Raw genomic sequence first — 55673 nt, 5'->3', positions numbered from 1 at the left:
GATCCGCGCCGAAGATGTGGTGTTCACCTTCCAGACCCTCACGAAGGAAGGCTCGCCGATCTACCGCACCTACTACGCCGACGTCGACGAGGTGGTTGCCGAAGACCCGTTGCGGGTGCTGTTCAAATTCAAACGCACCAATAACCGCGAATTGCCGCTGATCCTCGGCCAACTGCCGGTGCTGCCCAAGCACTGGTGGAGCGGCCGCGACTTTGCCAAGGGCAACCTGGAAGTACCGCTGGGCAGCGGGCCATACAAGGTCGCCGAGATCAAGGCCGGGCGCATGATTCGCTATGAGCGGGTCAAGGACTACTGGGCCAGGGACCTGCCGGTGGCCAAAGGGTTCTACAACTTCGATTACCGCGTCACTGACTATTACCGCGACAACACCGTGGCCCTGGAGGCCCTGAAGGCCGGGCAGTTCGACTATTGGCTGGAAATCAGTGCCAAGAACTGGGCCAACGCCTATAACACCCCGGCAGTCACCGAAGGCCGCTTGATCAAGGAAGAGATTCCCAACGGCAACCCCACCGGCATGCAGGGTTTCGTGTTCAACACGCGTAAACCGATGTTCCAGGACGTGCGCGTGCGCAAAGCCATCAGTCTGTTGCTGGACTTCGAATGGAGCAACAAGCAGCTGTTCAACGGCGCCTACACCCGCAGCCGCAGTTATTTCGAAAACTCGGAAATGGCCGCCACCGGCCTGCCCGGCCCGGACGAAACCGCGATCCTCGAACCGCTGCGCGAGCAGATCCCGGCCGCCGTTTTCACCCAAGCCTTCGAACCCGCCAAAACCGACGGCAGCGGCATGATCCGCAGCCAGCAGCGCGAGGCCTACCAGTTGATGCAAGAGGCTGGCTGGCGCATCGTCGACGACAAGATGGTCGACACCCACGGCAAACCGGTGACCATCGAATTCCTGCTGGCCCAGACCGAATTCGAGCGTATCCTGCTGCCGTTCAAGCGCAACCTGGCAGACCTGGGCATCGACCTGATGATACGCCGGGTCGACGTCTCGCAATACATCAACCGCGTGCGCTCGCGGGACTTCGACATGATGGTGGGCAGCTTTCCGCAATCCAGCTCGCCGGGTAACGAACAGCGCGAATACTGGAAGTCGTCCAGCGCCGACAAACCCGGCAGCCGCAACTACATCGGCCTCAAGGACCCGGCCATCGATCAACTGGTGGAAGAGCTGATCGACGCCGACTCGCGCAAGAGCCTGGTGGCCCATGCCAAGGCCCTCGACCGGGTGCTGCAATTTGGCTACTACGTGATCCCCAACTGGCACATCAAGACGTTCCGCGTGGCGTATTGGGACCATCTCGGCCACCCCAAAGTCTCGCCGCGCTACGACGTCGGCACCGCCACCTGGTGGAGCAAGCCCAACGTGCAACCCGCCGTGACCCTGGACACCCCAACCAACGCCGATCCGGCGAACGGAGGCGATTGAATGCTGGCTTATATTGTTCGTCGCCTGCTGCTGATCATCCCCACCCTGTTCGGGATCCTGCTGATCAACTTCGTCATCATCCAGGCCGCTCCCGGTGGTCCGGTGGAGCAGATGATCGCCAAACTCGAGGGCTTTGACGGTGCCACCAGCCGCATTGCCGGCGGCGGCGCCGAGGTCTCGGTAGCGGGTTCCAGCTACCGGGGCGCCCAGGGCCTGGACCCGGCGCTGATCAAGGAAATCGAAAAGATGTACGGCTTCGACAAGTCGGCGCCGGAACGCTTGTGGATCATGGTCAAGAACTATGCGCGACTGGACTTCGGTGACAGCTTTTTCCGCGACGCCAAGGTCATCGACCTGATCAAGGAAAAAATGCCGGTGTCCATCTCCCTGGGGTTATGGAGCACGCTGATCATGTACCTGGTGTCGATTCCCCTGGGAATCGCCAAGGCGACGCGACACGGCAGCCACTTCGACGTGTGGACCAGCTCGGCGATCATCGTCGGTTATGCGATCCCGGCGTTCCTGTTCGCGATCCTGCTGATCGTGGTGTTTGCCGGCGGCAGTTATTTCGACTGGTTCCCGTTGCGTGGGCTCACCTCCAACAACTTCGACGAGCTGAGTTGGGGCGGCAAGATCCTCGATTACTTCTGGCACCTGGCGCTGCCGATCACCGCATTGGTGATCGGCAACTTCGCCACCATGACCCTGCTGACCAAGAACAGCTTTCTCGACGAGATCAACAAGCAATATGTGATCACCGCCAAGGCCAAGGGCCTCACCCACCGCCGCGTGCTGTATGGCCACGTGTTCCGCAATGCGATGCTGCTGGTGATCGCCGGTTTCCCCTCGGCGTTCATCGGCATCTTCTTCACCGGCTCGTTGCTGGTGGAAGTGATCTTCTCCCTCGACGGCCTGGGCCTGATGAGCTTTGAAGCGGCGATCAACCGCGACTACCCGGTGGTGTTCGGCACGCTGTTCATCTTCACCCTGCTGGGGCTGGTGGTGAAACTCATCGGCGACCTCACCTACACCCTGGTCGATCCGCGCATCGACTTCGCCAGCCGGGAGCATTGAGATGAACCTGTCCCCCCTCAATCGCCGCCGGTTCGAACGATTCAAGGCCAACAAGCGTGGCTGGTGGTCGCTGTGGCTGTTCCTGATCCTGTTTGTGCTGAGCCTGGGCGCCGAGCTGATCGCCAACGACAAGCCACTGGTGGTGCATTTCGACGGCGGCTGGTACTTCCCCGCCGTCAAGCGTTACCCGGAAACCACCTTCGGCGGCGAATTCCCGCTGGAGGCCAACTACAAGAGCCCGTACATCCAGGAACTGCTCAAGGCCAAGGACGCCTGGACGCTGTGGGCACCGATCCCGTTCAGCTACCAGAGCATCAACTACGACCTGAAAGTCCCCGCCCCCGCACCGCCCTCGTCGGTCAACCTGCTGGGCACCGACGACCAGGGCCGCGATGTGCTGGCGCGGGTGATCTACGGCTTTCGCGTGTCGGTGCTGTTCGCCCTCACCCTCACGGTGCTCAGTTCCATCATCGGCGTGATCGCCGGGGCCCTGCAGGGCTTTTATGGCGGCTGGGTCGACCTGGCCGGGCAGCGTTTCCTGGAGATCTGGTCCGGGCTGCCGGTGCTGTACCTGCTGATCATCCTCGCCAGTTTCGTGCAGCCCAATTTCTGGTGGCTGCTGGGGATCATGTTGCTGTTCTCCTGGATGAGCCTGGTGGACGTGGTGCGCGCCGAGTTCCTGCGCGGGCGCAACCTGGAATACGTGCGTGCGGCCAGGGCCCTGGGGATGCAGAACGGCGCGATCATGTTCCGGCATATCCTGCCCAACGCCATGGTCTCGACCATGACCTTTATGCCGTTCATCCTCACCGGCGCCATCGGCACCCTCACTGCCCTGGACTTCCTCGGCTTCGGCCTGCCTGCCGGTTCGCCGTCCCTGGGGGAACTGGTGGCCCAGGGCAAATCCAACCTGCAAGCACCGTGGTTGGGCATGAGTGCCTTTGCCGTGCTGGCGATCATGTTGAGCCTGCTGGTGTTTATCGGCGAGTCCGCTCGCGATGCCTTCGACCCGAGGAAATGAGATGAGTCAGGACAATCTGATCGAAATCCGCGACCTCAGTGTCGAGTTTGTCGTGGGCTGCAACCACCAGCGCGTGGTCAACAACGTCAGCTTCGACATCAAGCGCGGCGAAACCCTGGCCCTGGTGGGCGAAAGCGGTTCGGGCAAATCGGTGACCGCGCACTCGATCCTGCGCCTGCTGCCCTACCCCCTGGCCCGGCACCCGTCCGGCACCATCGAATACGCCGGGCAAGACTTGCTGACCCTCAAGGAAAAAACCATCCGGCACATTCGCGGCAACCGCATCGCGATGATTTTCCAGGAGCCGATGACCTCGCTGAACCCGCTGCACTCCATCGAAAAGCAGATCAACGAAGTGCTTGGCCTGCACAAGGGGCTCACCGGCAAGGTCGCTACCCGCCGCACCCTGGAGCTGCTGGAGCTGGTGGGCATTCCCGAGCCGCACAAACGCCTGAAGGCGCTGCCCCATGAACTCTCCGGCGGCCAGCGCCAACGGGTGATGATCGCCATGGCCCTGGCCAACGAGCCTGAACTGTTGATCGCCGATGAACCGACCACCGCCCTCGACGTGACGGTACAGCTGAAGATCCTGCAACTGCTCAAGGAACTGCAGGCACGCCTGGGCATGGCATTGCTGCTGATCAGTCACGACCTGAACCTGGTACGGCGCATCGCCCACCGTGTATGCGTGATGCAACAGGGTTGCATTGTGGAGCAGGCGGACTGCGAGACCCTGTTCCAGTCGCCCCGGCACCCGTACACCCAGGAACTGCTGGCGGCAGAACCCAGCGGCGGACCGGCGACCAACGTGGCGGGACCGCCGCTGCTGGAAGTCGATGACTTGAAAGTGTGGTTCCCGATCAAGAAGGGCTTTTTGCGCAATACCGTCGATTACGTCAAGGCGGTGGATGGCATCAACTTCAGCCTGCCCCAGGGGCAGACCCTGGGCATCGTCGGCGAAAGCGGCTCGGGCAAATCCACCCTGGGCCTGGCGATCCTGCGCCTGATCGGCAGCCAGGGCGGCATTCGTTTCGAGGGCTTGCAGTTGGACAGCCTCAACCAGCAGCAGGTGCGCCCGTTGCGCCGGGAAATGCAGGTGGTATTCCAGGACCCGTTCGGCAGCCTGAGCCCGCGCATGTGCGTCAGCGAGATCGTCGGTGAGGGCCTGCGCATTCACAAAATGGGCACGCCGGTCGAGCAGGAAGCGGCGATCATCGCGGCGCTCAAGGAAGTCGGCCTGGACCCGGAATCCCGGCATCGCTACCCCCATGAATTCTCGGGCGGCCAGCGCCAGCGCATCGCCATCGCCCGTGCCCTGGTGCTCAAACCGCGCCTGATCCTGCTCGACGAACCCACCTCCGCCCTGGACCGCACGGTACAGCGCCAAGTGGTGGAATTGCTGCGCAGCCTGCAAGCCAAGTACAACCTGACCTACCTGTTCATCAGCCATGACCTGGCGGTGGTGAAGGCGCTCAGCCACCAATTGATGGTGGTCAAGCACGGGCAGGTGGTGGAACAGGGCGACGCCAAAACCATCTTCGCCGCGCCGCAACATGGCTACACACGGCAGTTGCTGGAGGCGGCGTTCCTGGCGCCGCGCCCATGAGCGACGCAACCGCCCCACTGTTCTGGCGTGACCCCGCGCTGCCTTTTATCGAAGCGCGGGCCATCGCCGACGGGCGCAAGGTCACCTACAGCCGGCATGCCCACGAGCATTTCTCCATCGGAGCGGTCACCAGCGGGCGCAGTTATTACCACTATGGCGCGCAGACCTTCCAGATCAGCGCCGGCACAGTGGTGTTGATGAACCCGGGGGATGTGCACGCGTGCAACCCGATAGAGAACGAGCCCTGGTCCTACCGGATGCTGTACCTCGATACGCCCTGGCTCACGGACTTGCAACACCAGTTGGGCTTCAGCATCGACCAGGGCTATCGCCCGTTCAACACGCCCCACACACAGGATGCGCAGTTGTACAGCGGCCTGCTGGAACTGTACCGGGTGCTGGTGGATGAACACGCCGAGCACCTGCACAAACAGAGCGTGCTGGTCAGCTACTTCAGCGAGGTTCAGCAGCGTTTGAACCCTTCCGGCATGCCACCGCGTGAAGCCAATGGCAAACTGGAGCGAGCGGCGGAGTACATCCGCGCGCACTGCACGTTGGCGGTGAAACTGGAAGACATCTGCGCGGCAGCCGAGCTGTCGCCGTCCTACCTGATCCGTGCCTTCAAGCAGTATTACGGGCTGACACCCCACGCATTCCTGGTGAACCAGCGCATTCAATTTGCCCGCACCCGGCTGCGCCAGGGCGAGTTGATCGCCGATGTGGCACTGGCGGCGGGCTTTGCCGACCAGGCGCATTTCCAGCGTACCTTCAAGCAACATGTTGCGGCCACGCCGGGCCGGTACCGTGACCGCCTCAAGCCATCAACAGATAACCCACACTGGCCACCAGCAACGCAGCCATCGAACGGTTGAACAACCGCACGCCCCGTGGGTTGCCCAGGTAACGCCGCAGAAACGTTCCGGCCCAGGCCCAGCACGCCACCGACAGGTAGCAGATCACCAGGTACAGACCGGCAAACAACCAGACCTGCCCCGCCGCACCGTCCGCCACGAACAGTCCCATCCCGGCCACACAGGCCAGCCACGCCTTGGGGTTGAGCCACTGCATGAGTGCGCCGTAGAACATCGACGGCACTTTCGCGCTGCCCTCGGCGTCCAGCTGGCCGTCATCCATCGCCAGCTTCCATGCCATGTACAGCAAAAAAGCCACCCCGCCCCATTGGATCAGTTGGGTCAGCACTGGCCAACGCAGCAGCACTTCATGCAACCCCAAGCCGATCAGCACCAATAGCAAGGTGAACCCCACCGCCGCACCGAACACATGCTTCTGGCTGGCGGCAAAGCCGAAGCGCGCGCCTGAACTCAAGGCCACCACATTGACCGGTCCCGGCGTGATGGACGTAGCCAACGCGAACGCGGCCATGGAAAGGATCAAGCTCATTGCAGCTCCTTTTGATGCGAGGAAGAACGTTGGGACCACGGTAAACGGCGAATGTCGGGCGGTATTGAAGAAAATGCCCCTTGGCCAACTATTTTGTATACGACTGTAGACTTATTTCATTTTCAGCTCTACAGTCAGCCTCACTTCATTGACACATGCTGGAGAACACACATGGCAGAAACGGTTCTGGTCACCGGTGGTACGGGCTATATCGCCGGCTGGTGCCTGGCGGGCCTGTTGCAACAGGGCTATCAGGTGCGCACCAGCCTGCGCAATCTGGACAAGGCTGCGGGTGTGCGAGCGGCGTTGAGCGGCCAGGGTATCGATCATCATCGCTTGTCGTTCTTCGTCGCCGACCTCACCCGCGACGCCGGATGGGACGCTGCCATGGTCGGTTGTGATTACGTGCTGCACGTGGCCTCGCCCCTGGGCCTGGACGCGCCGCAGCATATCGACGACATGATCGGCCCGGCCCGTGACGGCACCCTGCGCATCCTGCGGGCCGCCACCCGTGCCGGGGTACGCCGGGTGGTCATGACCAGCGCGGCGACGGTCGCCACCCCGCCACTGCAAAGCCCCGACAGCCTGAGCGACGAGACGGTGTGGTTCGACCCGAACGAAACCAACGTGATTCCGTACCGCCAGGCCAAGCGTCAGGCCGAACGCGCTGCATGGGAGTTCATGGCCGACCACACCGGCATCACCACCCTGACCACCGTTCTGCCGGGGGCGGTCTTCGGGCCGATCATGAGCCGCGACACCTTCGGCTCGGTGCAAGTCATCGCACGCTTGCTGCAAGGCCGGGCCAAGGGCAACCCGCGCCTGGGTTTCGAAGTGGTGGATGTACGTGACCTGGCCGACCTGCATATCCGCGCCATGACCGCCCCGGCCGCTGCCGGCCAGCGGATACTGGGCGTCGGGAGGTTCATGTGGATGGCCGAGATTTCCCAGGTGCTGCGCGACCGGCTGGGGGACGCTGCCCGCAAGGTGCCCACGCGCAACATCCCCGATTGGCTGTTGCGGCTGCTGGCGCGTTTCGACCCGCTGTTGCGCAGCCTTACCCCGAACCTGGGTCGGGCACACCGCCACAGTGCGGAAAAAGCCCATCGACTACTCGGCTGGCAACCGCGCCCGGCGGAAGACACACTGATCGATTGTGCCAATAGCCTGATTAGCCAAAAAGCCCTTTAGACGGTTTTATTCCATTGATATAGCTGAATTTTTTCTTTCAGCCAGAGAATTCCAATAGGCAAAAATGCGTTTTTTCCGGCCCGGGGCCGGTGCTAGAGTTCAGCGCCTACTCACTGCAAAAAGGAACCGCCATGTCACGCCGTCTACTGGCAGCTGCCTGCCTGTTGCTGTCCTTCTCCGCGGCCCAGGCCGCCGAACGCTGGGAAACCCTGCCGCCGACACCCGCCCCCGTCGCCGGGGCAAAAACCGGCTATGCCGCGGTCAACGGCATCAAGGTCTACTACACCCGCACCGGCCACGGCTCGCCAGTGGTGTTGCTGCATGGCGGCCTGTCCAACTCCGACTATTGGGGCAACCAGGTCAAGGCCCTGTCGGCCAAGCACGAAGTGATCAGCATCGACAGCCGTGGCCACGGGCGCAGCTCGCGCAACGAACAACCCTACGGCTATGACCTGATGGCCGACGACGTGGTGGCCGTGCTCGACAGCCTGAAAATCCCGCGTGCCGATATCGTCGGCTGGAGCGACGGGGCAATCATCGGCATCGACCTGGCCCTGCGCCATCCGGCGCGCATCGGCAAGGTCTTCGCCTTCGCCGCCAACACCCAGACTTCAGGTGTGAAGGACGCCGTGGAGAAGAACCCGACCTTCGCGGCGTTCATCGAACGCGCCGGCAAGGAGTACGCGAAGTTGTCGCCAACGCCGAAGGAGTACGAGGCGTTCGTCGAGCAGATCAGCCATATGTGGGCCAGCCAACCGAACTGGACCGATGCGCAACTGGCAAGCATCAAGACGCCGATCCTGATCGCCGATGGTGACCATGACGAGGCGATCAAGCGCGAACACACCGAGTACATGGCCGCGACCATCCCGGGTGCCGGGCTGCTGATTCTGCCGAACACCAGCCACTTTGCCTTCCTGCAGGACCCGGCGTTGTTCAATGCTGCCTTGCTGGGCTTCCTCGACAGCAAATAGACCCTGTACCCTGTGGGCGCGCACGCGCTGTGCGCCCACAGATCCCAGCCATGTCAGGACCTCCATGCCCAATCCGACTCCACGACGGCGCAATGCCGCCGCCACCCGCGACGCCATTCTGTTGTCCGCGCGCAAAGCCTTCGCCCAATCGGGCTACGATGGTGCTGGCGTGCGCGAAATCGCCGCCGGTGCGGGCGTGACAGCGATGCTGGTCAACCGTTACTTCGGCTCCAAGGAACAGCTGTTCGCCGAAGTGATCGCCGACACCATGGCCAGCCCGATCATCCTCACCGAAGACAACCTCAGCTCGGAAAACCTCGGACGCACCATGGCCACCGCGCTGGTCAGCATCACCGAGGCCGGCAGCACGCCGCTGGAAGGTTTCCTGATCATGCTGCATTCGGCGTCAAGCAAACGCGCCGCCGTGATCGGCCGCGAGCAGGTGGAAAAAGGCCATCAGGCTACCATGGCGGCCGCGCTCAAGGGCGCGCACCACGAAGAACGCGCGGCATTGGTGATGGCGCTGGTTTCGGGGTTTCAGGTGATGCGCCAGATGCTTGAACTGCAGGCCCTGGCCAAGGCCGATCCGCAGGTATTGATCGACCTGCTCACGCCGCTGTTCCAGCAACTGGTGGATGGCTAGGCGCGCTTACTTCACAAACAGCTCGCGGTCCCGGGCCTTGATATGACCGGGGCGGTAATACGCGTCGAACCAGGTCTTCTCCCCCTCTGCCGGAGGCTTGGCCAGGCGCAGCGTCTGATTGGCACCAGGCTGGCGGGCATTGGCGCGAAAGTGGAAATGGTCGAACAGCAGCAACGCCTGGATCGCATAGACCACCGCCACCTTGCGGTCTTCGATGCGGATCAGGTGGTCGCCGTTGTTCTTTTCACCGCCCCCGGCCAGGTTGGATGACCCGGTGTACACCGTAGGGTTGGCGCCATTGAAATCGGTGACCACAAACTTGTTGTGCACCATGTTCCCGGCATTGCCCGACCACTCCGCCTTGAACGGCGCCGGCGCGTTGCCCGCCAGGTACGCGAACGGCAGCAACCCCACCGAGCCATCCGGTTTGCGCACCGCCAGCTTGCCGGTGCGCTGGGCCACGCCGTAGGAGAACAGCGAACGCTGCATCAACTCGTCCAGCGCATCGCGCACCTTGCCGTTGATCAGGCTGAGGAACACGATGGAATACAGTACCGAACTGGTCGCCTGTTCGATGCTGCTGGCGATGGGGTCCAGGGACAACGCGCTGTCGGCGTGAGGCGCAAAGCACAACGAGACTTTGGAACCTGGCTGGTCACGCACTACCCACCACTGTTGCGACAGCGGGTTTTTGCGAAAAGCCTCGGGCGCCGTCCAATAGGCGTCGAATACCTCGGCGAATTTGCCGGCGACGGTTTCGTCGTCGAACAGCAACACGTTGTTGGCCTGGATATACAAACCGCGCAAGGCAAAGTTGGTGGAACCGCCCAGCACCCGAATGGCCTTGCCGGCGCGCCGTACGATCAACACCTTGTTGTGTTGCTGGCTGGAGAAATGCAAACGCTTGATCTGCGCCCCGGCCGCCGTCAAACGCTCGGCGCTGAGGCTTTCACAACTGTCGGCGGCGCCCTGGTCATCATGGTCATCGATGATCGCCCGCAGCCGCGGGCCGAGCGATTCCAGGCGACGCAGGATGTCCGGTTCCTTGCTTTCGTAGATCAGCGCGTCGAGGGTCAATGCGGGGTCGTTCGCCACCTGTTCCAGCACTTGCAGTATCAACTCGCGGGCCTCGAAGCCCAGCCATTGATAGTTGCGCTCGAACGGCGCCATGTCCAGGTCCAGGTACGCACGGGGCGCGGAACGCGCCGGTGGCAGAATGCGGGTTTCATTGTTGAAGCGATCGCCGTAGGCCTGCGACGAGGCAAAGCCGCGGGTGAAACCGACGTTCACGAACTGGTTGATGGTTTGCGCTTCCAGGGACACCTGGTTTTCCAGGCTCACGCCCTTGGACAGAGTCCCGTCCTCCTTCATATAGCAGGCGGTGACGCGGTAGCGGTACACACCGGTCAGAATCTCGCTGGGCACGTGGATCCAGCGAAATTTCTGGAACGGGGCTTCAGTGGAAGGAAAGCTGCGCGAACGCTCGGGGGTGGGTGGGTAATCGAAGTGCAGCCGGTTGTAGAGCGCGCCCCATTTGTCGGCGCCGGGGTAGCGCACTTCGATGCTGAAGCCGACAAAATCGCGGGTGGCCAGGTCTGGCGCCAGGTCGAATGCCAGCAGCGCAGCCCCCTCGCCCCGGTAGAGCTTGAAGGTCAACCCCTGGGAAGTGGTCTTGCATTCGAAATCGGTGGTCATGGTCTGTCTCCTGTCCTTGAAGACCTCCAAACACCGGACTGGGCCGAAGCCCGCTCACCACAGGGAGGCGGTCCCGTACAGTCTAGCCTTTGCGGGGCTTCAAGCCACAGGCGCTTGTGTGACGATATCTTCAATTCCCAACACACGCCCGTCCTGGGACAGCACTTCGACCTTGCGCAGCGGTTGCAACGACTGCGCGTCGAGCACCCGCCGACCGTCCGCCTCAGGCGTGGTAAACGCCTCGCCCCATTGCGCCAGGGTCACCAGCACCGGCATCAGTGCACGGCCCTTGTCAGTCAGTTGATATTCGCTGCGCGCGCCCACTTCGCTGGTCTGCAACAGGCCTTGCTCGACCATGTCCTTGAGGCGCGTGGCGAGGATGTTTTTCGCCACGCCCAGACGCCTCTGGAAATCACCGAAGCGCGTCACGCCGGCAAAGGCATCGCGGATGATCAGCAGCGTCCACCAATCGCCCACCACATCCAGGGCACGGGCAACCGGGCAGCCATCGCCTTCCAGGCATTTACGTTTCATCGGGCGCCTCCGGGCTGACTGAAAAATTCAGGTTGCATTATAGGACCATCTCACGCAGGATAAAAACAGTTTCATTATTAAACCTAATTCGCAGCCTGGAGTTCATCATGGATATTCGTGGAAAAGTGGTACTGGTCACCGGCGCCAATCGCGGCCTGGGCAAAGCGTTCGTCAGCGCGCTGCTGCAAGGCGGCGCGGCCAAGGTCTACGCCGCCGCGCGTGACCCGCGCAGCGTGGACATTCCCGGCAGCACGCCGATCGCCCTGGACGTCACCGACACCGCCAGCGTGCAACGCGCCGCCGAGCAGTACACCGATGTCGAGGTGCTGATCAATAACGCCGGCGCCCTCACCCGTGGCGCATTGCTGGACGATGACAGCGTCGAAAACCTGCAACAGCACTTTGACGTGAACACCTTGGGCACCCTGCGCGTCACCCGCGCGTTCGCCCCGATCCTCGCCCGACAAGGCGGCGGCGCGCTGATCAATATCCTTTCGGTGTTGAGCTGGTTGAGTTCGCCGGGCACCGGCGGTTACAGCGCGTCCAAATCCGCGCAGTGGAGCCTGACCAACGGCCTGCGCAGCGAATTGCGCGAGCAGAAAACCCTGGTGATCGGCGTTCACCCCGCGTACATAGACACCGACATGACCGCCGGTATCGAAGCGCCCAAAAGCACACCCCAGGAAGTGGTCGCGCTGACCCTGCAAGCGCTCAGCGAAGGACGCGAAGAAGTGGTGATCACCGACATGGGCCACGCGATCAAGGCGTCGCTGTCGACGCAAAGCCCGCTCTACCTCACCCGCTGATCAACGAAAAGTGCGCGCCCACCCCGGCGCGCACGCCCTCGCCCACCGCCAATGCCACGGAGCCCCCTGCCAACGCAGTATCGCCACAGGCAAACACACCGGGCACCGAAGTCTGGCGGAGGTCGTTGACGGACACATACGCACCGGTCGGGCCTTCCAGCAGTTCGCACCCCAATTGCTCGGCCAACCCACTGATACGGGTGCGGGACATCGTAAACACGCCGTCGAGGTTGAACACCCGACCGTCGTCCAGCTCCACATCGGCACGCTCACCGCGCAAACGCCTGACCTTGCCAGGCTCCACCGTCACGCCACGTCGATCCAACTGCGCCTGTTGCTCGGCATCCGGGGTGAACACAGCATTGGTGAACAGCGTCGTGTCGCCCCAATCCGGCAGCAAGAGCGCGTGATGCATCGCCAGCGGCGAAGTGGCCAACACGCCGATACGGCCCTGATCCAATTCATACCCGTGGCAGTAGGGGCAATGAAACACCCGCGTGCCCCAACGCTCCTGCAAACCATCGATGGCCGGCAGTTCGTCCACCACGCCGGTGGCGAGGATCAATCGCCTGGCCTGCAACTCACCGTTGCATTCGGTGCGTACGCTGAAACCGTCCGATGTCGCACGCGCCTGGAGCACGCGGTCCTGCACCCAATTGACCGTCGGGTATTCCATCAATTGGCTGCGACCTTCCGCAGCGATGACCTCGGGCGGCTGGCCATCCTGGCCGAGAAACCCATGGGACGTCGTCGCGAACCGGTTGCGCCGCTGCCCCGCGTCAATCACCAGCACCTTGCGCCGTGCCCGCGCCAGTTGCAGCCCTGCGGACAGGCCGGCGTAGCTGCCGCCGACGATAATGACGTCATGCATCATGAGAGTGCCCCGTGTTTTGGTGCCTGCGGTTATCCGCGGGCTTTCACGACACACCATAAGTTACGTAAAAATACGCCGTCAAGTATCTCGCAACTTTTCAGGTTACACACGATACTGCCGGTCGAATCGACCCGAGGTTTTTTGATGAGAAACGACACCCGGCTTTCGCGCATGTTGCATGTGCTGATCCACATGGGCCGCCACGAAGAACGCGCCACATCGGACACCATCGCACAGATGCTCGGCACCAACCCGGTGGTGGTGCGGCGCACCCTGGGGCTACTCAAGGAGAAAGGGTACGTACGCTCGGAAAAAGGCCATCAAGGTGGCTGGACGCTGGGCAAACCCTTGAGTGAAATCACCTTGCTGAATATTCACAACGCCCTGGGCACGCCGTCGATCTTCGCCATCGGCCTGTCCACCGATCACCCGCAATGCCTGGTGGAACAAGCGGTGAACGCTGCACTCACGGATGCCTTCGAGCAGGCCCAGGCGTTGCTGTTGGAACGCCTGGGCACCGTCACGCTGGCGCAATTGGCCGAGGATTTCGACGAGCGCTACCGTCTGGCCATGCTGCCCTAGCGCTGCGCGGGGATACGGATATCGCCGTCGCGGCACTGGGTTTTCACACTGCGCGGGCAACCGGCGAAGGCCAGGTCCTTGGTCAGGCACACGCGCACTTCCGACAGCACCTTGCCCTTGCAGATCACCGCCAACCCACGGTTGCCCATGCGCGGGTTGCTCTCGCGGAACAACGCCTCGATCTCGCTGGCCGGCAGCGACGGCGGTGTATTGAACGGCTGCAACTGCGCCGGAATCACCACGGCACCCAGCGCCGCATCGGTTTTTTCCAGGTACGCCAGGGGCTCGAGCCCGCTGCACGTGCCGTGCTTGGCCCATTCATGCCGGAGCAGTGCGCGGGTCGGAAACAACGCAGCGCCCTTGTCGGCCTCTTCACGGCTCAACGAGGATTGCGGCGCACAGGATGCCGGCCAGCCTCCCTGCGCGTACTGCGGCCACAAACCATGCAACACAAACCCGTAGCCCTTGCCCGAGCATTGCTCATTGTCCGGATGGGTCAGGCAAAAGGTCGGAGACCACGACAGCGACAACACGTAAAAATCAAACTCGCCCGGCGTTCCCTGGTTACGCGGAGCCGCCATTGCACTTGTGGCGATTGCCAGCCACACCACCATCCAATATTTCATTCGTCCATTCCTTGAGAAAACCGTCGCCCTTACCCGGGAAGGTAAGGGTTTCGCTGTAGCACCTTGTCCAGAATGCGATCGGTCTTCAACGCTTCGATCGCCAGCGCAGGATGCTCGCGCTCACCACGAATATGGGCATTCATATTCAACACATGATGCCACTGGATATGCGCATGGCACGGCACTTCAAGCACTTCGGTGGTCTCGCCGTCCAGGTGCAGCGGCTGGTCATCGAACACCGAAAACCGGATACGCCCATGGCTGCCGATCAGTTCCACCCGGTCCTCGCGACGATCCGCCACGAAGTTCCAGCACCCCATGCCCAACGCGCCCGAGGCGAAGCGCCAGCTCGCAGTCACTGCGTCTTCAGCGGCATAACGGCCTTCCTGTCGCGAAGTAAAACCGGCCACCTCGATGATATCCCCGGCCAGGTACTGGAACAGGTCAAAGCCATGGCTGGCCAAATCGGCAAAGTAGCCTCCGCCGGCAATCGCCGGGTCCGTGCGCCAGTTGGCGGCGCTGGCGTCATCCGGTTTCGCCGGTTTGCACAAGGTCCAGCTCAGGTGGCGCAACTCGCCGATGCGCCCGTCTTGCAGCCAGTCACGCACCTGCTGAAAGCGCGGCAGCGAACGCCGGTAATAGGACACGAACAGATGCAGGCCGGCCCGCTCGAACGTCCGTTGCATCAAGGCGCTCTGCTCGGCATTCAGGGACATGGGTTTCTCGACACAGCAATGCTTGCCCGCCGCCGCCACCATCAGGCTGTATTCCAGATGGCTGTCGGGCGGCGTGGCGATGTACACCGCGTCCACCTCGGGGTCATCGATCAGGGCCTGGGCGTCGGTGTAGAAACGGGCGATGCCGTGGCGCGCCGCATAATCGCGCACGGCCTCCTCGCGGCGCCCCATCACGGCCACGAGCGCCGAACCTGGCACTTTGTAGAAAGCGGGTCCACTCTTCAACTCAGTGACGCTGCCGCAACCGATCATGCCCCAACGTACGGTGTTCATCTGCTCTCCTCGTCCGTTTTCATCAATCCGGCAGTATCCACATCCCCACCGCCACGCGCCATAACCACTGAGCATGACAATTGCATTACACTTTTGTGACATTCATCCCGTGCGGGGGCAAACACGATGAAAACAAGGGCCACGGTCATTTGCGAACACGAGGGGCATATCCTCTTCGTGCGCAAGGCCAGATCGAAATGGGCGTTGCCGGGGGGCAAGGTCGAACGCCATGAACGCGCGGTCGGCGCGGCTGAACGCGAATTGGAAGAAGAGACCGGATTGAACGTGGACGGCCTGCTGTATTTGCAGGAATTGAAAGCCCGCGACACCGTTCACCACGTGTTCGAAGCGTCGGTGGTGAACATTGCCGATGCAAAACCTTGCAACGAAATAGTCGATTGCCAGTGGCATCCTTATGACGCCATGGATGAACTGGACACCACCGACGCCACCCGGCACATCGTCAAAGCCTTCCTACGTCGCCTGTAACTCAGCGCTCTGGCCGCTGGCCAGCAACCCTCGCTTGACCCCACCATTGGCCTTCTGCCGTTCGACAAAGGATCTGACGAACGCGGCCGCGGCTGCGTGCGCCACCGGTACCGCCATGGCCTGGCGGATGGTCATGAAGTCATCGTCCAGGAGGCGCCGCTGCGCGCTGACCTGGGTACGCAGGAAATCCCGCACGCCCGCCGCCGCATCCAGTTCCTGCTCGACAAACCAGTCCACCGCCGCTGCCGACGTGGGCGCGCGCACCAACTGCGCATGCTTGAGCGTACGGCTCAAATACAAATCATAGGCAGCGCCCTGGCCGACGGCGATGCGCCGACCCGGTGCGTCCAGCTGGGCGACATGCGTGAGCGGTGAATCCTTGGCCACCAGGCAGGTGCCCTTGATCTCCACGTAGGGCGCGCTGAAGGCGATCTCCTGTTCGCGCACCGGCTCGATCGCCAGGAATGCCACACGCCAGACATCCTCGGCCAAGGAGGCAAAGACCTTGCCAGCCGCCTCGAAGGTGACCAATTCCAGTTCGACGCCCAATGCTTCGGCCAACGCCTTGGCCAGTTCCACCGAAACCCCTTGCGGCTCGCCCCCCGCACCGCGTTGCGCCAGTACCGGGTTGCCGAAGTTGATGGCGGCGCGCAGCACGCCATCAGGGGCCAGTTGTTGCATGACACGGGGATCAACCATCGAGCGCTCCTTGACGAGTCCGTTGCACGGTCTTGCGAATCACGAACGGCAAGACCCCGCCGTGCTCAAGGTACCCAAGCTCCTGCTGCGAGTCGAGGCGCAGCGCCAACAGGCGCTCGGCGACGCGTCCGTCAGCGCGCTCGACCTGCAAGGTGATCGGGTTTTCGCCGACCTTCAGGTTGTCCAGCCCCAGGAACGTCAACCGCTCACTGCCGTCGAGCTGCACGCCCTGCACCGAAGCGCCCTCGGCGAACACCAGCGGCAACACGCCCATGCCGATCAGGTTGCTGCGGTGAATGCGCTCGATGCTGCGCGCCACCACCACCTTGATCCCCAGCAGGCTCAATACCTTGGCCGCCCAGTCGCGGCTGGAGCCGGCGCCGTAGTTGATGCCGGCAAACAGCACCGTGGGCGTGCCTGCGTAGCTTTGTGCGGCCAGGTACAGCGGCTGGTACTCGCTGCGGTCGGCGTTCCACGCCCACACACCCTGGCGCGGCGCTTGCGTGGGGTCGAGCAGGTTGGTCAGTCGCGGGTTGGTGAAGGCGCCGCGCACCATCACCTCATGGTTGCTGCGCCGGGTCGAATACTGGTTGAAGTCCGCCTCGGCTTCGCCGCGCTCACGCAACCAGGCTCCGGCCAGGCTATTGGCCGGGATGGTCCCGGCGGGCGAGATATGGTCAGTGGTGACGTTGTCACCCAGCACCACCAGCGCGCGGGCGTTGCTCACCGACAAATGCGCCTGCGGCAAGGCGTGTACATCCGCCAGGTACTGCGGGCGACGCAAGTAAGTGGAGTCCGCATCCCAGGCGAATTGCACACTGCCATCGGCCTCCAACGCCTGCCAATGGTGGGTGCCCTGCCAGAGCATTTCACCGCGTTGCCGGAACAACGCCGGGCGCACGACCTGCGCCACCTGCGCCGCCACCTCGGCATCGCCCGGCATCAACTCGTGCAAGTACACCGGCTTGCCGTGGGTATCCAGCGCCAACGGGCTGGCGGACAGATCGATATCGATACTCCCGGCAATCGCATAAGCCACGCACAGTGCCGGTGAAGCCAGGTAGCCCGCCGGGACTTTCGGGTTGACCCGCCCTTCGAAATTGCGATTGCCCGACAGCACCACCACGCCCTTGAGCCCTTGCTCGGCGAAGGCCTCGACATGCGCCTCAAGGCTGCCGGAATTGCCGATGCAGGTCATGCAGCCAAAGCCCGCCAGGTCAAAACCCAGCGTGGCAAAATCCTCCAGCAGCCCCGCCGCCTCCAGGTAATCGGCAACGACCCGCGACCCCGGCGACAGCGACGTCTTCACCCACGGCTTGCGCCCAACGCCACGCGCCCGCGCATTGCGCGCCAGCAACCCGGCCTGGATCATCTGCGCCGGGTTGGCGGTGTTGGTGCAACTGGTGATCGCCGACATCACCACCGCGCCATGGGTCAACGGCGCATTGAACCCGGGCTGGATAAACTGCCGTCCCGGCTCGCCCTGCACATGCCGGTGAAACGACGCAGCCGCCTGCGCCAGCGACTGGCGCTGATGGGGCTGATGAGGCCCGGCGACGCTGGGCTCCACCGACGCCAAGTCAAGCTCGATCAACTCATCGAACTGCGGCTGCGGCGCGTCGTCCTGGCGCCACAATGCTTGCGCCGCCATATACGCCGACACCTTGGCCAGCAGCGGCGCCGGCCGTGCGCTCAACGCCAGGTACCTCAGGGTCTCGTCATCGAACGGGAAAAACACCACAGTGGCGCCATACTCCGGCGCCATGTTCGCTACGGTACCCCGCGCCGCCCAACTCAGGTTCGACAAACCAGGCCCGCAGAACTCGACGAACTTGCCCACCATGCTGCGCTGGCGCAACAACTCGGTGACAGTCAGCGCCAGGTCGGTGGCGGTCACGCCAGCGCGCAAGGCGTTGCTGACACGAATTCCCACCACCTGCGGAAACGGGATCGGCACCGGCTCGCCGAGCATCGCCGCCTGCCCCTCCAGGCCGCCGACGCCCCAGCCCAGCACGCCGATGGCATTGATCATCGGCGTGTGGCTGTCGGTGGCCACCATGCAGTCAGGGTGCAGCAGCACGCCGTCGGCGGTCGGGGTTTCCCACACCACCTGGGCGACGGCCTCCATGTTCATCTGGTGGATGATCCCCGTCCCCGGCGGGATCACCTTGAAATTGTCCAGGCTGGCCTGGGCCCACTTGATGAAGCGATAGCGCTCGCTGTTGCGGCGAAAATCGATGTCCAGGTTGGCTTCCACCGCACCGGCTTCGGCGTAGTGCTCGACGATCACCGAATGATCGATAGTCAGCACCGCCGGGATCGACGGGTTCACCGCCTGCGGGTCGCCACCCAGTTCCGCCACGCTGTCGCGCATCCCGGCGAAGTCCGCCAGGGCCGGCAGGCACGTGGTGTCGTGGAACATCAACCGATTGGGCTGGAACGGCACCTCGCAGTCCGGCCCGCTGCCCGTGGCGCGCGCCAGTACCGTCGGCAGCGCTTGCGGGGCACAACGGGCGATGTTTTCCAGCAGAATGCGTACCGCATAAGGCAAGCGCTGCAACTGCGCCGGGGTCAGCAGCTTGTGCAAATCGATATAGGCGTAGCGCTGCCCATCGACGGCCAAGTGATTGAGTAGATCCTTCATAGTTGCGCAAACACCTGCTCGATGCGCGCCAGGCCCCAGTCCAGTTCCTCACGGGTGATGGACAGCGGCGGCGCGATGCGCAGCACATTTTCGTGGGTTTCCTTGGTCAGCACGCCTTCGGCCAGCAGCGCCTCACAGAGTGGCCGCGCATCGCGGTCCAGCTCCACGCCCACCCACAAGCCGCGCCCGCGGATCTCGCGAATCGCCGGCGCGTTCATCGCCACCAGACGCTCCACCAGGTACTGCCCCAGGTTCGCGCTGTTATCGATCAAGCCTTCCTCCTCCAGCACATTCAAGGCTTCCAGACCAACCGCCGCCGCCAGCGGGTTGCCGCCGAAGGTGGAGCCGTGGCTGCCGGCATCGAACAGGTCCATCACCGAGTGGTCCGCCACGAACGCCGACACCGGCATGATCCCGCCGCCCAGGGCCTTGCCCAGGATCAGCGCATCCGGGCGAATGCCTTCGTGCTGGAAGGCAAACCACTTGCCGGTGCGGCCCAGGCCCGACTGGATCTCGTCGAGGATCAGCAAGGTGTTGGTTTCATCGCACAACTGGCGCAGCTCACGCAGAAAACCGGCAGGCGGCACCCGGATGCCGGCCTCACCCTGGATCGGCTCGATCAGCACCGCACAGGTGTCGGCGGTGATTGCCTGGCGAAAGCTCTCGATATCACCGAAGCGCGCCTCGGTGAAACCGTTGCAGAACGGGCCGAAATCAGCCTTGTAGTCCGGCTCGGACGAGAAGCCGACGATGGTGGAGGTACGCCCGTGGAAATTGTTGTCGGCCACCACGATCCTGGCCTGGTTCGCGGCAATGCCCTTGACCCGATAACCCCAGCGCCGTGCGGCCTTGATCGCGGTTTCCACTGCCTCGGCGCCGCTGTTCATCGGCAGCACCGAATCAAACCCGGTGATACGGCACAGCGCCTTGAGGAAGTTGCCCAGCGGTTCGCTGTAGAACGCCCGCGACACCACACTGATCTTGTCGATCTGCGCCACCGCCGCCGCGCGAATACGCGGGTGCACATGGCCGTGGCTGACCGCGGAATACGCCGACATCATGTCCAGGTAGCGCTTGCCGTCATCGCCAACGGCCCACACGCCCTCGCCCTTGACGATGACCACCGGCAGCGGCGAATAGTTATGGGCGCAGAATTGGTTTTCGAGGGTGATTGCCGGGTTGGAATGCATGGAGAAATGTCCTGCCTGATAAAAATCAAATAAACAATGAAGATCAACTGTGGGAGCGGGCTTGCCCGCGAATGCGGCCGATCAGTCACCCGATTCATTAACTGACCCACCGCTATCGCAGGCAAGCCAGCTCCCACAGTTGGACTGCGTTACACATCACGCACTCAAGAGTTTTCCGCTGCGAATCGGCGTGGCACCGGAGACCCGGCCCAGCGGGTCGCCCGGCTTCACGAAGCGCACATCACGGCGCATGTACAACACACCGGTGGTCTGGCTGCTGACCGTGACGGTCTGGCCGCTGTGGGGGTCGACGATGTCGAACAGCGCCTGCCCCGCCTCGATGCGGCTGCCAACCGCCGCGCGGTGCACCAGCACCCCGGCACTCGGCGCGTAAAACTGCTCGCTGCCGGCCAGTGGCGTGGCCGGGCTGCGCAGCGCCGGCAGCGGGCGCGGCGTGCCTTCGATGGCGCCCAGGTGAGTCAGGTAATCGATGATGGCCGTGGCGTCGTGCTCGGCCAGTTCATAGGACACATCGCGCTGGCCCCGGTGTTCCACCGTCACCGCGATGCTGCTGTCCGGAATCGGGAAACGCTCGCCGAAGCGCTCGCGCAAGTTGACCCACAACAGGTACAGCGCTTCGTCGAACGAGTTGGCCTGTGAGTCGGTGGCGAGCAAGGTGGCTTCGGCGCCGATATAGCGCGCCAACGGCTCGATGGTCGGCCACACCGCTTCGCCGGTGTACAGGTGCATCGCCGCTTCGCGGGAGCAATGCAGGTCCAGCACGATATCGGCGTCGTGGGCCAGCAGCATCAGGGTCTGTTGCAGCGACTGGTATTCGTCCATCGGCTGGGCGGCGCGCAGGCATTCGCCCCAGGCCTGGCGGATCAGCTCGCGGTTGGCGTGGATGTCCTGACCGAGCCGATGCTCCACCTTATCGGCGATGGCCTGATACGGCACCGGGAAACCCCGGTTGTAGTTGCGCCCGCTGCCCAGTTCGAAGCGCCCGCTGGGCGCCCCCATGATGGACTGGCCCAGACCGGTCGGGTTGGCCACCGCCACCAGCACCACCTGCGCGTTCAGGCGGCCGGCATTTTCCAGCGCCGCCAGTTGCCGACGCAGGTGCGCGGCCACCAGCATGGCCGGGGTTTCATCGGCATGCAGCGCCGCCTGAATATAGATTTTTCGACCTGCACCCGCCGCGCCGTAATGCTCACTGTCCACGTACCTGTGGGTGCCCGGTGTCGCTTGCAGCAAAGGGTGTTGATTAAGTTTCATAAACCGGAAATCTCGATATTCGAGTGATGGACGCTGAAGAAATACTAACGAGCCGGTGTGATCACCTGTAAGGGCGGCCCGGACTATCTTGATCTGCAAATCCGATCAGTGTGGGAGCTGGCTTGCCTGCGATAGCGGTATGCCAGGCAACATTGCTGTTGGCCGTGATGCCGCCATCGCGGGCAAGCCCGCTCCCACATAACGCCGTTACCAGAGCGCCAGGGTGTACCCCAGCAGCACGCGGTTCTCGTTGACGTCGTTGTAGAAGTTGCCCTTGGCCAGGGCGTTGCGCCAACGCATCGACACACCTTTGAACGGACCGTTCTGCACCACGTAGCTGATGTCCAGGTCACGTTCCCATTCACGGCCTTCGCCATTGAAACCGACGACTTCGGCCGAATCACCCTTGGCGTATTTCACCCCGAACAGCAGGCCCGGCAGGCCCAGGTCGGCAAAGTTGTACTCGTAGCGCGCGTGCCAGGCTTGTTCCTTGGTCTGGGTGAAGTTGCTGAACTGGTACTCGGTGAACAGGTAGGTGATGGAGCCGTCCAGGTAGGTGAACGGCGTGGTGCCGAACTGGCGCTGGAAGCCGCCGCCGAGGCTGTGCCCGCCGTACTGGTAGGTCAACCGGGTACTCAGCGCACGGTTGTCGACATCGCCCGCCAGGCCCGCACCGTCCTTGTCGGCCTTGAAGTAACGCACATCGGTTTTCAGTGTGCCGGGGCCCAGGCCGAAGCTGTTCTTGAAGCCGCCGTATTGCTGGTGGTAGATGCTGTCCAGTTGCGCATAGTGGTAACTGAGCAAGGTATTGGGGGTCAGCGAGTAGTCGCCGCCGGCGAAGCGGAACTGGTCGCTCAGGGCCGTGCTTTTGTAGACCTTGCTGACAGTGGTCAGCTTCATGTCTTCGTAGTTGGTGGAGTCGCGGTCCTTGGCCTGGTCAAGCTGGCCGAGGCTGAGCTTGAGGTTCGTGATGTCGTTGGACACCAGTTGGGTACCGCTGAACGACTGCGGGAACAGCCGGCTGGTATTGGGTTGCAGGGTCGGCAAATCCGGCACCAGGTAGCCCACGCGCAACTCACTCTTGGCCAGGCGCGCCTTGGCGGTCACACCGAGCTTGGAGTAGTTGTCAGAGGCACGCTTGTCGCTGTCGCGTTGCAGCAGACCGGTGCCGGACTTGTCCGGGCTGGAGTCGAGTTTCAAGCCGAGCATGCCGATGGCGTCCAGGCCGAAGCCCACGGTGCCCTCGGTGAATCCGGACTTGATGCCCAGCAGAAAGCCCTGGGCCCATTCGGCCCGCACCGACTGGCTGGCCTCTTCGCGGTAGTCACGATTGAAGTAGTAGTTCTTCAATTCCAGGGTGCCGCTGCTGTCCTTGATGAAGTCGGCCTGGGCGGCGAACGGGACCATCCCGCTGCTCACGACGCCGACGCCGGTGATGAGTTGAGTCAGGGTTTTTTTCATTTTTTTAGCTCCTGGCAGTTGGGGGTTGGGGGGTGTTTTTATTGTTCTTCGGGCATGGCTTCGCCGTTCGCGCAAATCCGGGATTTGCGCGGCGTGTGAAGTCAGTCCTGGGTTACAGCGCTAGCGGCACGGGGCCCTGGCGGATGCGGTAGCCACCGTTTTCAAGTTTCTCCAAGGGGCTGGCGGCGGCCAGCAGCTTGCGGGTGTAGGGGTGTTGCGGGCGGTCGAAGATCTCGTCGCGGGCGCCCATTTCCACCACCTTGCCCTCGCTCATCACCGCGACCCGGTGTGCGATGCGCTCCACCGCCGCCAGATCGTGAGAGATAAACAGACAGGCAAATCCGTACTGGGCCTGCAAGCGTTCGAACAGCTCCAGAATCTGCTTCTGGATGGTCATGTCCAGCGCCGAAATCGGCTCATCGGCAATCACCAATCGCGGGTGGCGCACCAGGGCGCGGCCAATGGCGACACGCTGGCGCTGACCGCCGGAAAGCTGATGGGGGAAGCGGTCGACGAACTGCTCGGCCAGGCCGATATCCAGCAGGGTTTTCGCCACCCGTTCACGCTTCTGTTCGGCACTCATGCCGGGGACGTGACGCAAGGGCTCGGCGAGGATATCGCCGATCTTCATGCGCGGGTCGAGGGACGAGTACGGGTCCTGGAAAATCATCTGGCATTGCAGGCGATGCTCACGGTTGCCGGACTTGAGAATGTCCACGCCTTCGAACTCGATGGCGCCGGCACAGGCTTTGTTCAGGCCGACTATCGCCCGGCCCAGGGTGGTCTTGCCCGAACCGCTGCCGCCCACCAGCGCCAGGGTTTCCCCCGGTGCGATGGTCAGGTTGGCCGAATGCACCACGCGCTTGAACGCGGTGCGTCCCCACAGGCTGCGCGGCCCCGGGTGTTCGATGCACACGTCCTTGACGCTCAGCAAAGGCCGCTCGGCCTGGGGCAATGGCGTCAGCTCACCCCGACGCGGCAAGGCCTCCAGCAGTTGCCGGGTGTACTCGGCCTTGGGCGCCAGCAGGATCTGTTCGATGCTGCCCTGCTCCACCGCGCGGCCTTCGCGCATCACCACCACCTTGTCGGCATAACGCGCTACCAGCGACAGGTCATGGCTGATAAACAGAATCGCCGTGCCCTGCTCGCGGGTCAGATCGAGCATCAGCTTCAACACGTCCAGTTGCGCCAGGCAATCGAGCGCGGTGGTCGGTTCGTCGGCGATCAGCAGCGCCGGACGCAACAGCATTACCGAGGCGAGCATGATGCGTTGGCGCATGCCGCCGGAGAACTCATGGGGAAACGCCGCCAGGCAACGCTCCGCGTCCTTGATGCCGATATGGCCGAGCATCTCCAGGCTGCGCTCGCGGATCTGCGCCTCCGTCATTTGGGTGTGCAGGCGCAGGCCCTCGGCCATCTGCTCGCCGATGCTCATGGACGGGTTGAGCGAGACCATCGGCTCCTGGAACACCATGCCGATCTTCGCGCCACGCAGTGCGCGCAGTTGCTCGGGCTGGAGTGCATTGAGGTCATGGCCCTGGAACCGCACCTGGCCACCGCAGTGTTCCAGCGGCGGTGGCAACAGGCCGATGGCGGCGCGGGCGGCCATGGTCTTGCCGCTGCCCGACTCCCCCACCAGCGCGACGATTTCACCGGGGGCAATGGTGAAGCTCAGGTCATTGACCGCCAGCGGGCCGTGGGAACCGATGCGGATTTTCAGGTGATCGACGGCCAACAGTACGTCAGTCATGGTCATTTACTCATCCGTGGGTCAAGGCGGTCGCGCAAGGCGTCGCCACACAGGTTGAAGGCCAGCAACGCCATGGCGATGCAGACACCGGGAAACAGCCCCAGCCAGCTGGCCGTGGCGATGTACGGCCGGCTGGCCGCGAGCATGTTGCCCCAGGTCGCCGCCGGTGGCGGTACGCCCAGCCCCAGGAAGCTCAGGGAGCTTTCCGCGAGAATCGCCCAGCCGAACATGCTGGTAGCCAGCACGCACACTGGCGCCACACAGTTCGGCGCGATGTGGCGCAGCATGGTGTACAGCTCCGAATTGCCGATCACCCGCGAGGCCTCGACGAACTCTTTTTCACGCAGCGACAACACCGTGCCGCGCACCACCCGTACCACCGATGGCGTGTAGGCCAGGCTCAGGGCGAAGACGATGCCGTACAGGCTCGGGCCGATGATCGCCATCAGGCCCAGGGCCAAGAGGATGCCGGGGAACGCCAGCAGTGCGTCGTTGACCATCATCAGGCCACGGTCGACCCAGCCGCGCAGGAAGCCGGAGAGCAAACCGAGAAAAGTGCCGGCGACAATCGCCATGCTCACGGTCAACACACTCACCCACAGGCTGGTGTGCGCGCCGATCATCAGGCGGCTCAATACATCGCGGCCATATTCATCGGTGCCCAGCCAGTGCGCAGCGGTAGGCGCCTGCAACCGCGCCAGCAGGTTCAGCGCCAGCGGATCGTGGGGTGTCCATACCAGGCCGACGGCGGCCATGGTCAACAGCAAGGCCAGCAGGAGCGCACCGATCAGCGCATTCAACGGCGGCACACGCCAGGCCCTGGGGGCACGCCCCGGTGCGGGCAACAGCACCTCGGGTGCAACAGGAAGCGGCTTATTCATAACTTAACCCTGGGGTCGAAGAGCGGGTACAGCAGGTCCACCAACAGGTTGACCAGCACATAGACAAAGGTCACCAGCAGCAGGCAGCCTTGCAGCACCGGATAGTCCCGGGCATAGATGGCGTCGACCATCAGGCGACCGATGCCCGGCAGGGTGAACACGGTTTCGAGCACCGCGATGCCGCTGAGCAGGTTGCCAAGGATCAGGCCGATCAGGGTCAGGGTCGGGGCGAACGAATTGCGCAGCGCATGGCGCCACAACACGGCGCGTTCCGACAGGCCCTTGGCGCGGGCATGGGTGATGTACTCCAGGCGCAGCACTTCAATCGCGCTGGCCCGGGCCATGCGGGTAATCGCGCCCAGCTCCACCAGGGTCAGGGTGACAATCGGCAGCACCACAAAACTCAGGGCCTGCCACGGCGCCTGGCCGAACGACACATACCCCACCACCGGCAGCCAGCCCAGTTTGATGCCGAACGCATAGAGCAACAGCAGGCCCAGCCAGAAGCTCGGGATCGACAGCAACAGCGTGGCGGTAGAGACCACGCCGAAGTCCATCGCACTGTCCTGCTTCCACGCCGCGAGCAAGCCCGCCGGCACCGCGATCAAGGCCGCCAGCAACACCGAGACCAGCACAATCCCGGCACTGACCTGGAAACGATCCAGGATCAGCGGCAGCACCGCCTCGTTGGTGGTGATCGAATGCCCGAGGTCGCCGCTGAGCACCGCCTTGAGCCAGATCACGAACTGCACCGGCAACGGCTGGTCCAGGCCCAGGGAGGCTCGCGCCACTTCCAGGCTGTGGGCGTCGGCCATATCGCCGAGCATCAGCAACGCCGGGTCACCCGGGACCAGGCGGATGATCGCGAAGACCATCAGCGAGATCAGCAGCAAGGTCGGAACCGACATCGCCAGGCGTTGGGAGATAAAACGAAACATCCTCAATTGCTCCCGGAAGCGGGGACGCTGACGGTCCACAGGCGTGGCTTGGACACCGGCCAGGTGCGCAGGCCCTTGACGTAGTCACGGCTGGCGGCGATGGCGTTGCCGTTGTACATCGGGATCATCGGCACGTCCTTGATCATCTGCCGATGCAGTTGATCGAACAGCGCCTGACGCTTGTTCACGTCGCCTTCGCGCTGGGCTTCACGCAACCATTCGCGCGCCTGGGGGTTGTCCCAGACCTTGCGGGTTTCCTTGTCCTTGTCGCCGGTCATCGAGTCGAAACTCAGCGCCGGGTCCAGGCGCTCGGAGTACGGGAACGCCATCATCTGGTAGTTGCCGCTCTGGTAGCGCTCCAGCTGGGTGCCCCACTCCAGGGTTTCCAGTTCCAGGTTGATGCCGCTGGCCTTGGCCATGGCTTGCACGAACACGCCCATGTCGAAGATCGCCGCGTAGCGCTTGTTGACGATCAGCTTGATCGGCTCCCCCTTGTAGCCGGCTTCGCGCAGCAATTGCGCGGTCTTGGCCGGGTCGAAGGCAAACCCCAGGTCCTCGACGGCGGTGTGGTAATGGCTGCCACTGGCGACCATCGAGTTGTTGGCCCTGGAACGGCCGCCGGTGAGGGCTTCGACGATTTGCGCGGAGTCCAGGGCATGGGCGATGGCCTGGCGCAGGCGCACGTCCTTGAGCAACGGATCGCGGGTCTGGAACAGCAAGGCATTGACCGACATGGTGCCGCTGGAGGTCACCCGCACATTCGAATGGGCCGCCAGTTCAGTGGCGTCCAGTGGGGTGACGTCGATCAGCAGGTCAACGTTCTTCGACAGCAATGCCGCCTTGGCCGCCGCCGGATCCGGGATCACCAGCAGGCGCACACGGTCGAGCGTGGTGGTTTTGTTGCCGGTATAGCCGTCGGGGTCTTTTTCATCGCGGGCGGTGTAGCCGGCATTGCGCAACAGCTCTACATATTGACCGGGCTTCCAGTCGCCCAGGCGGAACGGGCCGGTGCCGACCGGAGCTTTCCAGCTGCCGTCGGCGTTGAGCGAGTCCGGGCTCAGGATGCCGCTGCCGCCGCATTCAGGCAGCGCGGTGCTGGTGAGGAACAGACCGTTGGGCTTGTCGAGGGTGAACACCACGGTCAGTGGGTCCGGGGCGCTCATGTCGACGATCTTCGCGCCGCCATGGCCATCGAATTCAGGTGCGCAGCGCCATTGGGTCTTGGGGTCGAGGAAGCGCCTCCAGGTCCATAGCACCTCGGCGGAGGTCAGCGGCTGACCGTTCTGGAACTTCACCCCGTCGCGCAGATGAAAGGTATAGCGCAAGCCGTCGTCGGACACCTGCACGTCCTTGGCGAGCAAAGGGCCGACGGTAGCGTCTTCACGGAAGGCCACCAGCCCTTCGGTGATGTGCATGATCACCGCATCGGAGTTGGTGTCACGGTTCACGCCCGGGTCGGTGCTGCGGATGTCGGCATTGAGCGCCACCTTCAACACACTTTCTGCGTGGGCAGTGCCCATCAGCGCCGCAGACAAGGCGCCTGCCAGGATTAAAGTCTTGTTCATGATAAATGCACCTTAAATGATCCTTACGCTTGGGTTCGGACGCTGGCAGGACCCAAAGAAAGGCACGGCCGAACACCTGGATAGTTGTTGTTGTTTTAGTCGCCGTCACGGTTGGCGAATGTTCCTGGACCGATCTTATGCCCGGTCCGGCAAGCTTGAGAAGAACGCTCCAGGTGATCAGGCTCGGCTTTTCCGATCACCTGCCAAGCATCCTCCGCCCTGCCCCCAGCCTACCGAAAAATCAGGCCCGGGCGGCGTTTGCAGGCGTTCAAAAATAATGAACCTGATCGATAAAAACGATCTGTGCGCACCAGGAGCCATCAGATAAGCTGGCCGGTATTCAAGGGTTCAATCGATTCCAAACGAGGCCGTCGTCCATGACTCTCACCCATCTGCGTGCGTTCTGCGCCGTGGTCGAAAAAGGCAGTTTCCGCTCGGCGGCTCGTCAGCTGGATGTGGCGCAAAGCACCCTGACCCAGTCGATCCAGAGCCTGGAAAAGGAACTGGGCGTAGTGCTGCTGCAGCGCTCCAACCAGGGCATCAACCTGACCGCCGCCGGTGAGGTGTTCCTGGTACGCGCGCGCTCCATCACCCTCGACTGCGAACGCGCGGTACTCGACCTGCAACCCTGGAAAGGCGAACCCGAAGGCCATATCGATCTGGGTGTCACCTCCGAGCCCCTGGCCGAACTGCTGGTGCCGGTGCTGAGCAACTTCACCCAACGCTTCCCGCGCATCCAGGTGCACGTCGCCAGCGGCACCACCAAGGGCCTGGTGGAAAAAGTCCGCGATGGCCGCCTGGATTTCGTGCTGTGCCCGCTGGCGCCGAACGTCACCGACATCGACCTGTCCATCGACCGCCTCTATAGCTCCAGCGCCGGCATCATTGCGCGCAAGGGCCACCCGTTGGCCCAGGCCAGGTCGGTCCAGGAACTGGTGGACTGCCAATGGATCAGCGTGCGCTCCACCGGCGTGATCGGCGGTGCGGAAAACCGCCTGGTCCAGCTGTTCCGCACCCAGGGCCTGGCGCCGCCGAAGATCGCGATCACCACCGATTCGCTGCTGGAAACCCTGCATATCGTCTCGGAAACCGACTACCTGACCATCGAGCCGCGCATGCTGCCGGGCATGAAACTGTTTTCCAGCGCACTCACCACCATCGCCATCGACGAGCCGCTGGCACCGCGTGATGTGTGCTTGATCAGCCGCCGTTCCGCGCCCCTTACCGGGGTCAGCCAGGAGCTGACCAGCATGCTGATTTCCTATTCCCGGCTGGTGCACCGCAGCCGTTGAGCCACCCTACCCGCGAGCCCCTTCATGCCTCCGATTTCCTATGACGGTTTGCCCCGCGCCAGCGCCAGCAGCGTGGGTGTGGACCCCGACCGCCTGATTGCCTTTCTCGACGAGGTCAAGGCCGCCGGCCTCGACCTGCACGGTTTCATGCTGCACCGCCATGGCCATGTGGTCGCCGAAGGCTGGACCTGGCCGGTGGACCCCAACGAGCCCCGCGTGCTGCACTCCATGGCCAAGAGCTTCACCGGTTGCGCCATCGGCCTGGCCATCGACGAAGGCTTGCTCAGGCTTGATGACCGGTTGGTGAGCTTCTTTCCCGACGACGTGCCGCCCGACGCCGACCCGCGCCTGGCCGACATGACCGTCGAACACCTGCTGACCATGCGCACCGGCCACGCCAGCAACACCTCCGGCTCGGTGTGGCGCGGCATCGCCACCAGCTGGATCGCCGAGTTCTTCAAGATTCCCCTGGCCTATGCGCCCGGCACCGAATACGTCTACACCAGTGCGGCCAGCTATATGCTCTCGGCGCTGATCAACCGCGTCACCGGGCAAACCCTGCACCAGTACCTCAAGCCGCGCCTGTTCCAGCCGCTGGCCATTCACAACGAAACCTGGGATATCGGCCCCGACGGGGTGAATCCCGGCGGCAACGGCCTTACGGCGCCGGTGTCGGCGGCGCTCAAGCTGGCGGTGCTGCACGCACAAAATGGCGTTTGGGAAGGCCGACAAGTCCTGCCGGTGGCCTGGGTCGAGGCCGCGACCAAGCCCCAGGGTGGGCCCGACAGCCGTTACGGCTACCACTGGATGATGAAACCGCGCCCGGCGTTCAGCGCCCTGGGGGTATTCGTGCAAATGGCAGCGGTGTACCGCGAACAGAACGCAACCCTGGTCCTGGTGGGCGGCATGAAGAACTCGGCTGAAATCGTGCCGTTTATCGAGCGGTATTTCCCTGCGGTGTTGGGTGCTGACCCGTGCATCAACCCCGAGGCCGATGCCCGGCTGGAGCGGCGCCTGGCAAGCATGGCCGAGCGTCCGGCATTGGTCTCGGCCTGTGCCGCACCTGCGGATTCGACACGGGTATTCGCGATGGCGCCGAACAGCCTGGGCGTGCAGCAATTGTCGTTCGACGTTGCTGGCGATGTGCTGACCTTCGCACTCACCGACGAACACGCCACCCATCGCGTGCAAGTGGGCATCGAGCACTGGCTCAGCGGCCTCACCAGCCTGCCGGGCCGGGCGTTGCACCATGGCTATGAATTCCACGATGCGCAGATCGTCGCCGGTGCACGCTGGTTGGATGCCCAAACATTGGAAATGACCTGGATCTACCCGCAGACCGCGTTCCGGGATCGGGTGGTGTGCGTGTTTGAAGGCGATGGCGTGAGCTTCGCCCGCACTGTCAACGTCAACAGTGCGGAGCGCGAGCAGGCAGTATTAACAGGCACAACACCGAACTGAATGTGGGAGCGGCGGTTCGACGCTTCGACTTGCCCGCTCCCACAGATCGCAAGGCATCACCTTCCTCTGTGGGAGCTGGCTTGCCTGCGATGGGGCCCCTGAGACATCCACACGCCTCGAGTCAGAACAGCGCGCGGGTATACGTCAGATACAACCGGTTTTCATCCAGGTCCCGCTGGGTGGCCACGGTGCTGCGCAGCATCGCGTTGCGCCATTGCACGGCAAACCCGGTGAGGGCCTTGCTCTGGAACGCGTAGGTCAGCATCACGTCACGCTCCCACTCGTGCTGCCGGCCCTGGTCGGACTTGATATCACCGCCGCGCTGGTAGACCACTTGGGAGGTCAACCCCGGCACCCCCACCGTGGCGAAGTTGAACGCGTGTTGCGCCACCCAGGTGTTCTCCCCGGCGCGCTGGAAGCGTGCGCCGGTCTGGCGATCGGTGATCAGGTAGGTGGCCGAACCGTCGCCCTGGTTGAGGAACGGAAAGTCGCTGGAACCGTTGAGGTGCTGGTAGCCTAGGCTCACCGCATGACCGCCCAGGCTGTAGGTGAACAGCCCCGCCAGCACGCGGTTATCCACTTCGCCATTGTTGTGGTAGCCGGTGCTGCGATAGCCCTCGGCACGTCCGGCGGCACTGCCATTGCGGCCGTCCGATGAGCTGTCGAAAAAGCGCAGGTCGCTTTTGAGGCTGCCCACCGGCAAGGTCAGGGTGTGGACCAGGCCGACGAAGTGTTGCTGGTAAAAGTCTTCAAGGTCACCGTAGTAGTACTGCAACAGCAGGTTCGGGCGCAGCGTGTAATCCACACCGGCGTAGTAGAACTGGTTGCTGCGCTTGCCTGCCGGGCCGCCGGCACCGCTGATGGCGAGGTCTTCGTTGTTGGACGAATTGCGGCTTTTCACGCCGCTCAGGCGCCCGCCTATCAGGGTGAAGTTGTCAAAGTCTTTGGAGGTGGCCTGCCAGCCCTGAAAGGTTTCCGGCAACAGGCGGCCATCGTTGTAGACCACCACCGGCAGCCTTGGCATCAGGGTGCCCACTTTCAGTTCGGTCTTGGCCACCCGCATTTTGCCGGTCAGCCCGAGGCTGCTGAAGTCACTCACTGCGCGCCCATCGCTGTCGGTGGGGAACACGAACCCGCCCTGGGTCACGCTGTTGGGGTTGCCATGGGTGCCGCGCCCGGAGTCCAGGCGGATGCCGAGCATGCCCAGCGCATCCACGCCAAAACCCACCGGCCCCTGGGTGTAGCCGGAATTGACGTTGAGGATAAAACCCTGGCCCCACTCCTCCAGCCTGGACGGCTGGGCCGGGCCGCTGCGGTTGTCCTGGTTGAAGTAGACGTTGCGCGCCTCGAGCTTGGCATGGGCGTCATCGAGGAAGCCTTCAGCCTGGGCCACAGTGCTGACGGCGAGCAAAACGCAGGCGCACGCAGGCGCCGCTTGGAATACGGAAGTTTTCATGAGGGTGTACCCGTTGGCTTTTATTGTTGTGTGGGGTGAAGCAATAACGCCGATCAACGGTGGGAGCTGGCAAGCCAGCTCCCACAAGGGTTGGGGTGTCAGGTGGGGAGTACGGTGACCTCAGGCGCCGGCTTTTTTTCGGTCATGAATTGCAGCGAGAAGATCGCAATCGAACCGAACAGCGCCGGAATCGCCAGCACCAGGAAGAACACCGACGGCTGGCCCAGTTGTGCGATCAGCCACGCGCCCAGCACCGAACCGATGATCGAGCCCACCCGGCCGTTGGCCATGGCCCAGCTCACCCCCGTGGCCCGGGCGGCGGTCGGGTAAATGCTGGCGGACAGCAGGTTCAAGCCGTTCTGCGCCCCAGCGACGCCAAAGCCGACCATGAACACCGTGAGCCCCAGCCAGAACGCATCCGCCAGCGCAAAGCCGATCAGCGCGATCACCAGCGCCGCCCCCAGGTAGGCCAGGCCCAGCACGCGGTACGGGCTGACGCGGTCCATCAGCAACGCCAGCAGGATCGCGCCCACCGTACCGCCCAGCGGCACCATCGCACCGATTCGCGCGGCGGCGGCGATGTCGTAGCCGGCGTCCTTGAGGATGCTCGGCAGCCAGCTGGTCAGGAGGTAGAACACAAACAGTGAACAGAAAAACGTGCCCCACAACAGCACGGTGCGCAGGGCGCGGTTTTCGATGAACAGTTGCGAGATCGGCGAACGCACCGCTACCTGGCTTTGCGGCTCGACGAAGGTGACATCGTGCAGGTCCTTGCGTCCGGTAATCTTGCCCATCACCTTGCGCAGCGCATCGGCATGCTGCGGGTGAGCGGCCATGAAGCGCACCGACTCCGGCAGCAACCAGGCCAGCAACGGCAGCAACAGCAACGGCACGATCCCGCCGATCATCAGTACGCCGCGCCAGCCGAACGCCGGAATGATCTGGCTGGCCACCGCACCGCCGAGCGCAAGACCGGTGGTGAAACCGCTGTAGCTCAAGGTGACCATGATCATCCGGCGCCGGGCCGGCGAGTACTCGGAACTCAAGGTGATGCACGTCGGCATTGCCCCGCCCAGGCCGATGCCGGTGAGAAAGCGCAGCGCGGTGAGCATCTCGATGGACGTGGAATACGCCGAGGCCAGGGTGCCAATGCCAAAGATCAGCACCGACACCAGCAGCACCTTCTTGCGCCCGTAGGCATCGGCCACCGGGCCGAAGATAAACGCGCCGACCATCAGGCCGAACAGCCCGGCGCCGAAGGCCGGGGACAGTTGCGCCGCCTGCAGGCCCCACTCCTGGCGCAGGGCCGGGGCGATGTAGCCGATGACGGCGGTGTCGAAACCGTCCACCAGCACCACCAGGAAGCACAGGAGCAGCACCATGATCTGGTAGCCGGAGATCCTGTTGTTATCGATTGTCGCGCCGATGTTGGCAGTCTTGCTGTTCATCAATGTTCCCCTGTTTTTGGATTTGTCTTGGGGTGAAGCCAATGTACTGCAAAAGCGATCGTCCACTCCGCCTGAGAATGATCAAACTTGACCTGGTGAGTGGCTCTTTTGTGGTGAGCAGGCTTGTCCTGCGCTGGGCTGCGAAGCAGCCCCAATTAAAGCCACCGCATTTCTCCGGCAGGTTCGAGCAATCAGGTTTTGGGGCCGCTTCGCAGCCCAGCGCGGGACAAGCCCGCTCACCACAAAAGCTTGCTCATGCGTCACCTGTCAGTGCCGGTTCAGCAGGTCGAGTGCGACGTCGACGATCATGTCCTCCTGGCCGCCCACCATGCGGCGTTTGCCCAGTTCCACCAGAATGTCCACGGCCTTGAGGTCGTAGCGCCGGGCGGCGACTTCGGCATGGCGCAGAAAGCTCGAATACACCCCGGCATAACCCAGGGCCAGGGTCTCGCGGTCGACGCGCACCGGGCGATCCTGCAGCGGGCGCACGATGTCGTCGGCGGCGTCCATCAGCGCGTAGAGGTCGGTGCCGTGGTTCCAGCCCATGCGGTCGGCAGCGGCGATGAACACCTCCAGCGGCGCATTGCCGGCACCGGCGCCCATGCCGGCGAGGCTGGCGTCGATGCGGTCGCAGCCCTCCTCCACGGCGACGATGGAGTTGGCAACGCCCAGCGACAGGTTATGGTGGGCATGCATGCCGGTTTCGGTCTCGGGCTTGAGCACGGCCTTCACCGCACGGAAGCGCTCGCGGATATCGTGCATGCCCATGGCCCCGCCGGAGTCCACCACGTAGATGCAGGTGGCGCCGTAGCTCTCCATTTTCTTTGCTTCGATGGCCAGGTTCTGCGGGCTGGTCAGGTGGCTCATCATCAGGAAGCCCACGGTGTCCATGCCCAGGGTGCGCGCGTACTCGATGTGCTGGCGCGCGCAGTCGGCCTCGGTGCAATGGGTCGCGACCCGCACCACCCGCGCGCCAGCGTTGTACGCGGCCTTGAGGTCGTGCACGGTGCCGATGCCCGGCAGCAACAGGGTGGCGACCTTGGCGTGGCTGATCACATCGCTGACCGCCTCGATCCACTCAAGGTCGGTATGGGCGCCAAACCCGTAATTGAAGCTGGAGCCTTGCAGCCCGTCGCCGTGGGCCACTTCGATGGAATCGACACGGGCCTTGTCCAGGGCACGGGCGATGGTTTGCACGTTGTCGAGGGAATACTGGTGACGCACGGCATGGCTGCCGTCCCGCAGGGTCACGTCGCTGATATACAGCTTCTTGCCAGGGTTGAAGGTCATGGTCGGGGCCTCACAAAGCCTGCGCCATGCGCTCGGCGGTGGCCAGCGCGGCGGAGGTCATGATGTCGAGATTGCCGGCGTAGGCCGGCAGGTAATGGGCGGCGCCTTCGACTTCGAGGAACACCGTGGTCTTCAAACCGCTGAAACGGCCCAGCCCGGGAATGTTCAAGGGTGCCTCGGGCGCGATCACGTCGAACTGCACCTTCTGCTTCAGGCGATAGCCCGGCACATAGGCAGTGACCGCATTGGCCATGTCTTCGATGGAGGCTTCCACCTCCGCCTGATTCGCCGCCTCCGACAACACGTACACCGTGTCGCGCATCATCAATGGCGGTTCGGCCGGGTTGAGCACGATGATCGCCTTGCCCTTGCCCGCGCCGCCTACCGCCTCGATGGCCTGGGCGGTGGTTTCGGTGAATTCGTCGATGTTCGCCCGGGTGCCGGGGCCGGCGGATCTGCTGCTGATGGACGCGATGATCTCCGCGTAATGCACCTTGGCCACCCGGGACACCGCCGCCACCATCGGAATGGTCGCCTGGCCACCGCACGTGACCATGTTCACGTTGAGCGCCGCCAGGTTGGTGTCCAGGTTCACCACCGGCACGCAGTACGGCCCGATGGCCGCCGGCGTCAGGTCGATCACGCGGATGCCCGGTTTGTGCTGGCGCAGCAGTGCATCGTTGGCCACATGGGCGGTGGCCGAGGTGGCGTCGAAGACAATATCGATGCCGGCAAACTCGGGCATGCGCACCAGCCCCGCGACGCCCGCGTGGGTGGTGGCCACGCCCAGGCGTCGCGCCCGCTCCAGGCCGTCGGAGGCGGCATCGATGCCCACCATCACCGCCATCTGCAACTGCTGGCCATGACGCAGGATCTTGATCATCAGGTCGGTGCCAATGTTGCCCGAGCCGATGATTGCGACGTTCTTCTTGTGTGTATTCATGTCAGCGCCCCAGGGCCTTGGCGGTTTTGCCGGCGATCCCGAACTGGGTCTTCGGCACTTCGGTGATGATCACCCGCACGGACTCTCGCGGGGCCTGGATCGATGCGACCGCAGCCTCGGTCAATGCTTCGATCAACCGCGCCTTCTGTTCGTCGTCGCGGCCTTCCATCAGATAAACCTGCATGATCGGCATGGTGCTTTCCTCACTCGGACTTGGCGGCAAAACGCATGGAAACGCTGCCCAGGTGCTGGTAGCGCACGGTGATCTGGTCGCCCGCCTGCACCGCGATGGCTTCGGTCACGCCGCCCGTCATGATGAAGGTGCCGGCGGGCAGTTCCTTGCCCTGGCTGGCGAGCATATTGGCGAGCATCGCCACGCTTTGCGCCGGGTGGCCGAGGACGGCGGCACCGGCGGCGGTGGCGACCACTTCACCGTTCTTTTCCATCACCACGCCCAGGCACTTGAGGTCGATGCCCAGCGGGCTGCGGGCCTGGCCACCGGTGACGAAACGCGCGGACGAGGTGTTGTCGGCGATCACACTCTTGAGGTCGAAGCGGAAGTTTTCATAACGCGAGTCGATCACTTCCACCGCCGGCAAAATGAAATCGGTAGCCGCCAGCACATCCCCCACGTGCACGCCCGGTCCTTTGAGCGGGTGCTTGAGCACAAAGGCGATTTCGGCTTCGACCTTGGGGTGGATCAGCGTGTCGACGTCGATCACCGAACCGTCGGCGCAGGAACCGTAGTCGGTGATAAAGCCGTGGATCGGCTCGGTGACGCCCATCTGCTTCATCTTGGCAAAGGACGTCAGGCCCATCTTCAGGCCGACGATGCGCACGCCCCGCGCCTCCTTGTTGGCGCGAATGGCGTTCTGGATCGCGTAGGCGTCTTCCCAGTCCATGTCCGGGTGGGCATCGGTGATCTTGGCCACGGCTTCACGATTGAGCTCGGCGTTTTCCAAATGGATGGCCAGTTCGGCGATGGTTGCGGCTGACAGGTTCATGGGGTTGTCCTTCAAACAAATCGGATGGAAGCCGAGCCGATACCGCCCAGGCTCATGCGCAACTGGTCGCCGGGCTGTACCGGGACCATGGCGGCCAGGGACCCGGACAGGATCACCTCGCCTTTCTTCAACGGGATGCCCAGGCGCCCCAGGGTATTGGCCAGCCACACCACGGCATTCGCCGGGTGACCAAGGGCCGCCGCACCGGCGCCGGTGGCGACGATCTCGCCGTTCTTTTCCAGGGTCATGCCCACGCACGCCAGGTCGATCTCACGCGGGTCGGCCACGCCGTCGCCAAGCACGAACGCGGCGGCCGAGGCGTTGTCGGCGACGGTGTCCTGGATTTTTATTTTCCAGTCCTTGATCCGCGAATCGACGATTTCGAAGCACGGCATCACATACGCCGTCGCGCGCAGCACATCGGCCACAGTCACGCCGGGACCGACCAGGTCCTGCTTGAGCACAAAGGCGATCTCGCCTTCGGCCTTGGGCGCGATGAAGTCAGCGCAGGCCAGTGCGGCACCGTCGTTGACCAGCATGTCGCTGAGCAGATGACCGAAGTCGGGCTGGTCCACGCCGAGCATGTCCATCACCACCTGGCTGGTGACGCCGATCTTCTTGCCGATCACGGTCTGCCCGGCGTCGAGGCGCGGTTGCAGCATGGCCAGCTGGATCTGGTAGGCGTCGGCCACGGTCAAGTCGGGGCATTGCTCGGTGAGCGGCGCCAGGGGTTTGTGTTCGGTGAGCGCCTGGTGCAACTGCGCGCCGAGGTGGTTGAGATGTGTCATGGCGGACCTCACAGGCGGATGCACACGTTGCGCAGTTCGGTGTAGAACTCCAGGGAATGCACCCCGCCTTCGCGGCCGATGCCGGATTGCTTGGCGCCACCGAACGCGGTGCGCAGGTCGCGCAGGAACCACGAGTTGATCCAGCAGATGCCGACGTCCAGCGCGGCGCCCAGGCGGTGGGCGACTTGCAGGTCGGTGGTCCACACACTGGCGGCCAGGCCGTAAGGCGTGTCGTTGACCCGGCGCACCACCTCGTCTTCGTCGTCGAACGGCGCGATATGGCAGCACGGGCCGAAGATTTCTTCACGGATCACCGCGGAGTCTTCAGGCAAGCCGGTCCAGATGGTCGGTTGCACCCAGGCGCCTTCGGCCAGTTCGGCGGGCATGTCCGGGATGCCGCCGCCGGTGACGACGGTGGCGCCGTCTTTGACCGCTTGCGCGTAATAGCTCAACACCTTCTGGCGGTGACCCACGGAAACCAGCGGGCCCATGGTGACGCCGGGGGCGTTCGGCGCGCCGACCTGGATGGCTTCGGCACGCGCCTTGAGGGCGGCGACAAACGCGTCGAACACCGGCCGTTGCACATACACGCGCTCGGTGCCCAGGCACACCTGGCCGCTGTTTTCGAACACCGCGCGGGCGATGCCGGCCACGGCCTTGTCCAGATCGGCGTCGGCGAAAATCACCCCGGCATTCTTGCCGCCCAACTCCAGCGACACCGGGCGCACGCCCTTGGACGCAGCTTTCATGATCGCCTCGCCGGTACCGGTCTCACCGGTAAAGGTGATGCCGTCGACGTCTTTGTGCTCGGTGAGGAAGGCCCCCGCCGAGTGCTCGCCAAAACCATGCACCACGTTGTAAACGCCCGCCGGCACACCGGCATCGCGCATCACTTCACCGAGCAAGGTGGCGGTGGCCGGGGTTTCTTCCGACGGCTTGACCACCACGGTGTTGCCGCAGGCCAAAGCCGGGCCGACTTTCCAGGTCATCAGCAGCAACGGCAGGTTCCATGGGCAGATCACTCCGATCACGCCGCGCGGGTTGCGTACCGCGTAGTTGACGGCCTTGCCGCCGTCGGGGGTGTCCATGGTGAAGCTTTCGGTGGGCACGTTGCGGATCAGGTCGGCAAACACCTTGAAGTTGGCCGCGCCACGGGGGATGTCCAGGTGGCTGGCCAGCGCATGGGGTTTGCCGGTGTCGGCCACTTCGGCGGCGACGAATTCTTCGGCGCGCTGTTCGATACCGTCGGCCACCTTGTGCAGCAGCGCGGTGCGCTGGGCGATGGTCATCTTGCCCCAAGGGCCGTTCAGCGCAGCGCGGGCCGCCTTGACCGCCGCGTCGACTTGCTCGCGGCCGGCCTCGTGAACCTGGCCGATCAGGCTATTGTCGGCGGGGTTGCGGTTGTCGAAGGTACGTACGCCCTCGACCCATTGGTTGTCGATGAAGTTGTGAAAATGCTTGGTCATGGTTGGCGCTCTTCTCTTGTTATCAGGTTCAGCTCGGCATCGCCGGCGGTGAGGTAGTCCCACATGCGTTCGAAAATCCGCCCGCTGTTGGTGGCTCGACGGCTGGCTTCGTCGAGGCTCAGCAGCGGTGCGTGGTCGGCGACTCCGGCGGCCAGCAGTTGCAACTCGATGCGGGCGGCGTCCTCCAGGTAGAACACCAGGGTCAGCGCCTCCACCAGGGAGCCGCCGACCACGATGGCGCCGTTGCCGCGCATCACCAGGGCCCGGGACCGGCCCAATTGCTCGGCCAGGGCGGCGGCCTGTGGGTCATCGCGCAGCAATTGCGGGTCATCCCACAGCGGTACGCCGTCCTTGAAATACGCGCCCATGCCGTGGCGCAACCGTGGGGCAAGCCCGGCGCAGGACAGGCTCATCACCTGCATCGGCATGCAGCGGATCACCGCATTGACGTCGGGCCGACGCTGGTAAATCTGCTGGTGGATGCGCACTTCGCCCAACACCCCTTCCGGCAGCGGGCCGTGCACCGGCACGACAGTGCCGGGCTCGCCGGGCTGGATCAGGCCCATGGGCCTGGCGGCGCAGACCAGGAAATGCCCGGCATCCAGGCGCACACTGCAATGGCCGTAGGCGTGTACAAAACCCGCGTTGGCCAGGGCACGCGCGGCCACGCGCACTTCGGCTTCCTGGCTGACGCGGCTCATGACTTGAACTCCGGAATGTCCGGCTTCGAACCCCAGGCACAGAACGAGCTGGTGACCAGCGGAAATTGCCGGGGCTGATGGGTGGCTTCGTCTTGCGCAGCGATGTGGCTGACGCCGGTGGAGTATTCGTAGGTCATGCCGTCCGGCCCTTCGAAGTACAGGAACATCGCCCCGGACGTCGGGTGGCGGCCCGGCCCGAACAGAATCCTGATCCCGCGCTCCTTGAGGAAGTACCAGGCACGCATCACGTCATCGATACTTTCCACCTGGTGGTTGATGTGCTGCACGCCGGCGTGGCTGGAGGGGAATAGCGCGATCTTGTGGTGCACCTCGTCGATGCGCAGCAACGGCGCGTCACCGATGCGATCACTGACCCGGGCGTTGGCCAGGGTGGTCCAGAAGGCTTCGTCGCGTTTGGCGTCGGTGGTGCGCAGGCCGATATGGCTGAAGCCGGTGATGCCTGCATCGCGGCTGGCGAAGTAACGGCTGCCGCTGGCATGGGGGCGCAGCACCAATTCGATGTTATTGCCGCTGGGGTCGCGAAACTGAATCAGCTCGTTGACGTGGCGCACCTCGGCGGTTTCGCGGCTGCCATGACGCACGGCGAAGCCGTTGTCTTCGAGCAATTGGGCGGCGTGGTCGAGTTCGTTCCAGCTGGTGACTTCGAAGGCCGTGGTGGTTTCCCGTGGATCGCCTTCGTAGTAGCACAGGGTGTGGTCGCGGCTGTCGGAGCGAAAATAGATCGCACCGTTGGCCTCGCGCGCCACTTGCAGGCCGAGCATCTGCGTGGCGTACAGCTTGGCCTGGGCAAGGTCCGCGGTGCCCAGGCGCACGTAGCGGATGTCATGCAGGTTGATCATGAGGGTGCCTCTTGGTTTTATTCTTGTCTGGACACAATCCTCGCCGTGGGGCACAAATAGCAGAAGCGAATTCTGGTTATTCAATCTATTTGGTTTGGTTATAGTCATGCGCACGGATCTGAACCTGCTACGCGTTTTATTGGCCATTCATGACTGCGGCAACGTCACCGCCGCTGCCAAGCGACTGGGCATGAGCCAGCCCGCCGCCAGCGCCGCGTTATCGCGCTTGCGTCACTCCCTTGGCGATGCGTTGTTCGTGCGCAGCGGCACCGCGATGGAGCCCACGCCACGGGCGCGCAGCATCGTCGAACGCACCCGCGAAGTGATCGCCACCATCGACCAGGAGATCCTGCCCAGCCCCACCTTCGACCCCGCTGAAAGCCGCGAGACCTTTACGTTCTGCCTCAGTGAAATCGGCGAAGTGGTGTTCCTCCCCGCCCTCTTCGACCGCCTGCGCAGCGCCGCGCCCAACGCCAAGATCCAATGCCTGAGCCTGGGCCCCAAGGACCTGCACGAAGCCCTGCGCGAAGGCCGGGTGGACTCGGCCCTGGGTTACTTCCCCGACCTTGACGCGCCGAACATCTACCAGCAACGCCTGTTCGACCACGACCTGGTCTGCCTTATCGGCCGCCACCACCGCATCACCGCCGCGCAACTGACCATGGACGACTTCTGCAACCTGGAACACCTGCAAGTGCGCGACGGCAGCCGCAGCCAGGAAATGTACGAAAGCTACCTGGCCGAGCAAGGTATCCAGCGCAAGATCGTGGTGCAGATGTCCCACTACATGAGCATGTCCGCCATCATCGAACGCTCCGACCTCGTCGCCGTCCTGCCCCGCGCCGTGGCGCACATCTACGAAAAGCACTCCGCCGTGCGCATGATCGAAGCCCCGGTGGAAATCCCGCCGTACAGCCTGAAACACCACTGGCATGCGCGGAACCAGAAGGATCCACGGCATTTGTGGTTGAGGAGGGAGGTGTTGGAGATATTTGGGGGGGAATGATGTCTTCAGGTTGTAGTGAGCGGGCTTGTCGAATCGTCGCACCGCCCACGCTGGGGCGCGCAGCGGCCCCAATAAAACCACCGCGTTATTTCAGGAAAAATGTGGCGCCTGGTCTTGGGGCGGCTTCGCCACCCGGCGCAGGACAAGCCTGCTCACTACAAGGATGGGTGCATCGCCGAACACACTGGCCTACACCGTTACCTCTTTCTCCAGCACCAACGTGATCCCCGTCTTGCCATACGTTTTCGACCATCCATTCATCGCCTTGAAGTCCGCAAAGTCCGCCCCATCGTTCGGGTCCATGTACCCGCCTCCCGGCCGTTCCATCACGTAGTGCAAACCCACCAGAAAAGTGGTGACCACAATCAGCGCTCGCCGGTTGGCCGCCAGTGCCGGGGGCGCGCCGTGGATCACCGGGAACCCCGCTCGAATGCACTGTTCCTCGCACTGCGGGTAGAGCACCGATAACGCGCTGGCGATAAAGCCATCCATATAGATGGTCACGTTCAGCCCCATGGAGCGTGCTGCCAGGGCCACGTTGTGCGGGTAGGAATACCCGGCCTTGGTCGGGTCGAACGGCTTGACCACCCCGCCGGTGGTCGCCCCGGAAGTGAGCTTGTACAACTCGACTTCACACATGCTGGTGCGTAGCGCGTCGGTGGGCGATAGCCCATTGGGCAAATTACCTTCCAGTTCCACGGCGGCACACATCAGGGACGCCGCCCCGCAGGAAAAATCGAAAGCCTGTTTCTTTTTTGCAGCCGGCATACGCAGTGCTCCGCAGGTGTGATGCCGGCTTAACAGTTCAGGACCGAGGTTTATTCCCGGTCGTGTCGATAAACTTTTCTTTGGTTTTGGCCTGTCCCCTCAAGTACAACGCCTCCACCAGCGCCTTGCGCTCATCCAGCGGCAGGGTCCCGGCAAACTGCGCCAGCGTGCCATCCACCAATGCCCTGAGCGCCGCATCGGCCTCTCGCGCCTTGGCCAGTTCCGTCACCAGCACATCACGGTCGAGCGTCGGCGCCTCGAGCTGCCGGATCACCCCCATGCGTGCCTCGCGCCCCGCCATTACAAGAGGCTGGCTGGCGGCGCTGTCATGGCGCAACAACTGGCGCAGTTCCCGGCGCCGCTCCGGCGGCAGCTTGAACATGGCCTGGCGCAAGCCGTGCTGGTTGACTACCGCTTCGGCGGGCCTGGCGCTGGTCATCCAGTGATAAAGGCCGCCGCCCACCCCACCGATCAGAAATACGTTGAGCACGACCGACAGGAGCAGCCACGGCTTGAGAGACGTTGGGGTCATTGCTCGGTTTCCTCGGCGTTGACGGTGAAGACGACTTCCGCGTCGCCCTGATCGAAGACGCTGGGCAGCACTTCGGATGACAACATAGGCAGTGGCACACTCAAGGACGCCACCAGCATGCCGGTGACGACGCCGGCAATGCCCACCCCCACCAGGCCGGCGGGCGACAGCCAGCTGGCGTAACGCGACCAGAACGAGGTGCGCGTGGGGGCGGACAAGCGGATCTGACGCACCAGCGCCGGGTCGACCGCCATCTGTTGATGACTGTTCAATTGGTTGTCGAGCCAGCGTGCCTGTGCCAGCGCATCCAGCGCCTGCGCGTTGCCGCTGTCGAGCAGCGCCCGGGCCTGGGCCTGTTCGGTGGCGGGCCAACGGTGCAGGTCGGCGCCATAAGCGTCGGCCAGGTAAACAAAGCGTTCAGGCCTCATGATTTTCCCCTTCCTGGGCGGGCAAGCCCGGGTGTGTCGGCAAGTTGGCTGCGCAACTGGCGTCGGGCCCGCGACAGCAGGCTCTCCAGTGCCTCGACGCTGATATTCATCAGGGCCGCGGCGTCGATGTTCGACAGCTCCTGGTAATACTGCAGCACAATCGCTTCGCGCTGACGCTCGGGCAAGGTCGCCAATGCGGCGGCCATGCGTGCGCTGCGATCGGCCGCTTCCAGCTGTTCATCCGGCGACGGCGTCGTATCCACCGGTTCGACGATGTGCTCATCGTCCAGCGGACGCTCCCGGCGTCGGCGTAAACGATCGTGACACAGGTTGAGCGCGACCCGATGCAGCCAGGTGTCGAAACGCGCTTCACCCGGGCGCCAGCTTGCCGCCTGGCGCCAGATGCGCAGGAAACTTTCCTGGGCCACATCCCTGGCCTCGTCGGCATCGCCGAGCAGCCTGCCGGCCAACGCCAACAGGCGCGGCAGCTTGCGCGTCACCATTTCGTTGACGGCCGCGGGCTCGTTGTTGCCGATACGGGCCAGCAGCTCAACGTCCGGATCAGTGTCTTTCAATCAGGTAGTACTCGGTCCGGGGGCTAAGTCTCAAGGTTCAGCGGATCCAGTGCCCTTCACGCCAGTACCAGTTGGGCCCGTGGGACTCCCAATGGCCCGGTTCCCAGCGCGCATTGCGCATCACCGGCTGCCAGTGGCCGGGGACCCAGCCGTAGCCGCCACCCTCCCAGCGCCAGTGACCACGGTCCCAGGCATAGCCTGGGCGTTCGGCGGGGATCACTTCCACCCGCTCCACCGGCGGTGCCTGGCGAATGATCACTTCGGTCTGGGCAAAGGTCGGGGTGCTGACCAACGCAGCGAAAGCCAAGGGAACAAGCAACGCATGGCGCAAGATCGTCAGGGGGCTCATGGCAACTCCTTCATGCAGCGGGCGAAAGTGCTCGTTGCTGATGGGTTGAACGGCGGGTGCAGAAAAATCCGTCGCGGGCCACGCGGTTTTTTTCGGGGCAGTGGTCGCAGGCAGTATTGCGCAGGGGATGGCGGGACTTGATGAAATCTTTGAAAGCTCGCGACGGATTACGGCGAGTCACGGCGTTGAAGGATTAACGCTGTACCCACCAAGAGGAAATGCCATGCACCGTCGTCTTTACATGCTTGTTGCCGCTGTGTTGATCGTCAGCCTCAGCGGCTGCGTGATCCTGCCGGAACATCGGCACTGCTGCTGGCGTTATTACGGGGCCGCCGATACGCCCGTCAGCACCGTCAACGGTTAACCGACCGCCGCAAACCCGCGCCGCCCGGCCTTGATTTCGGTGCGCAACTCACCGATCAGGTTCGAGATGGAACGGATGCTGTCCAGGCCTTCGGGCGAGACGCGGGTGAGCAGCAGCTCGACGCGTCCGCTCTGTGGCTCGAAGATGCTGATGCGCAGGGAGCCGTCGCTGTTCAAGGTGCAGTCGCACGCAAGCGGCAGGAAGCCCGACGCCATGATGCGATTGAATTCGACGATGGAGATCATGATCGACACCCTGCCCTGGGCCTCACCCGGTCGTTGTGATGCAAACAGAGTAGATGAGGTTTTACGGCGTACGGAATGATTACTTCAAAAGTGTTATACACGCCTCATTTTGCTGCGAAAACGCCGGCTCGCTGGCGTCAGAAAACCCGCATCACGACCTCTCGTCTGCTGCCCTTCGGGGTGCTTGACTCCGGGCGCCGATCACCAGACGCTCTTGGCTTTTCGCCATCACCTGAGCAGCCTCCATGAGCATCGATCCCCCGAGCCCGCCCGACAGTGACGTGTACAAAACGCTGCTGGAATCGACCAAGGCCATCCCCTGGCGCATCGACTGGGCAACCATGACCTTCAGCTATATCGGCCCGCAGATCGAAACGTTGCTGGGCTGGACCCCGCAGAGCTGGGTCAGCGTGGATGACTGGGTGGAGCGCATGCACCCGGATGACCGTGAATACGTGGTGAACTTCTGTGTGTCGCAATCCCGCGCCGGGGTGGACCACGAGGCCGATTACCGGGCGCTGACGGTGAACGGCGACTACGTGTGGATCCGCGATGTGGTGCACGTGGTGCGCAAGGACGGCGAAGTCGAAGCGCTGATCGGCTTCATGTTCGATATCAGCGAGCGCAAGAAGACCGAGGAACACCTGATCCGTCTGCAAAAACAGCTGGAGGAATATTCGTTCCAGGACGGTCTCACCGGCATCGCCAACCGACGCATGTTCGACACCGTGCTGGAGCGCGAATGGGCCAGTGCCCAACGCAGCCAGTTGCCGTTGTCCCTGCTGATCCTGGATATCGATTACTTCAAGCAGTACAACGACCACTACGGGCATATCAAGGGCGACGAATGCCTGCGCCAGGTAGCACGCACCCTATCGCTGGCGGCCAACCGTCCCCGGGATTTCATTGCGCGTATCGGTGGCGAAGAGTTTGTGTGGCTGTTGCCGGAAACCGATGCCGCCTCGGCCAGGCAAGTGGCACAGCGTTGCCTGCACCTGATTTGCCAGCAGCAGATCGAACATGGTTTTTCACCGGTGTCGAACCTGCTGACCTTGAGCCTGGGCGTGGGCACCCGCCTGGTCGAACCGGGCAGCGAGATGCTGGCGTTCGTCGAAGACGTCGACAAATTGCTGTATCAGGCCAAACGCAACGGGCGCATGCGTGCCGAGTTCGATGACGCACAAGCGTGATGCGCAACTAAATGACGGGCAAAAAAAATCCCAAGTAGCTGATGGACACTTGGGATTTAAAAATGCATAAACCGTGGGAGGTGAACGCCCGGCTATAGTAGCGATTGTAAAAACATGTAACAAGACTATTTCAATCCTTTCGTCGGATTAAAAGCGCTGTAAGTCATTCAATAACCACACCTTTTTTAAGGAAGCGAAGTGTATGGGTGCCACTTTTTGGTGCAACTAAGCCGATACTTCCCGCGTATATTCCATCTATAAAAAGGGGTTATTCATTAGGGCCTAAAGTGGCGTCGCACTTTTGGCGGCATGTCCGCCCATGTGTTCGCAGGCGTCCCGCACTTCAAGGCCACTGGGGTGAACCGAGCGCGCGACACTTTCTATCTGCCTGCACAACGCCAGGCGTTCATTGAGCTGTTCGCGCTCACGGTCCACCTGGGCGTTGAGCTGCACGAAATACAGGCCCAGCAGCACCGCGACGCAGAGCACCCCGCCCACGAAGTAGCGCAAGCTATTGGAAGAAGGCGATTCTGGCGCGCTCATGGGGTTACGACGCCTTGCTCTTCTCAAGGTACACGTCGTCGACAGCATCCTGTGCCGACGCGCGAATCGGGGTTTGCATACAGGTCTCCCGGGTGAAGGGCGCAATTGTATGCAAATAGAAACATAGTGATTGTCGTGGATTTGTAAAACAGCAGGCTACAAAGGCTCTCCATGCTGCCGGCGCCGAAACTGTCCCGGTGCCAGGCCGTGGGCCTTGCGGAAACAACGGGAAAAATACGCCTCATCGGTAAAACCACAACGGTGCGCAATGGCGCCGATCATCTGCGGGCTGTTGAGTAGCAGCGTTCGCGCCAATTGCAGGCGGCGGTCGAGTACCAGTTGGGAAAAGGGCTTGCCGGTTTCCTTGCGCAAAAGATGGGTGAGGTAGTTGGGCGACAGAAATGCCGCAGCGGCCGTGTCCGTTAGGTTGAGACTGGGCTCATGTAAATGTTCGCGGATGTAGCCCTGCACCCGCGCCAGGGCGTCCTTGCGCCCACGACGGGTCGCGTTGTTGGCCGCGAAGGCCTGCAGAGATTCGGCGTACTGCTCGCAGACCAGGCCGATCAACTGGAACAGGTAGCCCTTCAGGCGTTCCCGCGCGCCGAAGGTGCGGTGGGCATCCAGCGCGCGCATATGGGCAAGCCAGGTCTGCACGTCGTCGAAGGCCGCATCGTCGAGGATGAAGTCCAGTTGCTCCTGAAAACGAAACGGCGACAGCTCCGGCGCCTGGCCGATGGGGATGTCTTCCAGGTCCAGAGGATCGCAGGTCAATTGCGGCAGGAAAAACGCCTGGCTGAAGTTGATCAGCATGAATTCGCCGTCCTCGGGGTGGGGAATCACATGCAGGCGATGGGGCAGGATGAACGCCAGGGCCTTTCGTGGAAACGGCCGCACGGCGCCGCCGATGTGCTGCACGGTGTCGCCGCCGAGGTTGATCTGGATCTGGAAGTATTCATGGCGATGGGGACTGGTCAGCGCCGCCCGTCCGCGTTTGTCGCGGATATAGAAGTCGGGACGGTCGCTGCGTTGTTCCATGCCGTAGGTGGTGACGCGGGTGCCGGGCATAACGGTCTCTCGAATGGCCTGGGCACCACTGTAGCCTCAACCCTGGCCGAGGGTGAAACTCAACTCGCCGATGCCATCGATGCCAGCGCTGACCAGATCCCCCGGTTGCAGCGCACCGACCCCGGCCGGCGTGCCGGTGAAGATCAGGTCCCCGGCCTTGAGCGCGACGGACCGGGAGGCATGGCTGATCACTTCGCTGACCGACCAGATCTGGTCAGCCAGGTCACCGACCTGGCGCTGTTCACCGTTGACCTTGAGCCAGATTTTGCCGCTGGACGGGTGCCCGACGGCACTCACCGGCTGCAACGCGGTGCTGGGCGCAGACTCATCGAACGCTTTGGCCCATTCCCACGGACGTGAGAGTTTTTTCGCCTGGGCCTGCAGGTCACGGCGGGTCAGATCGATGCCGACGCCATAGCCCCAGATGTGGGAAAACGCCTGCTCGGGGCTGATATCCACCCCGCCCTTGCCGATGGCCACTACCAGTTCCACTTCATGGTGCAGGTCGCCGGTCAATGGCGGGTAGGCAATCACGCCCTCGGCGGGCACCACGGCATCCGCCGGTTTCATGAAAAAGAATGGCGGCTCGCGGTCCGGGTCATGTCCCATTTCCCGTGCGTGCTCGCTGTAGTTGCGGCCCACGCAAAATATGCGGCGCAACGGGAAGCGCGCGTCGGTACCCTGAATCGCCAGGGACGGCGTATGCGGGGGCGTGAATACGTAATCAGTCATGGCCTGTGCCTCTTCGTTTACCTGGCGCCAGTATGGCGAGGGGCACAGGTGCGAAGTTGGACAGGCTTACGCAGATTTTGCACTGGCCGGTGCTTGGCGACGCAATGAATGCCTGTTCAAAGCGAACGCTTAGGGTGTTTTCCGGAAGAATGCTGGTCCGCCGCTGTTGCGTTGAGCCCGCCGGACGCTCATTTGCGCGCCACTTTGTAGCGCACACAGTCCTGATAGAAGCCCTGGCGAATGGCTTCGGGCTTGAGGCGTGAACGGCTGTCGTAGGTCTGCTCGGTGATGCCCATGGCCATCATGCGCATCCAGGGTTTGCTGAACTTGAGGGTCTGGATCTTCTGCCGTGCCGCATACAGTGACACACCGGACAGCTTGAGCTCCTGGGCCCTGGCGGCCGTGCCGGCGCCCCAACTGCACATGTACTTGTCACCGTCGCGCAGTTCCCGGGCCTGCACGGCAGCGGCGCCGCCGGCCAGGGAACAGGCGATCAACATGATTCCAACAGAGCGCATTCGATTCCCCACCTAACCACCTGAAAATAAAAGTGATTCTGGCGAGGATTTTGTTACAAAGGGGCCATTAAATTGCCTTCCTCACTGCACAACTGTCCCGGCCCCATGAAGGGCCTATCGCGCGGCAATCACCTTCAGGTTGCAGTACGACTTCAACCCTTCAACCCCGAACTCCACTCCAAAACCCGACTCCTTGTGCCCACCGAATGGCACATCAGGGGCCAGTGCCGCGTGCTGGTTGACCCACACCGTGCCCGCGTTCAGTCGACTGGCAACCTGGGCGAGTTGTTCGCGGTCGCTGCCCCACACCGAAGCCCCCAAGCCATAAGGGGTGTCGTTGGCGCGGGCGATCACGTCGTCCAGGTCGCTGTATTTCATGATCGGCCGAATCGGGCCGAACACTTCTTCCCGGACAAACGGTGCATCGTCGGAAGGATTGTCGAGCAGGGTCACCGGGAAAAAATAACCGGCATGGGGTGCTTCACCCTGATACAGCACCTTCGTACCGCTGGCCTGGATTTGCGCCCAGGTGGCACGGATCTTTTCGTACTGCATTTTGTTCTGGATCGGACCCAGCCCCGAGTCCAGCAAGAAGCCATCCCCGGTTTTGACATGGGCCGCATAGGCCACCAGTGCCTCGGCCACTTCGGCGTAGATGGACTCGTGCACATACAGGCGCTTGAGGCAGATGCAGGCGTGGCCGTTGAGCTTGAACATGCTCCAGAACAAGGACTCGGCAATCTTCTGCGGGTCGGCGTCGGCCAGCACGATCGCCGGGTCGTTGCCGCCCAGTTCCAGGGTCACACGCTTGAGCTTGCCGGACACCGAGTTCATCACCCGCTTGCCGGTCTGGCTCGATCCGGTAAAGCTCACTTTGTCGAAGCCTGGATGCGCAGTCATCAACGGCCCCAGCGCATCGCCGCCGGTGATCACGTTGAGCACGCCGGCAGGCAGCAGATCCGCGGCATAACCGGCGATCCGCAGGACCGTCAACGGCGCGTAGGGCGAGGGTTTGAGTACCACGGTATTGCCGGTGACCAAAGCCGCGAGGATTTTCATCATCGCCAGCAGCGCAGGAACGTTCCACGGGCAAATCGCGCACACGACACCCAGCGGCGTGTAGTGCTGGGTCACCTGCCCCATGATCGGCGAGTCATAGGACTCGACAGGTAATTCAAGGTTGACCAGGGACGGGCCGAAGGCATCCGCCAAGCCGGACAGTTCCCAGGTCGATGTCGCCAGGGGCCGGCCATTCTCGGCGGTGAGCAATGCGGTCAGCTCGGGTTCATGGGCTTTTATCCGCGCAATGAACTCGAGCAGCAGTGCACGCCGCTCGGCAACGGGTGTCGCGGCCCAGGCCGGGAACGCTTGGCGGGCGGCGGCCACGGCCTGATTCAAAGCATCTTCACCGGCGTCCGGAATCGAGGCGATCACCTCCCCCGTGGCCGGATTCACCACCTCCAGTGTGTTGTCGGCGGTGGTCTGGCGCCCATTGATCACGTTGAAAAAGCCGCCTTCCAGGTTGGCTTGCTTCAGTAGGGCTTCACGTGTCTGTTGTGGACTCGCGAACGGAGTAGATGGCGTGCTCATAGTGAGTTCCCTGTTCCTTTCTGGCGAATTGAGCGGTCAGAGACCGGTGGTTACTCACGTAACGCACGCACAGGGAACGCTTGGGCACGGCCATTTATTCCGTTTTTACCTCACCACTGATAAGTCGCGCTCGCCTGCACGGTGCGCTGCGAGCCGTACCAGCACCACGAATAGGAATAGCAGGACGCGACGTACTCTTTATTCGCCAGGTTGCTGGCGTTCAGCGCCAGACGCAGGTTGTCCTTGAGGCTGGCGATGTTCGGGATGTCGTAGTGCACCGCCGCATCGAACAGGGTGTAGCCCGGCACCTTCAAGGTGTTGGCGGTGTCGCCCCAGGACGACCCCACATACCGCGCCCCCGCACCTACACCAAAGCCTTTGAGGTGGCCATCGTGGAAGGTGTAGTCAGCCCAGGCCGACGCGGTATGCCGCGGCACACCGTAGCTGGTGGTGCCCTTGAGGGGAATCGCCGGGCCTGTGCCGACATCGCTGATCGGCGCGTATTGCGTGGTGCTGTTGGACTTGCTGGTGCGGTTATCCAGATAAGCGTAGGCCGCAGTGATATCGAGGTTGTCGTTCAGGCTGGCCTTGCCTTCCAGCTCGAAACCCCGGGATTGCTGCTCGCCGTCCTGCACGCTGCAACGGCCGTTGCCACACAGGTGGGTGGGATCCGGGTCCAGGGTCGGTACGTTGGTCTGGCGCAGGTCGAAGATCGCCGCCGTGATAAAGCTGTTGCTGCCCGGCGGTTGATACTTGATGCCGATTTCATACTGCTTGCCTTCGGTCGGCTTGAACACCGAACCGCCGTAACCGGTGCCCGACTGCGGGTTGAAGGACTCTGCATAGCTGGCATACGGCGCCAGGCCATTATCGAACAGATAGACCAGGCCCACGCGGCCGGTAAAGGCCTTGCTGTCCAGCGACGACTTGCTCTTGGCACCGCTGCTGAGGGTCTTGGTGGTGCTGTCGGTGCTGGCCCAGTCATAACGACCGCCGAGCAGCAGCACCCACTTGTCCCACTTCATCTGCTCTTGCAGATAAACACCGGTCTGCTCGCTGCGCGAGGTGGCATCGGTGCTGAAGGCCGGAGTCGCCACGGGTGCACCGTAGACCGGATCGAAGATGTCCAGGGTCGGCCCGCGACCATAACCGGCTTTGGTGTCGGTGCTGGTGTTCTGGTAGTCGAGGCCGGCCAACAAGGTGTGCTGCAAAGGGCCGGTGTCGAATTTGGCCTGCACCTGGTTGTCGAGGGTGTAGGCGTCCATATCGACATCGGTAGCGATGGTCGACCGGTTGGAGGTGCGGTAGTCGGCCTGCAGGTTGCTGTTGTAGATACTGCGGTAAACGCCTTCGGCACGCAGGTAACGCGCGTTCTGGCGCACCGTCCACACATCGTTGAAGTGATGCTCGAAGGCATAGCCCAGGGAGTAATGTTCGCGATCACTCTTCTCGAAATGCTTCTCGCCGTCATAGAAGTCCACATCGATGCTGCGCCCGGTCGGGCTGTGCAGCACCGAACCCCAGGCCGGCACCGACCCGTAGGACGCGCCTTTGGGGTCCTTCTGGAAGTGCCCGAGCAGGGTCAGCGAGGTGGCGTCGTCAGGGCGCCAGGTGAAGGCGCTGGACAACGACTGGCGACGGGTCTCGGTGTGTTCGACCTGGCCGTCAGCGTCATCGAAAAGGCCCGCCACGCGGTAGGAATAAACCCCTTGGTCGTCAATCGGGCCGCTCAAATCGAAGGTGGTGCGCTTCTTGTCGAAGGTGCCGTATTCCACGCCCACTTCGTGGAAAGGCGTGTCCAGCGGGCGCTTGGTGACCATGTTGATCACCCCGCTCGGGGTGCCCTGCCCGTACAGCACCGAAGCCGGGCCGCGCAGCACTTCGACACGCTCCAGGTCGAAGGCATCCTTTTGTGGCAGGGCGTCACGGCTCGATGGCACGCGCAGGCCGTCGAGGTAGGTGGCCGGCGCAAAGCCACGGATGGTCAACTGGTCCAGGCGCGAGGCGGTGGCGCCACGGGTCTCAGGCACCACGGCGGCGCTGTAGCGCAGGATCTGGTTGAGACTCTCGGCGTTTTGCGCCCGCATCTGGTCCTTGGTCACGATCGAAATCGACTGCGGCGTTTCGACCAGTGCGGTGTCGGTCTTGGTGCCCGACAGACTGCGGGTGGCCACATAACCTGCTACCGGCCCGGTGGGGCTCTCGCTCTGGTAGGCACCGCTGATGGTGGTGGTCTGCAACTCCATGGCGCCGCCGTTATCCGGTACAGGCTCCAAACGGTAGCGATCGGTGGAGATTTTCAACGCCTGCAAGCCGCTGCCGGCGAGCAACTGGTTCAGTGCCACCTCGGTGTCGTATTGCCCGCTCAAACCCGTGCTGCGTTTACCCCGGGTCAGGCTTGCATCGAACGCCAGCACCAGCCCCGCCTGCTCGGCCAGGCTATTGAGCGCCTGGCTCAAGTCACCGGCGGGAATCGAAAACCGGCGCACGGCGCTGCTGCTTTCTTCAGCCAAGGCAAACGAGACATTCAGCAACGGCACGGCGGCAAAAGCCATCGCCACCGACAGGGCCAGTGGGTGCAAGGGACGAGCAAGGCGCGACATGGGAAATCCTGCGTAATAGAGGTTCTATTAACCATGACGGCCATCTCGAAAAATCGGGCAAGGATGAGAGCGATTTTTATTTGGGTAGTTGCGCAGCAATCAGCCTGATCGCTTTTCGATGTAGTTTCCGGGGGTAGTTTTTCGCGGTTTTTTCCCGCCGCTGGACAGTCATTTCTGATTTTTTCAGCCGTTCATCCAGCCGCTTTTGGCTGCGGCAGACTCCGACGCCTTGCCCCTGTCGAGACGTCACGGATGACCCACGCTGCCCGTATTACCCATATCGAACATGAACTCGATGGTTTTCATCAGAGCCTGGAGATTTATCGCCAGCAGATGAACGCCTTGTATGCCCATGCGCTGGATTCGGCGAGCCACGCGCTGGACCTGCCCTCTTTGCTGGGGATGGATCGAGTGTTGCGGGTGGGCGATTCGCAGCGCTCGGTGAGCATGACCGACGCTGACTTTTCAACCGTGGCCCGTTGCCCGGCGGGCGGCGAATTGAAGATCGAAAGCCTGTTCGAATCGGTGCATGACGTGCCGATTGGCAATATCCCGGTTGAGGTCATCGGGCTGGATGACGGCAGTTCCACCGTGATCATGCTGGACGAACACGGCAAGGGCTCGCACTACTGCGCGGCGGGCGGGCGTTACCAGGTGCGGGTGCAAGACGGCGTTTCGGCGCAACAGGTCGACGCGTTGTTTTCTTCCTATGCCGGCCTGACGACAGACCTGGAGCAGTGGCTGCGGTCACAGTGGTCCGGCTTCAAACCGCACTGGGAACAGTCCACCGCCAGTGCGATTGGCAGCGGTGTTTTGGCAGGCAGTTGGGCAGCGATTCGCGATGCGTGGGACAGCATCACGCTGGTGCAGGCGATGCTTGCGGACCCGCTGAAATACATCGAGCAATTGGGTGAGCAGGCGGCCCAATTGGCGCAGGTCGCCACCGATACGCCCAAGGTGATGGAACAGGCGATGTTGCTGGCCAGCGACGAGGCCGCGCTGTTCCTGCTGCTGCGCACCGCGATGATCTGGCTCGACGCATTGCCGCCCGGCCAGGTGGCCGAAAAGGCGGCGGGTTTTGTCGTTTCGTTGCTGATCGACCTGGTGATTGGCGCGGTGTTGACCCTCGCCTTGCCGGCGGCGGGCGTGGCGTACTTGGGCCTGCGGTTGGCCAGGTATGGCGCCCAGCTGCTTAAGGCGGCAGTGGGTTTTATCCAGAACGTTCTGGCGATTCTGACGACGTTCATGCAGGCGGTGGATCGCTACAAGGCAGTGGCGGTGCGCGGCGTGGTCGGCGGGTTGAAGCAAGGCAGGATGCAGATGCGCTGGAAGGCGCGGCAGAACGCGGTGCTCAAACAGACAGAGCACGTGGACGATGCGCCTGCTGTGGGAAAAAATCCGGCAGGTGACGCGGCGGCGCCTTCGGACAAGACCATTAAAGATGGCTGCCCGGTGTCGATGGTCACCGGGGAAGAGCTGCTCACCCTGACCGACGGTGCGCTGGACGGCGTATTGCCCTTCGAATGGACACGGCTGTATCGCACCAGTGCCGTGGAAATGGATGTCGGACTGGGGTTTGGCTGGAGCCATGCGCTCGCCCATCGGCTATCGGTGTCGGGCGATTCGGTGGTGTGGACCGATCATGAGCATCGTCTTACCGAGTTTCCACTGCCCTCCTCCTCTCGACCGGCGATTACCAACAGCCTGGCCGAGGCCGCGATTTATCTCGGGGATTTGCCCGATGAGTTGGTGCTGGCGCAAGACTCACGTTTCTACCATTTCGTTAATGGTGCGCTGACAGCGATCAGCGATGCGTATGACAACCGGCTGCGGGTTTTCCGCGATGGGCTGGGGCGTATTCAGCGGTTGGACAATGCTGTCGGGCGCTCGCTGTTTTTGCGTTATGCGTCGGGGCGCATCGTGGCGGTGGACTACCAGGTTCAACGGGCCGAGGGGGCGGGGGAATTTGTCTGGGTTACCGAGTACACCGTCGTTTCCTACGCTTATGACGCCGCTGGACGACTGATCTCGGCGACCAACGCCGTCGGCGAAAGCGAGGTTTATCGCTACGACG

54 protein-coding genes (1 of these 54 running past the window's edge) are annotated in these 55673 nt (G+C 63.0%); 17 read left to right on the top strand and 37 right to left on the bottom strand.

Annotation, left to right across the window (positions count from 1 at the left end; genetic code table 11):
* The 5 genes in view from ACW9IB_RS18040 to ACW9IB_RS18020 are tightly spaced (at most 1 nt apart) and all read left to right on the top strand, a layout consistent with a single transcriptional unit that may run on beyond the window.
* Positions 1-1453: the 3' portion of an extracellular solute-binding protein gene (locus ACW9IB_RS18040; RefSeq protein ID WP_457414755.1), read on the top strand. 386 nt of this gene lie to the left of the window's left edge; only the last 1453 of its 1839 coding nucleotides appear in the window; its start codon lies beyond the left edge, outside the window; the stop codon is at positions 1451-1453.
* A complete protein-coding gene (locus tag ACW9IB_RS18035; RefSeq protein WP_457367812.1) occupies positions 1454-2527 on the top strand; it encodes a microcin C ABC transporter permease YejB in 1074 nt (357 codons plus the stop codon). It begins immediately after the preceding gene.
* A gap of 1 nt (position 2528) precedes the next feature.
* The gene (locus tag ACW9IB_RS18030) at positions 2529-3548 is read left to right on the top strand and encodes an ABC transporter permease (RefSeq protein ID WP_457367813.1); all 1020 of its coding nucleotides are present in this window, start codon (positions 2529-2531) and stop codon (positions 3546-3548) included.
* Between the two features lies 1 nt (position 3549).
* Positions 3550-5154 carry an ABC transporter ATP-binding protein gene (locus ACW9IB_RS18025; RefSeq protein WP_457414753.1) on the top strand — a complete coding sequence of 535 codons (1605 nt, stop codon included), beginning with the start codon at positions 3550-3552 and terminating at the stop codon, positions 5152-5154.
* Positions 5151-6026, top strand: a complete 876-nt coding sequence (locus tag ACW9IB_RS18020) for an AraC family ligand binding domain-containing protein (protein ID WP_457414752.1) — start codon at positions 5151-5153, stop codon at positions 6024-6026. Before ACW9IB_RS18025 ends, ACW9IB_RS18020 begins: the two co-directional genes overlap by 4 nt.
* Here ACW9IB_RS18020 and ACW9IB_RS18015 read toward each other — a convergent pair.
* The gene (locus ACW9IB_RS18015) at positions 5968-6555 is read right to left on the bottom strand and encodes a LysE family translocator (RefSeq protein WP_457367816.1); all 588 of its coding nucleotides are present in this window, start codon (positions 6553-6555) and stop codon (positions 5968-5970) included. The two genes, ACW9IB_RS18020 and ACW9IB_RS18015, sit on opposite strands and share 59 nt — an antisense overlap.
* Positions 6556-6726: 171 nt before the next feature.
* Between ACW9IB_RS18015 and ACW9IB_RS18010 the strand changes: the two genes are divergently transcribed.
* The 3 genes from ACW9IB_RS18010 (at position 6727) to ACW9IB_RS18000 (ending at position 9363) form a co-directional block, all read left to right on the top strand.
* Positions 6727-7746: an NAD-dependent epimerase/dehydratase family protein gene (locus tag ACW9IB_RS18010; protein WP_457414750.1), complete on the top strand. Its 1020-nt coding sequence runs from the start codon at positions 6727-6729 to the stop codon at positions 7744-7746.
* A 131-nt stretch (positions 7747-7877) separates the two neighbouring features.
* Complete coding sequence (locus tag ACW9IB_RS18005; protein ID WP_457367818.1) at positions 7878-8720, top strand: alpha/beta fold hydrolase; 843 nt, start codon at positions 7878-7880, stop codon at positions 8718-8720.
* Between the two features lie 64 nt (positions 8721-8784).
* Positions 8785-9363: a TetR/AcrR family transcriptional regulator gene (locus ACW9IB_RS18000; protein WP_457367819.1), complete on the top strand. Its 579-nt coding sequence runs from the start codon at positions 8785-8787 to the stop codon at positions 9361-9363.
* Between the two features lie 6 nt (positions 9364-9369).
* Here the strand turns inward: ACW9IB_RS18000 and ACW9IB_RS17995 are convergent, their stop codons facing one another.
* Complete coding sequence (locus ACW9IB_RS17995; RefSeq protein ID WP_457414749.1) at positions 9370-11058, bottom strand: phospholipase D-like domain-containing protein; 1689 nt, start codon at positions 11056-11058, stop codon at positions 9370-9372.
* 99 nt (positions 11059-11157) lie between these two features.
* Positions 11158-11592, bottom strand: coding sequence for a winged helix-turn-helix transcriptional regulator (locus ACW9IB_RS17990; RefSeq protein ID WP_457367821.1), 435 nt, complete (start codon positions 11590-11592; stop codon positions 11158-11160).
* A 107-nt stretch (positions 11593-11699) separates the two neighbouring features.
* Here ACW9IB_RS17990 and ACW9IB_RS17985 point away from each other — a divergent pair, with 107 nt between their 5' ends.
* Positions 11700-12398 carry an SDR family oxidoreductase gene (locus ACW9IB_RS17985; protein WP_457367822.1) on the top strand — a complete coding sequence of 233 codons (699 nt, stop codon included), beginning with the start codon at positions 11700-11702 and terminating at the stop codon, positions 12396-12398.
* Here ACW9IB_RS17985 and ACW9IB_RS17980 read toward each other — a convergent pair.
* Entirely contained in the window at positions 12388-13272 is an 885-nt protein-coding gene (locus ACW9IB_RS17980; protein ID WP_457414748.1) for an NAD(P)/FAD-dependent oxidoreductase, read from the bottom strand. The two genes, ACW9IB_RS17985 and ACW9IB_RS17980, sit on opposite strands and share 11 nt — an antisense overlap.
* 144 nt (positions 13273-13416) lie before the next feature.
* Between ACW9IB_RS17980 and ACW9IB_RS17975 the strand changes: the two genes are divergently transcribed.
* Positions 13417-13854: an Rrf2 family transcriptional regulator gene (locus tag ACW9IB_RS17975; RefSeq protein ID WP_457414747.1), complete on the top strand. Its 438-nt coding sequence runs from the start codon at positions 13417-13419 to the stop codon at positions 13852-13854.
* Here ACW9IB_RS17975 and ACW9IB_RS17970 read toward each other — a convergent pair.
* The gene (locus ACW9IB_RS17970) at positions 13851-14480 is read right to left on the bottom strand and encodes a ribonuclease T2 family protein (protein ID WP_457367825.1); all 630 of its coding nucleotides are present in this window, start codon (positions 14478-14480) and stop codon (positions 13851-13853) included. The genes ACW9IB_RS17975 and ACW9IB_RS17970 overlap by 4 nt on opposite strands.
* 29 nt (positions 14481-14509) lie before the next feature.
* On the bottom strand, positions 14510-15490 hold the full coding sequence (locus tag ACW9IB_RS17965; protein ID WP_457414746.1) for a Gfo/Idh/MocA family protein: 981 nt from the start codon (positions 15488-15490) through the stop codon (positions 14510-14512).
* A 126-nt stretch (positions 15491-15616) separates the two neighbouring features.
* Here ACW9IB_RS17965 and ACW9IB_RS17960 point away from each other — a divergent pair, with 126 nt between their 5' ends.
* On the top strand, positions 15617-15979 hold the full coding sequence (locus tag ACW9IB_RS17960; protein ID WP_457367827.1) for an NUDIX hydrolase: 363 nt from the start codon (positions 15617-15619) through the stop codon (positions 15977-15979).
* On the opposite strand, the gene ACW9IB_RS17955 is transcribed toward ACW9IB_RS17960, so the two are convergent.
* The 9 genes from ACW9IB_RS17955 to ACW9IB_RS17915 all read right to left on the bottom strand — a co-directional run bounded on the left by ACW9IB_RS17955 (position 15965) and on the right by ACW9IB_RS17915 (position 28382).
* On the bottom strand, positions 15965-16678 hold the full coding sequence (locus tag ACW9IB_RS17955) for a transporter substrate-binding domain-containing protein (protein WP_457414744.1): 714 nt from the start codon (positions 16676-16678) through the stop codon (positions 15965-15967). The two genes, ACW9IB_RS17960 and ACW9IB_RS17955, sit on opposite strands and share 15 nt — an antisense overlap.
* On the bottom strand, positions 16671-19322 hold the full coding sequence (gene acnA, locus ACW9IB_RS17950) for an aconitate hydratase AcnA (protein ID WP_457414743.1): 2652 nt from the start codon (positions 19320-19322) through the stop codon (positions 16671-16673). The genes ACW9IB_RS17955 and acnA overlap by 8 nt, the downstream gene beginning before the upstream one ends.
* Positions 19319-20512, bottom strand: coding sequence for an ornithine--oxo-acid transaminase (gene rocD, locus ACW9IB_RS17945; protein WP_457367830.1), 1194 nt, complete (start codon positions 20510-20512; stop codon positions 19319-19321). The genes acnA and rocD overlap by 4 nt, the downstream gene beginning before the upstream one ends.
* 156 nt (positions 20513-20668) lie before the next feature.
* Entirely contained in the window at positions 20669-21787 is a 1119-nt protein-coding gene (locus ACW9IB_RS17940; RefSeq protein WP_457414742.1) for a succinylglutamate desuccinylase/aspartoacylase family protein, read from the bottom strand.
* A 207-nt stretch (positions 21788-21994) separates the two neighbouring features.
* On the bottom strand, positions 21995-23248 hold the full coding sequence (locus tag ACW9IB_RS17935; protein ID WP_457367832.1) for an OprD family porin: 1254 nt from the start codon (positions 23246-23248) through the stop codon (positions 21995-21997).
* Positions 23249-23360: 112 nt separating this feature from the next.
* Complete coding sequence (locus tag ACW9IB_RS17930) at positions 23361-25004, bottom strand: ABC transporter ATP-binding protein (RefSeq protein WP_457414740.1); 1644 nt, start codon at positions 25002-25004, stop codon at positions 23361-23363.
* Positions 25001-25879 (bottom strand): ABC transporter permease, encoded by an 879-nt coding sequence (locus ACW9IB_RS17925; protein WP_457414738.1) that lies wholly within the window; start codon positions 25877-25879, stop codon positions 25001-25003. Before ACW9IB_RS17925 ends, ACW9IB_RS17930 begins: the two co-directional genes overlap by 4 nt.
* The gene (locus ACW9IB_RS17920; RefSeq protein ID WP_457367835.1) at positions 25876-26817 is read right to left on the bottom strand and encodes an ABC transporter permease; all 942 of its coding nucleotides are present in this window, start codon (positions 26815-26817) and stop codon (positions 25876-25878) included. Before ACW9IB_RS17920 ends, ACW9IB_RS17925 begins: the two co-directional genes overlap by 4 nt.
* 2 nt (positions 26818-26819) lie before the next feature.
* On the bottom strand, positions 26820-28382 hold the full coding sequence (locus tag ACW9IB_RS17915; RefSeq protein WP_457414737.1) for an ABC transporter substrate-binding protein: 1563 nt from the start codon (positions 28380-28382) through the stop codon (positions 26820-26822).
* 377 nt (positions 28383-28759) lie between these two features.
* Between ACW9IB_RS17915 and ACW9IB_RS17910 the strand changes: the two genes are divergently transcribed.
* Positions 28760-29674: a LysR substrate-binding domain-containing protein gene (locus tag ACW9IB_RS17910; protein ID WP_457367837.1), complete on the top strand. Its 915-nt coding sequence runs from the start codon at positions 28760-28762 to the stop codon at positions 29672-29674.
* Between the two features lie 24 nt (positions 29675-29698).
* Entirely contained in the window at positions 29699-31135 is a 1437-nt protein-coding gene (locus ACW9IB_RS17905; protein WP_457414736.1) for a serine hydrolase domain-containing protein, read from the top strand.
* Positions 31136-31256: 121 nt separating this feature from the next.
* Here the strand turns inward: ACW9IB_RS17905 and ACW9IB_RS17900 are convergent, their stop codons facing one another.
* The 10 genes from ACW9IB_RS17900 to ACW9IB_RS17855 form a co-directional block, all read right to left on the bottom strand.
* Positions 31257-32591 (bottom strand): OprD family porin, encoded by a 1335-nt coding sequence (locus tag ACW9IB_RS17900; protein ID WP_457367839.1) that lies wholly within the window; start codon positions 32589-32591, stop codon positions 31257-31259.
* A gap of 98 nt (positions 32592-32689) precedes the next feature.
* A complete protein-coding gene (locus tag ACW9IB_RS17895; protein WP_457414735.1) occupies positions 32690-34039 on the bottom strand; it encodes an MFS transporter in 1350 nt (449 codons plus the stop codon).
* Between the two features lie 267 nt (positions 34040-34306).
* Positions 34307-35329 carry a 4-hydroxy-2-oxovalerate aldolase gene (dmpG, locus tag ACW9IB_RS17890; RefSeq protein ID WP_457414733.1) on the bottom strand — a complete coding sequence of 341 codons (1023 nt, stop codon included), beginning with the start codon at positions 35327-35329 and terminating at the stop codon, positions 34307-34309.
* A 10-nt stretch (positions 35330-35339) separates the two neighbouring features.
* Positions 35340-36272, bottom strand: coding sequence for an acetaldehyde dehydrogenase (acetylating) (locus ACW9IB_RS17885; RefSeq protein WP_457414732.1), 933 nt, complete (start codon positions 36270-36272; stop codon positions 35340-35342).
* A gap of 1 nt (position 36273) precedes the next feature.
* A complete protein-coding gene (locus ACW9IB_RS17880; RefSeq protein ID WP_457367843.1) occupies positions 36274-36465 on the bottom strand; it encodes a 2-hydroxymuconate tautomerase in 192 nt (63 codons plus the stop codon).
* Between the two features lie 10 nt (positions 36466-36475).
* Positions 36476-37276 carry a 2-oxo-3-hexenedioate decarboxylase gene (gene dmpH, locus ACW9IB_RS17875; protein ID WP_457367844.1) on the bottom strand — a complete coding sequence of 267 codons (801 nt, stop codon included), beginning with the start codon at positions 37274-37276 and terminating at the stop codon, positions 36476-36478.
* Between the two features lie 11 nt (positions 37277-37287).
* Positions 37288-38064, bottom strand: a complete 777-nt coding sequence (dmpE, locus tag ACW9IB_RS17870; RefSeq protein WP_457367845.1) for a 2-oxopent-4-enoate hydratase — start codon at positions 38062-38064, stop codon at positions 37288-37290.
* Between the two features lie 8 nt (positions 38065-38072).
* Positions 38073-39530 carry a 2-hydroxymuconic semialdehyde dehydrogenase gene (locus ACW9IB_RS17865; protein ID WP_457367846.1) on the bottom strand — a complete coding sequence of 486 codons (1458 nt, stop codon included), beginning with the start codon at positions 39528-39530 and terminating at the stop codon, positions 38073-38075.
* Positions 39527-40231 carry a class II aldolase/adducin family protein gene (locus ACW9IB_RS17860; RefSeq protein ID WP_457414731.1) on the bottom strand — a complete coding sequence of 235 codons (705 nt, stop codon included), beginning with the start codon at positions 40229-40231 and terminating at the stop codon, positions 39527-39529. Before ACW9IB_RS17860 ends, ACW9IB_RS17865 begins: the two co-directional genes overlap by 4 nt.
* On the bottom strand, positions 40228-41091 hold the full coding sequence (locus tag ACW9IB_RS17855; RefSeq protein WP_457414729.1) for a VOC family protein: 864 nt from the start codon (positions 41089-41091) through the stop codon (positions 40228-40230). The genes ACW9IB_RS17860 and ACW9IB_RS17855 overlap by 4 nt, the downstream gene beginning before the upstream one ends.
* Before the next feature lie 106 nt (positions 41092-41197).
* Here ACW9IB_RS17855 and ACW9IB_RS17850 point away from each other — a divergent pair, with 106 nt between their 5' ends.
* A complete protein-coding gene (locus ACW9IB_RS17850) occupies positions 41198-42097 on the top strand; it encodes a LysR family transcriptional regulator (RefSeq protein ID WP_457414728.1) in 900 nt (299 codons plus the stop codon).
* A 189-nt stretch (positions 42098-42286) separates the two neighbouring features.
* Here the strand turns inward: ACW9IB_RS17850 and ACW9IB_RS17845 are convergent, their stop codons facing one another.
* From ACW9IB_RS17845 to ACW9IB_RS17825, 5 genes are read right to left on the bottom strand one after another with little or no spacing between them, the layout of a single operon-like run.
* Entirely contained in the window at positions 42287-42865 is a 579-nt protein-coding gene (locus tag ACW9IB_RS17845) for a hypothetical protein (RefSeq protein ID WP_457367850.1), read from the bottom strand.
* Between the two features lie 37 nt (positions 42866-42902).
* Complete coding sequence (locus ACW9IB_RS17840; protein WP_457414727.1) at positions 42903-43397, bottom strand: periplasmic heavy metal sensor; 495 nt, start codon at positions 43395-43397, stop codon at positions 42903-42905.
* Positions 43394-43825 carry a hypothetical protein gene (locus ACW9IB_RS17835; RefSeq protein ID WP_457367852.1) on the bottom strand — a complete coding sequence of 144 codons (432 nt, stop codon included), beginning with the start codon at positions 43823-43825 and terminating at the stop codon, positions 43394-43396. Before ACW9IB_RS17835 ends, ACW9IB_RS17840 begins: the two co-directional genes overlap by 4 nt.
* On the bottom strand, positions 43822-44400 hold the full coding sequence (locus ACW9IB_RS17830) for an RNA polymerase sigma factor (RefSeq protein ID WP_457414725.1): 579 nt from the start codon (positions 44398-44400) through the stop codon (positions 43822-43824). Before ACW9IB_RS17830 ends, ACW9IB_RS17835 begins: the two co-directional genes overlap by 4 nt.
* Before the next feature lie 37 nt (positions 44401-44437).
* The gene (locus ACW9IB_RS17825) at positions 44438-44749 is read right to left on the bottom strand and encodes a YXWGXW repeat-containing protein (protein ID WP_457367854.1); all 312 of its coding nucleotides are present in this window, start codon (positions 44747-44749) and stop codon (positions 44438-44440) included.
* Between the two features lie 223 nt (positions 44750-44972).
* On the opposite strand from ACW9IB_RS17825, the gene ACW9IB_RS17820 reads away from it, so the two are divergent.
* The gene (locus tag ACW9IB_RS17820; protein ID WP_457414723.1) at positions 44973-45113 is read left to right on the top strand and encodes a hypothetical protein; all 141 of its coding nucleotides are present in this window, start codon (positions 44973-44975) and stop codon (positions 45111-45113) included.
* Here the strand turns inward: ACW9IB_RS17820 and ACW9IB_RS17815 are convergent.
* Positions 45110-45358, bottom strand: a complete 249-nt coding sequence (locus ACW9IB_RS17815; RefSeq protein ID WP_457367856.1) for a DUF1652 domain-containing protein — start codon at positions 45356-45358, stop codon at positions 45110-45112. The two genes, ACW9IB_RS17820 and ACW9IB_RS17815, sit on opposite strands and share 4 nt — an antisense overlap.
* A gap of 245 nt (positions 45359-45603) precedes the next feature.
* Between ACW9IB_RS17815 and ACW9IB_RS17810 the strand changes: the two genes are divergently transcribed.
* Complete coding sequence (locus ACW9IB_RS17810) at positions 45604-46548, top strand: sensor domain-containing diguanylate cyclase (protein ID WP_457367857.1); 945 nt, start codon at positions 45604-45606, stop codon at positions 46546-46548.
* A 282-nt stretch (positions 46549-46830) separates the two neighbouring features.
* Here ACW9IB_RS17810 and ACW9IB_RS17805 read toward each other — a convergent pair whose 3' ends face one another.
* The 6 genes from ACW9IB_RS17805 to ACW9IB_RS17780 all read right to left on the bottom strand — a co-directional run bounded on the left by ACW9IB_RS17805 (position 46831) and on the right by ACW9IB_RS17780 (position 53599).
* Positions 46831-47091 carry a hypothetical protein gene (locus ACW9IB_RS17805; protein WP_457414721.1) on the bottom strand — a complete coding sequence of 87 codons (261 nt, stop codon included), beginning with the start codon at positions 47089-47091 and terminating at the stop codon, positions 46831-46833.
* 156 nt (positions 47092-47247) lie between these two features.
* Complete coding sequence (locus tag ACW9IB_RS17800; RefSeq protein ID WP_457414720.1) at positions 47248-48156, bottom strand: helix-turn-helix transcriptional regulator; 909 nt, start codon at positions 48154-48156, stop codon at positions 47248-47250.
* A 36-nt stretch (positions 48157-48192) separates the two neighbouring features.
* Positions 48193-48888 (bottom strand): fumarylacetoacetate hydrolase family protein, encoded by a 696-nt coding sequence (locus ACW9IB_RS17795; protein WP_457414718.1) that lies wholly within the window; start codon positions 48886-48888, stop codon positions 48193-48195.
* 188 nt (positions 48889-49076) lie between these two features.
* Positions 49077-49406: a hypothetical protein gene (locus ACW9IB_RS17790; RefSeq protein ID WP_457367861.1), complete on the bottom strand. Its 330-nt coding sequence runs from the start codon at positions 49404-49406 to the stop codon at positions 49077-49079.
* Positions 49407-49520: 114 nt separating this feature from the next.
* A complete protein-coding gene (locus tag ACW9IB_RS17785; RefSeq protein ID WP_457414717.1) occupies positions 49521-50996 on the bottom strand; it encodes an aldehyde dehydrogenase family protein in 1476 nt (491 codons plus the stop codon).
* 110 nt (positions 50997-51106) lie between these two features.
* Positions 51107-53599, bottom strand: a complete 2493-nt coding sequence (locus ACW9IB_RS17780; protein ID WP_457414715.1) for a TonB-dependent siderophore receptor — start codon at positions 53597-53599, stop codon at positions 51107-51109.
* A gap of 252 nt (positions 53600-53851) precedes the next feature.
* On the opposite strand from ACW9IB_RS17780, the gene ACW9IB_RS17775 reads away from it, so the two are divergent.
* Positions 53852-55673: DUF6531 domain-containing protein (locus tag ACW9IB_RS17775; RefSeq protein ID WP_457414714.1), on the top strand; the 1822-nt coding region annotated here is incomplete at its 3' end.

Source organism: Pseudomonas sp. SDO524_S393 (assembly GCF_054071875.1).
This window is presented reverse-complemented; position numbering and strand designations above follow the sequence as displayed.

What these genes read in the sequence shown, in the direction of transcription:
- ACW9IB_RS18035 (WP_457367812.1), top strand. Translation starts at nt 1,454, where the DNA reads ATGCTGGCTTATATTGTTCGTCGCCTGCTGCTGATCATCCCCACCCTG.
- ACW9IB_RS18030 (WP_457367813.1), top strand. Translation starts at nt 2,529, where the DNA reads ATGAACCTGTCCCCCCTCAATCGCCGCCGGTTCGAACGATTCAAGGCC.
- ACW9IB_RS18025 (WP_457414753.1), top strand. Translation starts at nt 3,550, where the DNA reads ATGAGTCAGGACAATCTGATCGAAATCCGCGACCTCAGTGTCGAGTTT.
- ACW9IB_RS18020 (WP_457414752.1), top strand. Translation starts at nt 5,151, where the DNA reads ATGAGCGACGCAACCGCCCCACTGTTCTGGCGTGACCCCGCGCTGCCT.
- ACW9IB_RS18015 (WP_457367816.1), bottom strand. Translation starts at nt 6,555, where the DNA reads ATGAGCTTGATCCTTTCCATGGCCGCGTTCGCGTTGGCTACGTCCATC.
- ACW9IB_RS18010 (WP_457414750.1), top strand. Translation starts at nt 6,727, where the DNA reads ATGGCAGAAACGGTTCTGGTCACCGGTGGTACGGGCTATATCGCCGGC.
- ACW9IB_RS18005 (WP_457367818.1), top strand. Translation starts at nt 7,878, where the DNA reads ATGTCACGCCGTCTACTGGCAGCTGCCTGCCTGTTGCTGTCCTTCTCC.
- ACW9IB_RS18000 (WP_457367819.1), top strand. Translation starts at nt 8,785, where the DNA reads ATGCCCAATCCGACTCCACGACGGCGCAATGCCGCCGCCACCCGCGAC.
- ACW9IB_RS17995 (WP_457414749.1), bottom strand. Translation starts at nt 11,058, where the DNA reads ATGACCACCGATTTCGAATGCAAGACCACTTCCCAGGGGTTGACCTTC.
- ACW9IB_RS17990 (WP_457367821.1), bottom strand. Translation starts at nt 11,592, where the DNA reads ATGAAACGTAAATGCCTGGAAGGCGATGGCTGCCCGGTTGCCCGTGCC.
- ACW9IB_RS17985 (WP_457367822.1), top strand. Translation starts at nt 11,700, where the DNA reads ATGGATATTCGTGGAAAAGTGGTACTGGTCACCGGCGCCAATCGCGGC.
- ACW9IB_RS17980 (WP_457414748.1), bottom strand. Translation starts at nt 13,272, where the DNA reads ATGATGCATGACGTCATTATCGTCGGCGGCAGCTACGCCGGCCTGTCC.
- ACW9IB_RS17975 (WP_457414747.1), top strand. Translation starts at nt 13,417, where the DNA reads ATGAGAAACGACACCCGGCTTTCGCGCATGTTGCATGTGCTGATCCAC.
- ACW9IB_RS17970 (WP_457367825.1), bottom strand. Translation starts at nt 14,480, where the DNA reads ATGAAATATTGGATGGTGGTGTGGCTGGCAATCGCCACAAGTGCAATG.
- ACW9IB_RS17965 (WP_457414746.1), bottom strand. Translation starts at nt 15,490, where the DNA reads ATGAACACCGTACGTTGGGGCATGATCGGTTGCGGCAGCGTCACTGAG.
- ACW9IB_RS17960 (WP_457367827.1), top strand. Translation starts at nt 15,617, where the DNA reads ATGAAAACAAGGGCCACGGTCATTTGCGAACACGAGGGGCATATCCTC.
- ACW9IB_RS17955 (WP_457414744.1), bottom strand. Translation starts at nt 16,678, where the DNA reads ATGGTTGATCCCCGTGTCATGCAACAACTGGCCCCTGATGGCGTGCTG.
- acnA (WP_457414743.1), bottom strand. Translation starts at nt 19,322, where the DNA reads ATGAAGGATCTACTCAATCACTTGGCCGTCGATGGGCAGCGCTACGCC.
- rocD (WP_457367830.1), bottom strand. Translation starts at nt 20,512, where the DNA reads ATGCATTCCAACCCGGCAATCACCCTCGAAAACCAATTCTGCGCCCAT.
- ACW9IB_RS17940 (WP_457414742.1), bottom strand. Translation starts at nt 21,787, where the DNA reads ATGAAACTTAATCAACACCCTTTGCTGCAAGCGACACCGGGCACCCAC.
- ACW9IB_RS17935 (WP_457367832.1), bottom strand. Translation starts at nt 23,248, where the DNA reads ATGAAAAAAACCCTGACTCAACTCATCACCGGCGTCGGCGTCGTGAGC.
- ACW9IB_RS17930 (WP_457414740.1), bottom strand. Translation starts at nt 25,004, where the DNA reads ATGACCATGACTGACGTACTGTTGGCCGTCGATCACCTGAAAATCCGC.
- ACW9IB_RS17925 (WP_457414738.1), bottom strand. Translation starts at nt 25,879, where the DNA reads ATGAATAAGCCGCTTCCTGTTGCACCCGAGGTGCTGTTGCCCGCACCG.
- ACW9IB_RS17920 (WP_457367835.1), bottom strand. Translation starts at nt 26,817, where the DNA reads ATGTTTCGTTTTATCTCCCAACGCCTGGCGATGTCGGTTCCGACCTTG.
- ACW9IB_RS17915 (WP_457414737.1), bottom strand. Translation starts at nt 28,382, where the DNA reads ATGAACAAGACTTTAATCCTGGCAGGCGCCTTGTCTGCGGCGCTGATG.
- ACW9IB_RS17910 (WP_457367837.1), top strand. Translation starts at nt 28,760, where the DNA reads ATGACTCTCACCCATCTGCGTGCGTTCTGCGCCGTGGTCGAAAAAGGC.
- ACW9IB_RS17905 (WP_457414736.1), top strand. Translation starts at nt 29,699, where the DNA reads ATGCCTCCGATTTCCTATGACGGTTTGCCCCGCGCCAGCGCCAGCAGC.
- ACW9IB_RS17900 (WP_457367839.1), bottom strand. Translation starts at nt 32,591, where the DNA reads ATGAAAACTTCCGTATTCCAAGCGGCGCCTGCGTGCGCCTGCGTTTTG.
- ACW9IB_RS17895 (WP_457414735.1), bottom strand. Translation starts at nt 34,039, where the DNA reads ATGAACAGCAAGACTGCCAACATCGGCGCGACAATCGATAACAACAGG.
- dmpG (WP_457414733.1), bottom strand. Translation starts at nt 35,329, where the DNA reads ATGACCTTCAACCCTGGCAAGAAGCTGTATATCAGCGACGTGACCCTG.
- ACW9IB_RS17885 (WP_457414732.1), bottom strand. Translation starts at nt 36,272, where the DNA reads ATGAATACACACAAGAAGAACGTCGCAATCATCGGCTCGGGCAACATT.
- ACW9IB_RS17880 (WP_457367843.1), bottom strand. Translation starts at nt 36,465, where the DNA reads ATGCCGATCATGCAGGTTTATCTGATGGAAGGCCGCGACGACGAACAG.
- dmpH (WP_457367844.1), bottom strand. Translation starts at nt 37,276, where the DNA reads ATGAACCTGTCAGCCGCAACCATCGCCGAACTGGCCATCCATTTGGAA.
- dmpE (WP_457367845.1), bottom strand. Translation starts at nt 38,064, where the DNA reads ATGACACATCTCAACCACCTCGGCGCGCAGTTGCACCAGGCGCTCACC.
- ACW9IB_RS17865 (WP_457367846.1), bottom strand. Translation starts at nt 39,530, where the DNA reads ATGACCAAGCATTTTCACAACTTCATCGACAACCAATGGGTCGAGGGC.
- ACW9IB_RS17860 (WP_457414731.1), bottom strand. Translation starts at nt 40,231, where the DNA reads ATGAGCCGCGTCAGCCAGGAAGCCGAAGTGCGCGTGGCCGCGCGTGCC.
- ACW9IB_RS17855 (WP_457414729.1), bottom strand. Translation starts at nt 41,091, where the DNA reads ATGATCAACCTGCATGACATCCGCTACGTGCGCCTGGGCACCGCGGAC.
- ACW9IB_RS17850 (WP_457414728.1), top strand. Translation starts at nt 41,198, where the DNA reads ATGCGCACGGATCTGAACCTGCTACGCGTTTTATTGGCCATTCATGAC.
- ACW9IB_RS17845 (WP_457367850.1), bottom strand. Translation starts at nt 42,865, where the DNA reads ATGCCGGCTGCAAAAAAGAAACAGGCTTTCGATTTTTCCTGCGGGGCG.
- ACW9IB_RS17840 (WP_457414727.1), bottom strand. Translation starts at nt 43,397, where the DNA reads ATGACCCCAACGTCTCTCAAGCCGTGGCTGCTCCTGTCGGTCGTGCTC.
- ACW9IB_RS17835 (WP_457367852.1), bottom strand. Translation starts at nt 43,825, where the DNA reads ATGAGGCCTGAACGCTTTGTTTACCTGGCCGACGCTTATGGCGCCGAC.
- ACW9IB_RS17825 (WP_457367854.1), bottom strand. Translation starts at nt 44,749, where the DNA reads ATGAGCCCCCTGACGATCTTGCGCCATGCGTTGCTTGTTCCCTTGGCT.
- ACW9IB_RS17820 (WP_457414723.1), top strand. Translation starts at nt 44,973, where the DNA reads ATGCACCGTCGTCTTTACATGCTTGTTGCCGCTGTGTTGATCGTCAGC.
- ACW9IB_RS17815 (WP_457367856.1), bottom strand. Translation starts at nt 45,358, where the DNA reads ATGATCTCCATCGTCGAATTCAATCGCATCATGGCGTCGGGCTTCCTG.
- ACW9IB_RS17810 (WP_457367857.1), top strand. Translation starts at nt 45,604, where the DNA reads ATGAGCATCGATCCCCCGAGCCCGCCCGACAGTGACGTGTACAAAACG.
- ACW9IB_RS17805 (WP_457414721.1), bottom strand. Translation starts at nt 47,091, where the DNA reads ATGAGCGCGCCAGAATCGCCTTCTTCCAATAGCTTGCGCTACTTCGTG.
- ACW9IB_RS17800 (WP_457414720.1), bottom strand. Translation starts at nt 48,156, where the DNA reads ATGCCCGGCACCCGCGTCACCACCTACGGCATGGAACAACGCAGCGAC.
- ACW9IB_RS17795 (WP_457414718.1), bottom strand. Translation starts at nt 48,888, where the DNA reads ATGACTGATTACGTATTCACGCCCCCGCATACGCCGTCCCTGGCGATT.
- ACW9IB_RS17790 (WP_457367861.1), bottom strand. Translation starts at nt 49,406, where the DNA reads ATGCGCTCTGTTGGAATCATGTTGATCGCCTGTTCCCTGGCCGGCGGC.
- ACW9IB_RS17785 (WP_457414717.1), bottom strand. Translation starts at nt 50,996, where the DNA reads ATGAGCACGCCATCTACTCCGTTCGCGAGTCCACAACAGACACGTGAA.
- ACW9IB_RS17780 (WP_457414715.1), bottom strand. Translation starts at nt 53,599, where the DNA reads ATGTCGCGCCTTGCTCGTCCCTTGCACCCACTGGCCCTGTCGGTGGCG.